Below are 56,789 nucleotides of genomic sequence, written 5' to 3' on the forward strand. Positions count from 1 at the left end.
AGGGGCGCGGCCCGCAGACCTAGATGGCCCCGCGCGGTCGGAGGCTGGGCAGGCCACGGGCCCCCGAACCCGCGGTCCGAAGGCCCAAACGCTTGAAGGTCCAAGGGCCAGGAGTGTCAGAGGGGCGGTTGCGGGCCCACGAGAGCCGGCCAGCCCCGGGCCACACGGACTACAGGGGCAGAGGCGCAGCGGAGAGAGCCAAACCCCAGAAGCCAAACCCTCAAACGGGTCTTACAGGCCCGAGAGGCGTTGGCCCGCGCGGACTACTGCCATGGCGTGGCGGTCGCCTGGGCGGCGGCCCAGGCGTTCGATCGGGCCTGAGACGCTGATCGAGGCGATCACGCGCCCCGTGCGGTCGCGGATCGGGGCCGAGACGCTGGCCACACCTGGCTCGCGCTCCGCGACGCTCTGCGCCCACCCGCGACGCCGGACCTCGGCCAGCGTGCGGCCGGTAAACTTGCACCTGGGCAGCAGGGGCATGACCGCCTCCGGTGGCTCCCAGGCGAGCAGGATCTGGGCGGCCGAGCCGGCCGTCATCGGGAGCACCGAGCCGACCGGCACCGTGTCGCGTAGGCCGCTGGCGCGTTCCGCGGCGGCTACGCAGATTCGTTCGTCGGCGCGGCGCAGATACAACTGCGCGCTTTCGCCGGTCGCGTCCCGCAATGCGGACAGCAGCGGGTCGGCGGCGGTGAGCAAGACATCGGGCGCCGCGTTGGCCAGCTCGCCCAGGCGCGGGCCGGGGCGCCAGCGTCCCTGCGAGTCCCGCACGAGCATGCGATGGATCTCCAACGCCTGCGCCAGACGGTGCGCGGTGGCCCGGGGCAACCGGGTCCGCTCCACGAGTTCGGCCAGGCTGGCGCCGTCGACACAGGCCGCGAGAATGACCACCGCCTTGTCGAGGACGCCGACACCGCTCATACTGTGTCCCACAAGCCGAAACATACCTCCCAGAATTTAGGATGTCCAGATGGTGGGAGTCACGCCTAAGCCAACGTCGCCGAGGACCCTGGCCGAGAAGGTCTGGGACGCGCATGTGGTGCGATCCGCCGAGGGCGAGCCCGATCTGCTCTTCATCGACCTGCACCTGCTGCACGAGGTGACCAGCCCGCAGGCGTTCGACGGTCTGCGCACCGCCGGCCGCACCGTGCGGCGCACCGATCTCACGCTCGCGACGGAAGACCACAACACGCCCACGGGTTACACGAACCCGGCGTTCAACCTCCGGCGCGGCGATCCGCTGACGATCGCCGACCCGACGTCGCGCACCCAGATCGAGACGCTGCGCCGCAACTGCGCCGAGTTCGGCATCCGGCTGCACCCGCTGGGCGACGACAACCAGGGCATCGTGCACGTGATCGGGCCGCAGTTGGGCGTGACCCAGCCCGGCATGACGATCGTGTGCGGCGACTCACACACCGCCACCCACGGCGCGTTCGGCGCCCTGGCCTTCGGCATCGGCACGAGCGAGGTCGAGCACGTGCTGGCCACGCAGACCCTGCCCCAGTCCCGCCCGAAGACCATGGCGGTCAACGTGGTCGGCGACCTGGCGCCCGGCGTCACCGCCAAAGACCTTGTGCTGGCGCTGATCGCGCAGGTGGGCACCGGCGGCGGTCGCGGCCACATCGTGGAATACCGGGGCGAGGCGATCCGGAACCTCTCGATGGAGGGCCGGATGACGATCGCCAACATGTCCATCGAGTGGGGCGCCAAGGCCGGCATGATCGCGCCGGACGAGACCACCTACGCCTACCTGAAGGGCCGGCCGTACGCGCCGCAGGGCGACGCTTGGGACGCCGCACTGGACTACTGGCGCGGCCTGCCCACCGACGACGGCGCGGTGTTCGACACCGAGGTGACCCTCGACGCCGCCGGCATCAGCCCGTTCGTCACCTGGGGCACCAACCCGGGCCAGGGTGTGGCGCTCGACGGCAGCGTGCCGGCGCCGGCCGACTTCGGCACCGAGGCCGAGCGGGTGGCCGCCACCCGGGCCCTGGAATACATGGCGCTGACGCCCGGCACCCCGATGCGCGACCTCGCCGTCGACGTCGTGTTCGTCGGCTCCTGCACCAACGGGCGACTGGAGGACCTGCGCGCCGCGGCCGACGTGATCCGCGGCCACCGCGTCGCGCAGGGCGTACGCATGCTCGTGGTGCCCGGTTCCGCGGCGGTGCGCGAGGCGGCCGAGATGGAGGGTCTCGACAAGGTCTTCGCCGACGCGGGCGCCGAGTGGCGGTTCGCCGGCTGCTCCATGTGTCTCGGCATGAACCCCGACACCCTGTCGCCCGGCCAGCGCTGCGCGTCCACCTCCAACCGCAACTTCGAGGGTCGCCAGGGTCGTGGCGGCCGCACCCACCTCGTCTCGCCACCCGTCGCCGCCGCCACCGCCGTGCGCGGCCGGCTGGCGTCGCCGGCGGACCTGTGACGTCGGCGACACCAGGGAGAGAAGAAACCATGGACAAGTTCACCGTGCACACCGGCACCGCGGTCCCGCTGCGGCGGTCCAACGTGGATACCGACCAGATCATCCCCGCGGTGTACCTCAAGCGGGTGACCCGGACGGGCTTCGCCGACGGTCTGTTCAGCGCCTGGCGCGAGGACCCGTCGTTCGTCCTCAACGACCCGGCCTACGCCGGGGGCACGGTGCTCGTCGCCGGTCCCGAGTTCGGCACGGGGTCATCGCGCGAGCACGCCGTGTGGGCCTTGCGGGACCACGGTTTCCGGGCCGTCGTCTCGCCGCGGTTCGGCGACATCTTCCGTGGCAACGCCCTCAAGGAGGGACTGCTGCCCGTCGAGCTCGAGCTGCCCGCTGTGGAAGAGCTGTGGGCGATGGTCGAAGCGGATCCCACTATCGAGGTGACGGTCGACCTGGAGCGCCGGGAAATCCGTGCGGGTGACCGGGTCTGGGCCTTCCCGCTCGACGATTTCAGCCGTTGGCGGTTGCTCGAAGGGCTGGACGACATCGGTCTCACCTTGCGCCATGAGGCGGAAATCACGGAGTATGAGCAGCACCGACCGGCCTTTCTGCCGGCTATCGGATAGCCCTTTCTCGGCCCTACGGCCGATCCCAGCGCCGAATTCGCCCCCTCCGGGTTCCTCCGGAGGGGGCGAATCCGTTACGACACAACGTCTTTTTTCGGCGAGATGTTTGTGTACCGATGACAATGGGCATACGGTGCGCGCAGAATGGCTCGCGTTGAGGCCATGCAAACATCGGAGGGAAGTTGTGAACAAAGCCGAGCTCATCGAGGCGCTCGCCGCTCGCCTGGGGGACCGGAAGACGGCGACGGCGGCGCTCGACGCGGTCCTCGCTGAGGTCCAGCAGGCGGTCACCAAGGGAGACCGGGTGGCCATCACCGGTTTCGGTGTCTTCGAAAAGCGCGTGCGCGGTGCCCGAACAGCCCGCAACCCGCGCACCGGCGAAGCGGTGAAGGTCAAGAAGACGTCCGTTCCGGCGTTCCGCGCCGGCGCCGGCTTCAAGGACATGGTCGCCAGCGGCCGCGTGCCGAAGGTCGCCGCCGCCAAGAAGACCACCGCCAAGGCCACCACCGCCAAGGCCACCACGGCGAAGGCCACCACGGCCAAGGCCACCACCGCCACGAAGGCGGCGGCCGCCAAGAAGACCGCCACCGCGACGAAGAAGGCCGCTCCCGCCAAGACGGCCGCCAAGTCCACCGCGGCGAAGAGCACCACCGCCCGCAAGGCGGCCACCGCCAAGAAGACCAGCAGCGCGGCCGCCAAGAAGACCACCACGGCACGCACCACCGCCGCGGCGAAGAAGGCCCCGGCCCGGAAGGCGCCGGCCAAGAAGGCCCGCTGACCGACGAGACAGGCAAGGCGCCCACCAGAGCCGGTGGGCGCCTTTGTCTGTCCGGGGTCCGCTGTGGACCCGGTCGGCCCTCGACGTGATCTCGCGCACTGGCGAGAATGTCTCGCGTGCGCCGCACCTTTCTGACCGCCGCCGGGATCGCGCTCGGTGTCCTGCTGCTCACCGACGTGCTCCGCGTCTGGCTTCCGTCCATCATCACCGTCTTCGGTCAGGCCGCCTCGACACCGGCCGAGCTGATGGGTGGCTTCGCGCTGCTGTGGTTCGTCGGCGCGTTCGCGGTCGTGCCGTTGCTGCGTCCGTTGGGTTCCCGGGGCGTCGCCGTGGTCGCCGGGATCGCGCTCGCCGGGTGCCGGCTCGGGCTGCTCGCCACCGACGGCGGGCAGGCACAGCTCTACGTCGCCAGCGCCGGCCTGCTCGCCGGTCTCGTCTGGCTCGCGGCGGCCGCGGTCGCCGGCCCGGATCCGTTGCCCGGCCTCGTGCTCGGGCTCGCGGCGGGCACGGGGGTGCACGCCGCCGTCGGCACGTTCGACCTGACGTGGCAGGGGAACGCATTCGCTTGGTCGGTGACTGCGCTGCTGTGCCTGGCATTCGGCGCCGTTCTGCCCGCGGTGACCGACCAGACAACCGGATCGACCCCGGCGGTCTGGTTCCTCGCGGGGCCGGTGCTGCTGCTGTGGACGATGATTGCCGGCTCGCCCGCGCTCGCGGCCACCGCGGTCTCCTACGCGCGCGGCGAGGAGGCCGGGATCGCCGGTCCCGGCCCGGGTTCGGCGCTGTGGACGGCCGCGCTGACGGCGGTGTCGGTCGGCCTGTTCGCGGCGGGCGCCCTGCTGGTGCGGCCCGGCGCCGTCGCGGCGATCGCGGGCCTCGTCACCCTCGTCGCGGGCACGGTCCTGTTCGCGCTGTCCTGGGGCGCCGGACTCGCGGCGGCGATCCCGGTCACGGCGCTGGGTCTCGGGCTCGTGCTCTGCGCCACGGGTCTGCGCGCGGGCACCGGCGAACCCAGTGCCCGGCGGGGCTTCGCGGCCGTCGGCGGCATGACCGTGTTCGCCGTCGCCGCCGTCCTCTACTACGCCGCATACGACATCGGGTATCCCAACGAGTGGGTGCCGCCCGCGGTCGCGGTCCTCGTGGCGGTCGTCGCGGGAAGGCCGCCGTACCCGCGGATCGAGGTCGACCGGTCCTGGATCGGGGTGCCCGTCGCGGCCGTGGCCGCCCTGCTGGCCGGCCTGCTGATGCCGGTCGGCCCGGCGACGACGGCCGCACCGGGCACTCCCGGCACCGTCCGGGTCGTGGCCTACAACATCCGCATGGGCTTCGGCCTCGACGGCCGGTTCGACCTCGCCGGGCTGACGGCGGCGATCAGCGCCCAGCGGCCCGACATCGTGTTGCTCAGCGAGGTCGACCGGGCCTGGTTGCTGAACGGCGGGCACGACACGCTCACGCTGCTCGCCGACCGGCTCGGCATGCCCTACCGGTTCGCGCCGGCGGCCGACGCGGTCTGGGGCGACGCCGTGCTCACCCGGCTGCCGGTCGTCTACACCGCGACGAGCCGGCTGGGCCCCGTGGGCGCACCGACGGGCGCGCAGGCCCTCGGCGTGACGGTCGACGTGGGCGGCGCGGAGCTCGCGGTGGTCTCCACCCACCTGCAGCCGCCGCCCGGCGGCGGGCCGGTGAGCCAGGCGCGGGAGGTGGCCGCGTTCGCGCGCGGCTTCGCGGCCGGCCGGGCCGTGGTGGTCGGCGGCGACCTGAACACGCAGCCCGGCGACGAGGCGTTCACGGTCTTCACCGAGGCCGGCCTGGTCGACGGCTTCGCCGCGGCCCGGCCGCTGCCGTCCTCGCCCGCCGACGCCCCGCGCGAGCAGATCGACCATCTGCTGGTGTCGCCGGAGATCGGCGTGACCGACGTGGCGGCGCCGCGCACCGAGGCGTCCGACCACCTTCCGGTCGCGGCGACCCTCACGCTGTTCTGAGACGCGGCCGCCAGCCCGCTCAGATCAACGAGGAGGCGCGAACGCGGGGTGGGGTCAGAGTCGATCGGCCGCGACCGCGCCCGCGGCGGAGAACGCCACCAGCCACCCGCCGCCCTTCGGGGTGCGGTAGTCGCCGGTCCCGTTGGCGTCCAGCAGCCGCCGCAGCGCGCCCGGCATCACCTTGCCCTGGCTGCAGGCGACGAAGTCGAGGCCGTCGGTGGCGAGCTCGGCCAGCCGGCCCGCGGTGGACAGCGATTTCTCGTCGGGGTCCTGCCCCGCGGTCGGCTCGTCGAGCGCCGAGTCCGCGACGATCGGCAGGTCCAGCCGGTCGGCCAGCGGCTGCAGGGTCTGTACGCAGCGCAGCGGCGTGGCCGAGACCAGGCGCGCCGGGCGCAGCGGCGCGAGCAGCGCCACCAGCTCGGCCGCGCGGTCCCGGCCGGAGTCGTCCAGCGGCCGGGCGGTGTCCGGGCCCGACCAGGTGCTCCGCTTGCCGGCGTGGGCGTGCCGCACCAGCCCGCAGACCGCGGTCACCGCCGGCAGGGCGGCGTAGTCGCGGACGACCCGGATGTCGTGCGAGTAGCTGAGCAGGGCGAGCGCCTCGTCGACGGGCAGCCAGCGGATCCCGTTGACCTCGTCGGCATCGACCACCACCGTCGGGTCGTCCGCCACGTATCGCATCGACCAGTAGTCGACGGTCTTCGGGATGCCCTCCCGCGCGGTGTAGCGGACGCTGGACAACCGCACCTGCGGCACGGCCCGCACACCGGTCTCCTCGGACACCTCCCGCACCGCGGCCGCCAGCGGGTGCTCGCCCGCCTCCAGCTTGCCCTTGGGCAGCGACCAGTCGTCGTACCTGGGCCGGTGCACCAGGCAGATCCGCACGCCGTCGGCCGCGGCGCGCCAGACCACGCCGCCCGCGGCCCGGATCAGGGGAGCCATCGCGTCCTTGTCGGTTCGGCGGCGACGGCCCAGGCCTCCGGGAACGCGGCCCGGACGGCCCGGATCGCCGCGCGTTCGCGCTCGAAGAGCCGGCCGGCGACGACCGCCAGGTCGGTGTCGTCGGGTGTCTGCGCGGCCAGCGACACCCAGGTGTCGGCCGCGACCGCGGCGTCCTGGTGCTCGCCGAGCAGGTTCTGCACGCGGCCCAGGGCCTTGGCCATCCTCGCGGCCGCACCGCCGATCACGGGCGCGACGGCGTCCACCGCGTACCGGGCCCGCTTGCCGTTGATCCGCACCGCGTGCCAGCGCTCGTCGGCCGCGAGCGGGTCGAGGTCGGCGGCGCCGTCGACACCCTTGGCGCCGTAGGCCAACCGCCGCCACGGCCGGGCCACCATGCGGGGCAGCAGCCGCTGCGCCGGTTGGTCGGCGGCGGCGACCACCCGCGGCTCGCGGGCCGCGTCGATCAGCAGGTCGAGCAGCGCGTGGTAGCGCGGACTGCGCAACGCCTCGTCGACCGAGGCCAGCGCCGCCCGCTGCCGGGCGTCGAGCGCGTCGTCGAGCCGGGCCACGGCCGCCGGGTCGACGGGGCAGAGCGGGTCGGCGTTGGCCGTGTGCTTCAGCCGCTCGCGGAGCACCTCGGCGTCCCGCGCCTCGCCCAGCACACCGGCGATCCAGCGCAGCTCGTCGCGCAGCCGGTCGGCCCAGTCGCGGTCGAGCAGGGCGGCGAACGTACGCAGGTCGCTGCGCAGCCGCCGGCAACCGACCCGCATCTGGTGCACCGCGGTGTCGCCGTCGTCGAGCGGCTGCCCGAGCCGGACCAGCGGGTCGTGGGCGAGGATGCGGCCGATCCCGGAACGGACCGCGGCGCTCACCACGTCGGCCGCGGACGGCTGCTCGGTCAGGTCGCCCGGTGCCGTCAGGTCGGGCGGCAGCGCGGCGGCCGCGCCCAGCGCCCGGACGTGCTTCGGGGTGAACTCGCCCTCCTGCGCGCCCGCCTCGGTCAGCGCGGCGGTGACGGCGTCGAGCAGCGCGCGGTCGCCCGCCTTGCGCTCGACCTCGATCTCGCGGAACGCCATCCGCACGCCCTTGCCGTCGAACACGGTGACGTCGTCGTCGGCCACCTCGGCCAGCACGGTGCCGTCGACGTCGCACAACTCGTACGCGTGCCGGATGGTCCGGATCTTCGCGGCCGGTGCCAGCGCCTGGCCGCGCGACCAGGCGGTGACGAGCGCGACCAGGTCGTCGGGTGCGCTGCCGGCCTTCCCGCGCCGGGAGATCTCGTGCCGCAGCCCCGGCACCGCGGCCGGCAGCTTGACCGTCCACGGCAGATCGTCGCCCTTGCGGTGCCGCAGCGAGACGCCGGCCCGGGCCAGCCGCAGATCGGGTGTGTCGTAGTAGGTCGCGGTCAGTGTCACGGGCGGGGCCGCCGCCACGGTGCCGCCCGCCGGAACCTGGTCGGTCAGGTCCGGCAGCCGGAACGCTTCGCCGGCCCCCAGCTTGCGTTCCTCCTCGATCATGCGGCCCAGCCTAGATCAGCCGGCCGTGCCGACGATACGGCGCAGCAACCGGTCCTGGACGTGTTCGAGCGGCTTGTCCAAAGTAGAGGTGCGCCGCGTCCAGCTGCCGTCGCCGTGCAGGACGAAGGCGTCGGTGTCGTCGCTCATCGAGGCCCGCAGCACGCTGTCGAGCTCGGCCCGGGCCACGTGGTCGGTGACGAGCACCAGCGCCTCCACCCGGCGGTCGAGGTTGCGGTGCATCATGTCGGCCGAGCCGATCCAGAACTCGGTGTCGGGGTCGTCGGGGTCGACGCCGAACCGGAACACCCGGGAGTGCTCGAGGAACCGGCCCAGGATCGAGTGCACCCGGATGTTGTCGGACAGGCCGCGTACGCCGGGCTTCAGCGTGCACATGCCCCGGATGATGAGGTCGACGTGCACGCCGGCCCGGGACGCCCGGTAGAGGGCGTCCACGATCTCCTCGTCGACCAGGCCGTTGGCCTTCATCTGGACCAGGCCGGCACCGCCGCGGCGGACCTTCTCGATCTCGCGGTCGATCCGCTCGATCAGGCCGCTGCGGATGCCGTGCGGCGCCACCAGCAACCGGCGGTACGCGGTCTGCCGGCTGTAGCCGGTCAACACGTTGAACAGGTCGGTCAGGTCGCGGCCCACCTCGGGATCGGCCGTCAGCATGCCGAAGTCCTCGTACAGCCGCGCGGTCTTGGGGTGGTAGTTGCCCGTGCCGATGTGGCAGTAGCGCCGGATCTGGTTGCCCTCCTGCCGCACCACGAGTGCCGTCTTGCAGTGGGTCTTGAGGCCGACCAGCCCGTAGACCACGTGGCAGCCGGCACGCTCCAGCATCCGCGCCCAGCCGATGTTGGCCACCTCGTCGAACCGCGCCTTGACCTCGACCAGCACCACCACCTGCTTGCCGGCGGTGGCGGCGTCGATCAGCGCGTCGACGATCGGCGAGTCGCCGCTGGTGCGGTAGAGCGTCTGCTTTATGGCGAGCACGTTGGGGTCGGCCGCCGCCTGCTCGATGAAGCGCTGCACGCTGGTCGAGAACGAGTGGTACGGGTGGTGCACCAGCACGTCGCCGTCGCGCAGCACCGAGAACACGCTGCGCGGCACCTCGCCCTCGACGAGCCGCGGGTGGGTGGCCGGCACGAACGGCTTGTCCTTGAGGTCGGGCCGGTCGACGTCGCCGTACACCTGCCAGAGGGACGACAGGTCGAGCAGGCCGCGGACCCGCAGGACGTCGCTGGCCTCCATGTCGAGCTCGCGGATCAGCAGCTCGAGGACGTGGTCGGAGATCGAGGCCGCGACCTCCAGCCGCACCGGCGGGCCGAACCGGCGCCGGGCCAGCTCGCGCTCGAGCGCCTGCAGCAAATCCTCGTCGCGGTCCTCGTCGACCTCGACGTCGGCGTTGCGGGTCACCCGGAACAGGTGGCACTCGACCACCTGCATGCCGGAGAAGAGCTGGCCGAGGTGGTTGGAGATGAGCTCCTCGACGGGCAGGAACCGGTTGGTACGGCCGATCCGGACGAACCGGGGCACGTTGTTGGGCACCTTGACCCGGGCGAACAGGACCTGGCCGCCGTCCGGGTCCCGCACGGAGACGGCGAGGCTCAGCGACCGGTTGGAGATGTAGGGGAACGGGTGCGCCGGGTCGACCGCCAGCGGCGTCAGCACCGGGAACACGTGGTCGCGGAAGTAGCTGCGCAGCTGCTCGCGCTCGTCGTCGGCCAGATCCGCCCAGCTCAGCAGCTCGATGCCCTCGGCGCTCAGCTTGGGCAGCACCTCGTCGACGAAGCAGGCGGCCTGCCGGGCCACCAGATCGGCGGTCTTCTCGGCGACCAGCTCGAGCTGGGTGCGCAGCGGCATCTGGTCGCCGCCGCGGACGGGCAGGCCGGCCTGGAGTCGGCGCTTGAGACCCGCGACCCGCACCATGTAGAACTCGTCGAGGTTGCTGGCGAAGATCGCGAGGAACTTGGCCCGCTCCAGCAGCGGCGTGCCGGGATCCTCCGCGAGCGAGAGCACCCGGGCGTTGAAGTCGAGCCACGACAGCTCGCGGTTGAGGAACCGGTCCTCCGGCAACGGGTCGGAGCCCAGCGGCGGCACGTCGTCCGGGGGCGGCGAGTCGGCGTTGTCGTTGGCGGTCGGCGGGGCCGGGTTCTCCGGCGCGGGGCCGTGCCCGGGGCGCGGCGCGCCGCGCCCGTGCGGCGCCTGCGAGGTGCGCGTCTCGGTCGGGCCCGCGACCGGCACCAGCTCGACCTGTTCAGCGGGCGCCATGATCGGGAGGTACCGTCCGTCGGTGCCTCGTGGGCGCGGCGTGCGTCGGCCGGGTGGTGTCTCGGTCACCCCATCATCATTACCTGATCGACCTGAACGTGAAATGCACTTGGGTCGACTCGTCAGGGCAGCGTGGGAATGGTGAGGCGGGTCACCGTTCCGGATTCGTCCTGCTCGATGCGGACCCGCTGGCCCAGGCGGAGGAGCCGCAGGCCGGAGGCGTCGAAGGCGGTCGCGGGATAGGCGAGCGAGCTGCCGTCGTCGAGCAGCACCGTGCCCGACCGGCTCGCCGGGTCGTAGGTCGCCACGGTCCCCTGCATGCCAGCACCGTAGCCCACCAGGCGGGCGGTGTGCGGGCCCAGACCGAGCCCGGCCGCCGCGGCGAGATCGGCCGCCGTGTCCACGTCCCGGCGCAGGGTGGGCCACCACCCGTCCAGGGGTACGGCGCCGGAGGCCGCGTGCGCCGCCGCCGAGCCGGGCCCGAAACACGGATCCAGGTGTACGCCCGGCGGGGTGGTCAACAGCACGGTGCCGGTGCCCGGGGCGTCAGCGGCGTACCGGCGGACCGCGCCCGCCCCGGCCTCCCGCAGCGCCGCCGTGAGCTCGCCGGGCGCGAGTGCCGGCAGGTCGGCCTGCAGGGCCGCCACCGGTCGGCCCGGCGCGGCCGCCGCACCGACCGCGAACGCCCGGTTGAGCCCGCCGCCGGCCGGTTCGGGCACGACGCGGACGCCCAGCCCGACCAGCGCCGCCGCCGCGCCCGGGTCGCCGGTGACCGCGATCACCTCGGCCACCTCGGTCGCGGCCAGGGCGGCGGTCGCGGTGTCGAGCGCGAGCGCCAGGGCGAGTCGCTCGTGCGGCACGCCGGGCAGCGCGCCCCGCAGCCGGGTCTTGCCCGTGGCGGGCGGCTTGACCGCCAGCACGACCGCCCATTCCCCACGCACGCGCCTATGGTGCCAGCCGCACTGGCTGGCCCTCCGCGCCCCCGAGCAGGCATGATTTCGCTGCGGGCCGCGCGGGCGGGCGCGCTGCGCGGCGACGAGGAGGCAGGGTGGCACGGCGGAGGCTGGGGTTCTGGCGACGGCTGGTGGTCATGCTGGTCAAGCCGGTGCTGACCGGGTGGACCAGGCGCACGTGGACCGGCATGGAGCACATCCCGGCGACCGGTGGCGCGATCATCGTGGCCAACCACCTGTCGCACGCCGACCCGGTGGTCATCGGGCACTACCTCTACGACGCCGGCCGCTGGCCGAGCTTCCTGGCCAAGGCCAGCGTCTTCCGGGTGCCGGTCGTCGGCTACATCATCAGCCGCTGCCAGCAGATCCCCGTCGAGCGCGGCTCGGTGGACGCGGCGCGCTCGTTGGACACGCTGGTCACGGCCGTCAAGGATGGCAGCAGCGTGATCATCTACCCCGAGGGCACCACGACCAAGGAGCCCGCGCTGTGGCCGATGCGGGGCAAGACCGGCGCCGCCCGGTTGGCCCTGATCACCGGCGCGCCGGTCATCCCGGTCGTGATGGACGGCCCGCAGGCGATGTTCGACCCCCGTACCGGAAAGGTCGGTGTCAAGGCGCGGATCCCGGTGCGGGTGCACGCGGGCCCGGCGATCGACCTCACGCGGTGGGCGGGCGCGGCGCCGACACGGCACACGCTGGACTCGATGACCGAGGCGATCATGCTGCACCTGCGCGACATGCTGGCCGAGATGCGCGGCGTGACCGACCCGCCGCCGCTCTGGGCACCGCCGCGGCAGCGCAAGGAGACCCCGGCCGCGGGTGAGCCGGTCGTGCCGAACGGGGACCAGGCATGAGTCATGTGGCGGTGCTCGGTGCCGGGTCGTGGGGCACGGCGTTCGCCAAGGTGCTCGGCGACGCCGGCCGCGAGGTGACCATCTGGTCGCGGCGCGAGTCGGTCGCGCGGGCCATCCGGGAGACGCGGTGCAACCCCGACTACTTCCCGGACGTACGCCTGCCGGAGCGGGTGACCGCGACCGCGGACGCCGACGCGGCGATCGCCGGAGCCGAGATCGTCGTGCTCGCGGTGCCGTCGCAGACGCTGCGCGGCAACCTCGCCGACTGGCGCGAGTCGCTCGACTCCGACGCCACGCTGGTGTCGCTGATGAAGGGCATCGAGCTCGGCACCACCAAGCGGATGAGCGAGGTGGTGATCGAGGCGGCCAACGTGCCGGCCGACCGCGTCGTGGTCGTCTCCGGCCCCAACCTGGCCCCGGAGATCGCCCTCGGGCAGCCGGCCGCGACCGTGGCCGCGGGCAGCGACCTGCGCCGGGCGACGCTGGTGCAGGACGCCATCACGACGCCGTACATGCGGCCGTACACCAACGACGACGTGGTCGGGGCCGAGCTGGGCGGGGCCGTCAAGAACGTGATCGCGCTCGCCTACGGCATCGCCGAGGCGATGGGGCTCGGTGACAACATCAAGGCCACGCTGATCACCCGCGGCCTGGCCGAGACGGCCCGGCTGGGCGTCGCGCTCGGCGCCGACCCGCTGACCTTCGCGGGCCTGTCCGGCCTCGGCGACCTGGTCGGCACCTGCCACTCGCGGTTCTCCCGCAACCGGACGTTCGGCGAGCGGCTCGGCCGCGGCGAGACGCTCGAGCAGGCGCAGGCCGCCGTCGGGCAGACCGCCGAGGGCGTCAAGAGCTGCCTTGCGATCCGCGACCTCGCCCGCAAGAACGACGTGGAGATGCCGATCACCGAGCAGGTGGAGCGGGTCTGCCACGAGGGCGCCGACCCGCGCGAGGCGCTGACGATCCTGATGACCCGCACCACGAAAGCCGAGTGAATTGACCGAGTACGGCGACGGCACGCGGTCCGCGCACGCGGGACTGCCGCCGGCGGTCCCGGGGGAGCCCTTCCTGCCGGGGCCGGTGTTCGCGGCCCCCTACCACCTCGACCCGGCGGTCGGCCCGGCCGCGTCGCCCAACGGCTACGGGCGGCCGGACAACCAGACCCGGCGGCTGCTGGAGGCCGCGATCGGATCGCTGGAGGGTGGTTCCACGCTCGCCTTCGCCAGCGGGCAGGCGGCGGTGACCGCGGTGCTGCTGTCGACCCTGCGCCCCGGCGACACCGTGGTGCTGCCGGCCGACGGCTACTACCCGGTGCGCGGCTTCGCGACCTCGACCCTGGCGGAGCTGGGCGTCACGGCGGTCTTCGCGCCGACGGCCGGGCCGGCGCCCGACTACACCGGTGTGCGGCTGGTGCTGCTGGAGACGCCGGCCAACCCAGGTCTCGACGTCTGCGACGTGGCCGCGCTCGCCGCCCGGGCGCGGGCGGCCGGGGCGTTGCTCGCCGTCGACAACACCGCCGCCACGCCGTTGGGGCAGCGGCCGCTCGACCTCGGCGCCGACATCGCGCTGGCGTCCGGCACGAAAGCCCTCACGGGCCACTCCGACCTGCTTCTCGGGTACGTGGCGACGCGTTCGCCGGAGCTGCTGGCGTCGCTGACCTCGTGGCGGGCCACGACGGGCTCGATTCCGGGCGCGTTCGACGCCTGGCTCGCCCACCGCTCGCTGTTCACCCTCGACCTGCGGCTGGCCAGGCAGTCGGCCAACGCGGCCGCGGTGGTCGCGGCGCTCGCGGAGCGGCCCGACGTGACCGGGCTGCGCTGGCCCGGCCGGCCCGGCGACCCGGCCTTCGAGGTGGCGTCCAGGCAGATGCGCCGGATCCCGGGCGTCGTCGGTTTCGACCTCGGATCGGCTTCGCGAGTGGCCCGGTTCCTGGCCGCCTCCCGGCTGGTCGCGGCGGCGACGTCGTTCGGCGGCGTGCACACCAGTGCCGACCGGCGGGAGCAGTGGGGCGACGACACCGCGCCGGGCTTCGTGCGGCTGTCCTGCGGCATCGAGGACGCGGCCGACCTGGTCGCCGACATCACCGCGGCGTTGGACGCCGCCGCCTGATCGTCGCCGGGGCCGGCGTCGTCCGTTTGAGGTGGTAGCGGTGCAGCTCGCTGGTGCCCTCCAGGCTCGGGTTCTCGCTCACCGAGACGAGCTCCCAACCCTGGCCGCCGGCCCGGTTGAGGTGGGCCAGCGCGGTCTCGCCGAACGGCGTGACGTCGAGCATCGAGCCGTCCGGCCCGTACCAGTGGAACGTGACCTCCCAGCCGGCCGCGTCGACCCGCGCCATGCGCCGGCGGACGAGCAAGGCGTACTCCCATTTCGCCATGCGCGGGGAGATTCCCCGCCGGGGCACGCGGAAAACGGCGCGTACGCTGCGTGATCGGTGGACCAGCCTGCCTCACGCGCCACGGCAGAGTAGGGTCCTGACCTGTGACGAAGCCTAGGAAGATCCGCGTCGCGGTCGTGTTCGGCGGCCGCAGCACCGAGCACGCCATTTCGGCGGTCAGTGCCGGGAGCATCCTGCGGGTGCTGGACCCCGACCAGTACGAGGTGATCCCGGTGGGCATCACCCGCGAAGGTCAGTGGGTGCTCACCGACGGTGACCCTGGCGCGCTGGCGATCGAGGGTGCGCGGCTTCCGGAGATCACCGCGAGCGCCGGCACCGCGGTGGTGCTGCCCGGCGACCCGACGTCACGCGGGCTGATGGTGGTCGAGCCGTCGGCGGGCCTCGGCGCGCTGGGCGGCGTCGACGTGGTCTTCCCGGCGCTGCACGGCGCCTACGGCGAGGACGGCACCATTCAGGGGCTGCTGGAGATGGCCGACATTCCTTATGTGGGCGCCAACGTGTTCGCCAGCGCCGCCGCGATGGACAAGGAGTTCACCAAGAAGCTCGCGGCGGCGGAGGGCATCCCGGTCGGGCCCTACGCGGTCCTGCGCAACGGCCAGTCGTTGAGCGAGGCCGAGAAGGAGCGCCTGGGGCTGCCGGTGTTCGTGAAGCCGTCGCGGGCCGGTTCGTCGTACGGGATCACCCGGATCACCGACTGGGCCGACCTCGACGCCGCCGTCGCGACCGCCCGGCAGATCGACCCGAAGGTGCTCGTCGAGGCGGCGATCGTGGGCCGCGAGGTCGAGTGCGGGGTGCTCGAGGCCGAGGCCGGGGGCAGCGCGGAGGCTTCGCTGCTGGCCGAGATCCGGGTGACGGGCGAGGGCCACGAGTTCTACGACTTCGAGGCCAAGTATCTGGGCGAGGACTGCGAGTACGACATTCCCGCGCGGCTGCCGGAGGGTGTGGCGCGGACGGTGCAGGACTATGCGGTGCGCACGTTCAACGCGATCGACTGCGCGGGCCTGGCCCGCGTCGACTTCTTCGTCACCGACGACAACCAGGTGCTGCTCAACGAGATCAACACAATGCCGGGCTTCACGGCGACGTCGATGTTCCCGCGGATGTGGGCGGCCAGCGGGCTCGAATACCCGAAGCTGGTCGACCGCCTGATCCGCACGGCCCTGCGCCGCGGCACGGGCCTGCACTAGGTCCCTGTTGGTCAGACCGCCGTGAAGTAGCGGCGGAGACGGGCGGCGAGCGCGGCCACTTCGGCCTCGCCGCCGCGCGGCGCACCGGGCCAGTAGGCACTGTCGTGCCACGGAGTCTCGTCCGGCATGCCCCGGTGGCGGGGGAAGACGTGCTGGTGGAAATGCGGGATGCCGCGCCCGATGACGGCGGAGAACACGTGCTCGGGGTCAAGCTCGGCCCGAACGGCGATGGCGGCACGCCGCACAGCCGACCCGACGGCGGCGGCCTCGACATCGGTAAGATCATCGAGGTACGGCACGTGCCGCAAGGTCTCGACGAACAAGTATCCGAGGACGACGCCGCCCTCCCCCTGCGACCCATGCGAAACGGCGACGAGATCGTCACGCCAGATCTCCGGACCGACCAGGGGCCCTTCACCACGATGCTTGGCACAGATGAGACAGTCATCCATGCTGCGGCAGTCTAGGGTCTCTCGACCGGCCCCGCCCGCCCCGCAAATGCGCCGAAGGCCGCAGCCCCGCAGTGGCTTCATCGCGGGGTCGCGCGGCGGGGATGCCGCTCCGCGGCGGCTTGGTTCGTTGGCTGCGGGGAAGACTTGGGCGCGCTTGGCCCTTGGTCGGCGCTTCGGTCCACTCGCGGCTCGCGGCTCGCGGTGAATCTGGTGTCGCCTTACGGCGGACCGATTCCTAGGTTGCCGGGGTGGTGCGGCTGGTCCGGCTCTCAGCCGGCGCCTGCTTCCTCCGCGGCCCCACTGCCGATCGCGATATCCGGGTGTCGGGGGCGGGCTGGTTTCCTCGGTTGCCGCGGAGCCGGGATTGACTCCTAGTCGGCGCCTGCATTCGCGGCGCCCTGCTGCTGGCCTGCTGCGGACTCGAATGTTGCGTGCGGCGACAGAGAGTCCGCTTCAGCGACGCGACCCTGAGTTCCGGCGTACTTGGGCGCCGCGGTGGCGTGGCCCCGTGGCGTTCGCCTTGGCGGCGGTGTTGGACGCCTTTGGGCATGCTCTTTGGGTCGGCGCCTCCTCGTCGCGGGGGCCCATCGCGGGTTGCGCTGGGCCCGGCGGCCCCTGCGGTCACGCGACCCTGTCGTGGCGCATCCGAGTGGCGTTGGGCGAGGCTCTAATCCGCCGGTTGCTCTCCATGCGACGGCGTGTGGCCAGGTTGCGGTGGACTTGGACGCCGCCTTGCGACCGCGTGCGCCTGGGTTGCCGTGGACCTGGACGCTGTTGCGGTGCGGTCACCCGGCCGCGCGGCCGGCGCTAACCAACCCCGTGGGTCAGCCCTTCTCCAGGTATTCCGCGCGTTCCTCGTCGACCAGCAGGGCGATCGACCGCGCCAGCGCCGAGTGCGCGGTCAGGTTCGGGTCCGCGGTCACCAGGTCGATGGCCTCCTGGCGGGCCTCGCCGATCAGTTTCTCGTCCTTCAGCAACGAGAGCAGCCGTAGGTGGGAGCGGCGGCCTGACTGCGTCGCGCCCAGGACGTCGCCCTCGCGGCGCTGTTCCAGGTCCAGTTCCGCGAGCTTGAACCCGTCCGTTGTGGAGGCGACCGCGTCCAGGCGTTCGCGGGCCGGGGAGCCTTCGGGTGCCTCCGTGACCAGCAGGCAGAGGCCCGCGGCGGAGCCCCGGCCCACGCGGCCGCGGAGTTGGTGCAGTTGGGAGACGCCGAAGCGGTCGGCGTCCAGCACGATCATCACGGTCGCGTTGGGGACGTCGACGCCTACCTCGACCACCGTGGTGGCGACCAGGACATCCAAATCTCCGGCCGCGAAGGAGCGCATCACCGCGTCCTTCTCGTCGGCCGGCAAGCGGCCGTGCAGCACGCCGATGCGGAGGCCGTGCAGTGGGCCCTCGGCGAGCAGCGGTGCCACCTCGGTCACCGCGAGCGGGGGGCGGCGGGCCGTGCCGTCGTCGTCGGGTGGTGGCTGGTCGTCGGTGTCGGAGGCGGTGCCGTCGCCGATGCGTGGACAGACCACGTAGGCCTGATGACCCGCCTCGACCTCCTCGCGTAGCCGGCGCCACGCGCGGTCGAGGAAGGCCGGCTTGTCGGCCGCCGGCACCACGTGCGAGGCGATCGGCGACCGGCCGCTCGGCAACTGGGAGAGCGTCGACACCTCGAGGTCGCCGTAGACGGTCATGGCCACCGTGCGCGGGATCGGGGTCGCGGTCATCACCAGCGTGTGCGGTGGCTGGTCGGCCTTGGCCCGCAGCGCGTCGCGCTGCTCGACGCCGAAGCGGTGCTGCTCGTCGACGACGACCAGGCCGAGGTCGTTGAACTCGACGCCCTCGTAGAGGAGGGCGTGGGTGCCGATCACGATGCCCGCGGTGCCGGAGGACACCTCGGCGGCCGCCGCCCGGCGCGCGGCGGCGCCCAGCGACCCGGTGACCAGGGCGACGCGGGTGCCCGCCGGATCGCCGTCGAGCTCGCCGGCCCGGCCGAGCGGGCCCAGCAGCGCCGAGATGCCCCGGTGGTGCTGGGCCGCCAGCACCTCGGTCGGTGCCAGCAGGGTGGCCTGCCCGCCCGCGTCGACGACCTGCAGCATGGCCCGCAGCGCGCAGACCGTCTTGCCGGAACCCACCTCGCCCTGCAGCAGCCGGTGCATCGGGTGCGTGGTGGCCAGGTCGGCGGCGATCTCGGTGCCGACCCGGCGCTGGCCCTCGGTCAGCTCGTAGGGCAGCCGGCTGTCGAACGTGGACAGCAGCCCGTCGGGGTCGGCCGGACGGGGCCGGGCCGGCAGCGCCGTCGCCCGCATCTTGCGCTGGACCAGGGTGAGCTGCACCGCGAACGCCTCGTCCCACTTGAGCCGGCGGCGCGCCCGCTCGAGGTCTTCGCGGGAGCCGGGCCGGTGGATCTCGCGCAGCGCGGTGTCGAGCGGCACCAGATTGCGACCGGCCCGGACGGTGGCCGGCAGCGGATCGTCGACCGGGGCCAGGGTGTCGAGCACGACCCGGACGCAGCGGGCGATCGTCCAGGTCGGCACCGCGCCGGCCGCCGGGTAGACCGGGATCAGCGCGCCGGCGAACTCCTCGATCTCCTCGGAGGCCTCGCCCTCGTCGCCCAGCAGCACGTAGTCGGGGCCGTTGAGCTGCCGCTTGCCGCGGAACTCGGTGACCTTGCCGGCGAACAGGCCCCACCGCCCCGGCCGCAGGTCGCGCTCGCGCCAGGCCTGGTTGAAGAACGTCAGCGTGAGCAGGCCGCCGGTGCCGTCCTCGACCAGCACCTCGAGCAGCTTGCCGCTGCGCTGCCGCATCGGTCGTGTGGTGGCCCGGCGCACCTGGCCGAGCACCGTCACGTCCTCGCCGACCGAGAGCGAGCGGATGTCGGTGTGCTCGCCGCGCTCGTCGTAGCGGCGCGGGAAGTGATAGACGAGCTCGCCGACGGTACGGAGGTCGAGGTGCTTGTCGAGGGCCTTGGCGGTCTTGTCGCCGAGCACCTTCTTGAGCGGCTCGTCCAGTGTGGTCATTCGACACCGACCAGGAGCGGGTAGTGCGGGTGGCCGCCGGCGTAGGCGTGCACCTCGACGAACGGCCAGTGCGCGGCGGCGTGGGCGGTCAACGCCTCGGCCAGCCCGGGCGGGGCGTCGGCGCCGGTGACCAGGGTGACCAACTCGCCACCGCCGCCGAGGAGCCGGTCGAGCAGGTCCCGGCCGGTGCCGACCAGGTCGGTGCCGATCAGGTGCACCTCGCCGTCGACCAGCCCGAGCACGTCGCCGCGGCGGCACGGGCCGGCCATGGTCAGCGCGTCGCGGCTGGCGAAGCAGACCTCCGCGTAGCGACAGGCGCCCGCCGCCTCGGCCATCGCGATGACGTCGTCGTCGAACGCGCGGGCCGGGTCGCGCACGGCCAGCGCGGCCAGCGCCTGCACGGGGGAGCGGGTCGGCACCACGCGGACGGCCGCCGTCGCCTCGCGGGCCGCCGCGGCGGCCACCGGCTGCGTGTTGGGGTCGTTGGGGAGCACCACGACGTGCGCGGCGCGGGTGGCGGTGATCGCCGCGAGCAGCTCGCCGGTGGACGGGTTGGCGGCGACCACCACGGCGCCCTCGGCCTCGAACAGCGCGGCCATCCCGGTGCCGGCGGCCACCACGACCACCGCCCGGTCGGGACCGTCGCCGGCGAGCTGGTCGTCGAACCGGGTCACGGCGATGCGGTGCGGGCGGCCGGCCTCGACACCGGCCTCGATCGCCGCGCCGGCGTCGTTGACGTGGACGTGGACGTTCCAGGTGGAGTCGTCGCCCTCGCCGGTGCCGACGACGACCAGCGAGTCGCCCAGCTCGGCGAGCCGGGCGCGGAGCTTCTCGACCGCCGGCTCGGGGGCGTCGAGCAGGAACTGCACCTCGTAGGCGAACTCGGCGGAGCCGCTCTCGCGCGCGGCGACCAGCGGCCGGCGGGTGCGGGGCGCCGCCACGATCCGGGGCTCGGGCAACCGCTCGCCGGTCACCACCTCGACCAGGGCGTCGAGCAGCACGCACAGCCCACGGCCACCGGCGTCGACCACACCGGCCCGGGCCAGCGCGGGCAGCTGCTCCGGCGTGCGGGCCAGCGCCTCGGCGGCGGCACCGGCGGCGGCCCGCACGACCTCGGCCAACGGGCCCGGAGCGTGCTCGGCCGCGGTGGCGGCGGCCGCGGCGACCGACAGCACCGTGCCCTCGACGGGCTCGGCGACCGCGCCGTAGGCCGCGTCGGCGCCCGCGCGCAGCCCGCGGGCCAGCGCCGGACCGTCGAGCACGGGCACCGCCGAGGTCGCGTCGGCCAGCCCGCGCAGCACCTGGGAGACGATCACGCCGGAGTTGCCCCGGGCACCGAGCAGCGCACCGCGGGCCATCAGCCGCAGCACCTGGCCGTGCGGCGTCGGGTCGCCCTCGGCGGACGGGTCGAACACGAGCGCCTCGTGGGCCGAGGTCATCGTGAGCACGAGGTTGGTGCCGGTGTCGCCGTCGGGCACCGGGTAGACGTTGAGCTCGTCGATCTCGCTCTGGTGGCGGCGCAGGCCCGCGAGCGCAGCCGCGCACCAGCGGCGCAGGGCCGTGGCGTCGAGGCTCTCCAACACGCATCCGAGCCTATCGGTTGCCCCCGACAACTCCGGCTCTCCCGGCACGGCGCTCATCGCCGCCCGTTCGGGCGATCAACGCCGGGTTCGGATCGACTGACTAGGCGGTCGCGGTCGCCACCACCCGCAGGCCCTGCTTGTAGTCGACCACCGCCGGCGTCCAGTCGAGCTCGGTGCGCGCCTTCTCGTTGGACACCCGCATCGAGGTGGTCATCGCCGTGTACGCGTAGGGCGCGGCCAACCGCAGCAGCGGCGCCGGCAAGCGGCGCGGTGGCTTCGCGTCGACCAGCGTGGCCATCTCGTCGAGCAGGTCGCCCCAGGTGACCGGGACACCGTCGACGATGTTGTACGCGCTGCCCGGCCGCCCCTTCTCCAGCGCGGCGATAGTGGCCGAGGCGGCGTCGTCCAGGTGGATCATGTTCTGCTCGCCGCCACCGCCCGCGATCACCGGGAACCGCCGCTTGCGTACTGCGTGGATCATCCGTTTTGTCCCCGGATCGTCCCCGTAGAACAGTCCGTACCGCAGTGCGATGCCGTCCAGCCCCTCGGCGTTCGTCGCCTGCGCCTCGGCCTCGTGGAAGGCGTCCATGATCGGGCCGAGCGGGCCGTCGGCCGGCACACCGAACGGGTCGGCCTCGGTCAGCGGCCGGGTGCCGTGCGGGCCGTACCCGTACCCGTACACGATCGACTGGGTCACGAACCGGGTCGCACCCACCTCCCGGGCCGCCTCCAGCAGGTTGGCCGTGCCCTTCGTCCGCAGGTCGTTGGTCTTCTCCATGTCGCCGAACCGCAGCGGCGGCCTGGTCAGCGCGGTGCACTCGTGGATCACGGCGTCGGCCTTCGTCCCGGCCACCGCGCGCAGCAGGCCCTCGCGGTCCAGCACGTCCGCGACCAGGGGTTCCGCGCCGAAGGCCTCGAGCCGCCGGGCGTTGGCCAGCAGCCGGGTCACGCCGATGACCTCGTGGTGGTAGGCCACCAGCCGCTGGATGAGCGGCGTCCCGATGGCGCCGGTGGCGCCGGCCAGCAGTACCCTCATGACGTCCTCCCGTGGTCGACGCCCCGCACCCCCAGTCAACCGTGCCGGCAGCGGCGGCGGGAGGCGATTCGGCGGCTGCGTCGGCCGTCGGGTATTCTCGTCAGGTTGACTGGTCGGCGTCGTCCCTCCGGCAACCCCCAAGGCAATCAATCCCAGGAGTATCCCGTGGCTAGCGTGTGCGACGTCTGTGGCAAGGGGCCGGGCTTCGGCCACAACGTGTCCCACTCGCACCGGCGGACCAACCGCCGCTGGAACCCCAACATCCAGACGGTGCGCACCCCGGCCGGTGGCGGCAACACCCGCAAGATGCAGGTGTGCACCTCGTGCATCAAGGCGGGCAAGGTCACCCGCGCCTGAGGCGCGTCCCCGACCAGATCGTCGAGCCGCCGGGTCCAGGGACCCGGCGGCTTCGCGTGTGCTCCTAGAGCGTGCGGCCGAACGACCGTACGCCCGGCTCGCCCTTGTAGTAGCCGAAGTCCGGGATCCGCTCGTACCCGTTGGCTTCGTAGAACGCGATCGCCTCGGGCTGCTTGTCGCCGGTCTCCAGGATGACCCGCTTGCGCCCCGCCGCCCGGGCCGAGTCCTCGACGGCCTTCAGCACGGCCTTCGCCACGCCTTTGCGGCGCCCGGCCGGGGCCGTCCACATCCGCTTGAGCTCCGCCGCGTCGGCGTCGCCCTCGTTGGTGCGCCAGCCCGCGCAGCCCACCGGCTCGCCGTCGAGGAACGCGACCAGGAACGCCCCGTTCGGCGGGTCGAAGTCGCTCGCGGACAGCGGGGTGTCGTCGCCCGAACTGCCGTAGCGGGCGCCGAGATCGGCCAACAGGTCGGCGACCAGCGCCATGGACTCGGGCGCGGTGAACGGCAACTGCCGGATGTCGAGAGGTTCCACGGACACGACGGTACGGCGGCGACCGGTGGGTAACCGGCCGCCGCCGCTGTGGAGACGATCACGTCCTACCGCTCGCCCACCTGCCGCACCAGCTTGTGGGTCCAGAGGACCTGGTAGCTGACCTTCCCGCCCTCGCCCGACGCCCGCCCGACGGCCAGCCCCGTGGCCGGATCGAAGAGGATCTCGTCGAAACGGCCCTGTTCGGTGCGCCGGAGCCCCCAGACCTTCCGGTCGTCGACCACGGTCTCGCGGGCGGACAGCCCGGACCACCGCTTGATCATCTTGAGCAGGGCAACCCGGACGTCGCCGGTCAGCAGCGGCTCGGAGCTGACCAGCAGCTCGCCGATCTCCTTGGCGAGCAGGCTGTCGGCCGACCGCTTCTGGTTCTCGCCCATCCCGGCGAGCAGCTCGGCCCGCAGCGCGGTCGGGTCGGTCGGCAGGCCGGCCAGCCAGGCCGGGGTCGGCTGCCAGATCGACGGCTTCTCCGGGGGCGACTCCGGGGCCCCGTCGGGTGGCAGGTCGACACCGTTGCGGGTGATCGCCTTGGCGGTCATGCCCTCGGGCGCGAACCAGAGCTCGGTGTCGTCCCGGACCATCTGGCCGGGCTCCTGGTCGACGAGGCCGTGGACGGAGGTCACGCCGGTCATCCGGGTGTAGAGGAACTGGCCGGGCTGGACGGTCTGCGCCGGCGAGTCGGCCACCGCCGTCATCAGCGTGTCGATCGCGGCGGCGACGTCGATCGGCGTGCTCGGCCCGAGGCTGGCCGGCGCGCCCGTCGGGATCGCGCCGCCTCCTGCCTTCGACGGGAGGCTCGGCGACGGGCGGCTCGGGGTGACGCCGCTCGCGGACGGGGACGGGGCCACGCCGACCTCGATCGCCGGGCCAAGGTCGCGCTCGGGCAGCAGCGTGATGCCGCCCGCGGCGACGCCGGCCACCAGCAGGGCGGCCGCGGCCGGCACCCAGCGCCGTCGGCGTGGGGCCGGTGCCGCCTGCTTGCGGGTCATCGCGTGCCAGGTGCGGGCGACCGACTCGTCGGTCGGTTCCGGCAGGCCGGGCGGCAGCTCGCGCACGGCGGCGATATCGGGGTCGGTCACGGCGTCTCTCCTTCGGGGGCGAGGGCGGCGCGGACCTTCGCGCGCGCCCGGTGCAGGGCCGACCGGACCGTCCCGACGGGGATGTCGAGCGCTGTGGCGATCTCCGCGTAGTCGAGCTCCGCCACCGCGAACAGCAGCAGCACCTCGCGCTGCCGCCGGGGGAGCGCGGCCAGCACGCCGGCCAGCTTCCGCACGGTGCGCTGCGCGTCGACGCGGTCGTCCGCCGCGTCGGGCCCGGCCCCGGTGTCGGCCAGCGCCCGCAGTGCCCGGACCTCCGCGCGCCGGTGCCGGCGCAGGAGGTTGGTGGCGATGCCGTAGAGCCAGGGCAGGACCGCACCCCGCCTCGGGTCGTAGCGGGTGCGCTGCTCGTACGCGACGAGGAAGGTCTCGGCCACCACGTCCTCGGCGACCTGCTCGCCCACCCGGCGGGTGCAGTAGCGGAGCAGGTCCCGGCCGTACGACGTGAACATGCCGGCCAGGTCCGCCGGATCGGCCACTGCGTCGGTGGTCGTCGTGGTCATACCCCTACTTGCCACGACGCCCCATCGAGGTTCCCCGCTAACTCGAGAAGTGGTCCCAGCCGATCGGGCCCTTCGGCGGCCTGCCGTCGACCGTGACACCCGTACCCTCGCCGACCCGGCCGATCTCGCGCCACCCCTCGGGGAGCGTGCGGTCGGGCGGGAACGTCGCCGCCAGGGCGTGGTCGTCGCCACCGCCGAGCACCCAGTGGTACGGGTCGACGCCGAGCGCCTGCGCCGCGTCCCGCATCTGCGGCGGCACCTCGAACGCCGCCCGGTCGACGTCGATCGCCACCTTGCTCGCCTGGGCGATGTGCCCGAGGTCCTGCAGCAGCCCGTCGGAGACGTCGAGCATCGCGGTGGCCCCGGCCCGGGCCGCCGCCGGTCCGGCCGCGTAGGGCACCCGCGGCCGCCGGTACGCGTCGACGAGCAGCACCGGGGTACGGAAGCCGCGGCTCAGCACCGTGTAGCCGGCCGCCGCGTAGCCCACCCGGCCGCAGAGCGCCACGACGTCGCCGGCCCGCGCCCCACCCCGGGTGACGGGGTTGCGCCCGCCCAGGTCGCCCAGGGCGGTCACGGCGATCGTCAGCGTCGGGCTGCCGGCCATGTCACCGCCGACCACGGCCGCGCCGACCGTTGCCGCCTCGGCGGCCAGCCCGTCGGCCAGGTCCTCCGCCCAGCGGGCGTCCAGCCCCGGCGGCGCGCAGAGGGCCACCAGCAGGGCCGTCGGGGTGGCGCCCATCGCGGCGATGTCGGCCAGGTTGGCGGCCGCCGCCCGGTGCCCGATCTCGACGCCGCTGGCCCAGTCGCGCCGGAAGTGGCGCCCCTCGACCAGTGCGTCGGTCGACGCCACCACCCGGCTGTCGGGCGCGGCGACGATCGCGGCGTCGTCGCCGGGGCCCAGCAGCGTGCCGGGCCCGGGCTGCAGCCGGGCGGTCACCCGGGCGATCAGCCCGAACTCTCCCGTGCGGGCCACACTCACCAGAACCTCCGGGGTCGGTACCTGCTCCGTTGCGGTAGTTTCACTTCTCGTGCCGTTGGCGGCGATTGGAGACGGGTCGTGGTCCAGGCGTACATCCTCATCCAGACCGAGGTCGGAAAGGCGCGTGACGTGGCCGCGTCAATCTCGGATATTCCGGGCGTCGTCCGCGTCGACGCCGTTACCGGACCATACGAGGTGATCGCCTTGACCGAGGCGCACACCCTCGACGAGCTCGGGAAAATGATCGTTTCCCGGGTCCAGCTCGTACCGGGAATCACCCGCACGATCACCTGTTCGGTGGTGCATCTCTGAGTGGAACGCTCGACCCGCCAGGCCGCGATCATCGCGACCGCGGTGGCCATTCCGCTGGCCGTACTCGTGGCACTGGTGTCTTTCCTGAAATTCTCGCCCGACGAGCCGAAGGCGGCGCCGCCCAGCCCGCCCGCGGCCCCGCAGGCGACCACGCCCGTGCCGATGACCGCGGCGAAGCTGTCGCCCCGGGCGGAGACGCTCTGCCGTGCCCTGCTCTCCCAGCTGCCGACGACGGTGCGTGACCGGCCCCAGCGGCCGGTGACCGAGGGCACGGAGCAGAACGCGGCGTACGGCGACCCGGCGATCACGGTGGCCTGTGGCATCCCGGCCCCGAACTTCCCGCCGACCGACCTGGTCAGCCTCTTCGACCGGGTCTGCTGGCACGCCGCCGAGGGCGCCGCGTCGACGGTCCTGACCACGGTCGACCGCGAGGTGCCGATCCAGGTGACGGTGCCGAAGGCATACGAGGCCGCGGCCCAGTGGACGATCGTCTTCTCCAAGCCGATCATCGAGACGGTCCCGAAGATGGCGACGCCACCCTCGGGCTGCGCGGGCTCGGTCTGAGCCGTCAGTCGGCGCGCAGGGCCTCGCCGGCGATCTCGATGTGCACGGTCTTGCCGACCAGGACGCCGCCGCTCTCCAGCGCGACGTTCCAGAGCAGGCCGTAGTCCTCGCGCTCGATCGCGGCGCTCGCGCTGAAGCCGAAGATGTCCTTGCCGTACGGGTCGCGGCGGACGCCGCCCCACTCGACCTGCAGGTCGACGACGCGCGTCACGTCGCGGACCGTGAGCTGCCCGTGCAGCGTGAACCGGACCGGCCCGGGCGGCGCCTCGGGCGCGCTGGGCCGGCGGTTGAGCCCGTGGTTGCGCAGCTTGGCCCAGAGGAAGATCGGGTCGTCGGAGCCCTTCCAGGTCACGCCGGTGCTGCGGTAGCGCATCAGCGGGAAGCGCTCGACGTCGAGGAAGTCGGGACTGCGCAGGTGGGTGTCGCGGTCCGGGTTGTGCGTCGTCAGGCTGCCCGTCTGGATGATGGCGGTGACCGACGACGCCAACGGGTCCTCGGCGACGACGATCTGCGCGCTGGCTTCCTGGAACTCGCCCCGGACCGGGCTGACCATCATGTGCCGCGCCAGGAAGCCCACCCGCTTGTGGGCCTGGTCCAGGTTGTAGACACCGGCCGCGGGGATGGTCATGCCCTCCCACGTCCGAGTGGCGAATGTGGACACGGTTGACTCGCTCCCCCCGATCGACCCGATCAGCATAAGGACGCCCTGCTGCCCGCCGGGGTTCGCTGACGGCAAGGTGTCACTCGACACAAAGAAAGCGCGCCACCCCCTCGCGAAAGGGGATGGCGCGCTTTCTTTTGTCAGTCGGTCAGCCTCAGGCGGTGAAGCGAAGGCGACGACGACGGGCGAAGAAGAACACCGCGGCACCGACGACCAGCAGGCCACCCGCACCACCGGCGATCGCACCGGCGTTGGAGCCGGTCACCGGAAGGGTCGGGGTGTCCTCGTCGCATTCCTTCGGCTTCTCGGCGTCGTAGTCGATGACCTGGTCCTCAGCGCCCTCGGAGCTGACGGTCACCTTGAGGCCGTCCTTGCCCTCGAACACGACCGGCTCCATCTCGGTGCCGGGCTTGAGGGTGCGGGTGACCGCCTCGCCCTCGTTCGGGGTGAAGGTGACCTTGACCTCGACACCGTCGGCCGGGTTCTCGCCACGGAAGGTCAGCGAGTCACAGGTGGCCTCGTAGGTGCCCTCCGGCACGCCACAGTTGCCCGGGTCCTTCCAGGAGAACTTCTCCGACCAGTCCTTCGTGCCCTTCTCGGTCACGGTGACGTTGCCGGCCTCGGCCTTCGGGATGGTGACGGTCACCGGCTCGCCGTCCTTGGCGATCGTGACCTCCTTCTCGAAGCCCTTGTCGCCCTTGACCACGAAGGTGGCCGCCTTGGTGGCGTCCGCCTTGTTGCTCAGCGTGATGACCAGGTTCTCGCAGTCCGAGTTGGCCTCGGCGTGCGGCTTCGGCATGTCCGGCTTGCAGTCACCGGAGAGCTTCAGCGTCTGGCCGCGCCAGTCCGTCTCCTTGTAGCCGTTGTTCCACTTGGCCTTCACCTGGAGGCGAAGCTGCGTGGTGTTGCCGGCGTACCGGATCTCGCCCGACTTCAGCGCCTCGTTCGTGGCGTGCGGGAAGTCCTCGGTCACCGCGATGTTCGGGACCTGGACCTCGGTGACCTGCTCGCCGACCCACTGGCGGGCGATGACCTCGTAGAACTTGTAGTGGTCAGCCTGCGGCGGCGCGTCGGAGGTGACGGTCCAGTTGACGACGTATTCACCGGTGTTGGTGTCGCACTCGGCCGCCCCGACGACGGTGCTGTGGTGGGCACTCGCCGGCGAGCCGCCGATGACGACCGCCGCGGCGAGGCCGAGGAATGCGGCCCCGGCGACGGCGAGCGGTCGCCGTAGCGCGGATGGGATTCGGAACACGCGTACTCCTGACAGAAAGGGGCGTTCAGGGCACGGCCAAGGCGCCCATCACCACTGTCGACATAGGCCGGTCGTGGGATGGTCAGGCCTCGCCACGTTTTGCGTGTCAGCTGGACGGCAGCTGGCACAGGCGGAGACCTTAGCGGCTCCTGAACCGGACACGCCGCTATCAGCAAAACCTAAGAATGGTGATATCGATTTGAGACCGTTGATATACGGCTGGTCACGCACCAATGCCCGTTAGTCGCGGCGCGCGGAACCCGGAAATGGCCAACAGGTAGCGTGCAGCCTTATGGGAAGGCAGCAGTCATGACCCGCATCGTCGCGGGGACTCTCGGCGGTCGCCGGCTGGCGGCGCCGCCGGGCGCGGGCACCCGACCGACCTCCGATCGGGTACGCGAGGCGCTGTTCAGCAGCGTCGAGTCGATGGTGGACCTGGACGGCGCCCGTTTCGCCGACCTATACGCGGGTTCGGGCGCGGTCGGCCTCGAGGCGCTGTCCCGCGGCGCCGCGCACGTGCTGCTCGTCGAGTCCGACGCCCGCGCGGCCCGCACCATCCGGGCGAACCTGGCGACACTGGACGCCGCGCCGGCCGCCCGCCTGGTCACCGACCGGGTCGCCGCGGTGCTCGATCGGGGTCCCGACGACGGCCCCTACGACGTCGTGTTCGCCGACCCGCCGTACGCGGTGACCGACGAGGAGATCGCCGCGATGGTGACCGCGCTGGTCGGCGGCGGGTGGCTCGCCGCCGGCGCCGTGCTGGTCGTCGAGCGCTCGTCCCGCGGCGGCCCGCTGCCGCAGGTGGAAGGGGTCACGTCGGTGCGCAGCCGCCGCTACGGCGAGACCACACTTTGGTACGGTCGCCGATCATGAGGCGCGCGGTGTGTCCCGGCTCGTTCGACCCGGTCACGAATGGTCACCTGGACGTCATCGGCCGGGCGAGCCGGCTGTTCGACGAGGTGGTCGTCGGTGTGCTGGTCAACCAGTCGAAGGCGGGGCTGTTCACCGTCGACGAGCGGATCGCCATGCTGCGCGAGTCGACGGGCGGCTACGGCAACGTCCGGATCGAGTCGTTCCAGGGGCTGCTGGTCGACTTCTGCCGCGGCATCGACGCGGCCGTCGTCGTCAAGGGCCTGCGGGCGGTCAGCGACTTCGACTACGAGCTCAAGATGGCACAGATGAACATCGGGCTCGCCGGCGTGGAAACACTCTTCATGCCGACCAACCCGCTCTACTCGTACCTGTCGTCGAGCCTCGTCAAAGAGGTCGCGAAATGGGGCGGCGACGTTTCCCCGCACGTACCCGACCATGTGCTGGCCGCCCTGCGCGACCGGCTCGCGGTCGACCGGGCGGTCTGACCTTCCCGACGATCGGATCGTCGTGGTTCTATACCGGGTGCGTGGAGCGGGTCAGCCGGGGCACTTACGCCGTTAGGCTGGGCGACGCGCCGAACCGGATTGGCCGGGGTGCTCGCCTCCGAGCCGCATCATGGACGGAGCAGCCGACCGGCGGCCGGCAGACGATGACAGGAGAGTGCGGTGGATCCGTTCGAGCAGATCGACGAGATCATCGCGATGGTGGAACACGCGCGCGCGGTCCCCATGTCGCGCAACAGCGCCATGGTCGAACGCGGTCCCATGATCGCGAAGCTCGACGAGCTCCGCGCCGACCTGCCCAGCGAGCTGCGGCGGGCCGCGGCGCTGCTGGACGAGCGCGACAAGATCATGGAGGCCGGCAAGCGCGAGGCCGACCGGATCATCAGCGAGGGTGAGGCCGAGCACGCCCGGCTGGTCTCGGTCAACGAGATCACCGTCAGCGCCGAGCACGAGGGCGCGCGGATCATCTCCGAGGCCCGCGCCGAGGCGCAGCGGCTGCGGGAAGAGGTCGACGACTACGTCGACACGGCGCTCGCCAACTTCGAGCAGTTCCTCACCCGCGCGCTAGCCTCGATCGAGCGGGGGCGCGACAAGATGCACGCCCTGCGCGAGATCGGGTCGTTCGTCGGAGAAGAAGCCGAGCGTCCCCTTCCGTTCTGAGCGTCCCGTCGTTCTGACCGGCTGCCAGGCCTGGGGCCAGGGCCGATTAGGGGTCCCGACCGTCCCTCGGGTAACCTGGCATGTCGGCCTCGACAGGCCGGAGTCTGACTATGCCAAAAAACACGCAGACCAACCTCGACCCGCGGTCGCCGCTGGTTCTCGACACCCGAGAGCTGCCGCGCCGCCCTGGTGCCATGCGCACGGTCGACCGCGTCGTCAAGGCACCGGCGGACCTCGGCCTGGAGTTGATCGGCGTGCCGGAAGGTGCCGACCTGCGTCTCGATCTGCGGCTCGAGTCGGTGTCCGAGGGCGTGCTCGTCTCCGGGACGGTCGACGTCCCGGTCTCCGGCGAGTGCGGCCGCTGCCTGCGCCCGATCGACGACTCGGTGGTCGTCAACATCCAGGAGCTGTACGCCTACGAGCACAGCACCACGGACGAGACGACCGACGAGGACGAGATCGGCCGGCTGCAGGGCGATCTGATCGACCTGGAGCCGGCGGTGCGGGACGCGGTGGTGCTGGAGCTGCCGACCAACCCGGTGTGCCGTGCCGACTGCCCTGGGCTGTGCCCCGACTGCGGGGGACTGCTCGACGACCTGCCCGCCGACCACAATCACGAGCAGGTCGACCCGCGCTGGGCGGCGCTGTCGCAACTCAACCCTGAAGGAGACTGACCCGTGGCCGTTCCCAAGCGTCGGATGTCGCGGAGCAACACCCGGTCCCGCCGGGCGCAGTGGAAGACCTCGGCGGTCGCGACCGTGGCCTGCCCGCAGTGCAAGTCGCCGAAGCTGCCGCACGCCGCGTGCAGCGTCTGCGGCACCTACAACGGCCGTCAGGTCATCGAGGTCTGACCTCGGCGTGACGCACCCGACCCTCGGTCGGGCAGCGTCGACGCCCGGCGTGCCGGTTCCACGATCCGGGGAACCGGCAGCCGTGCGGATCGCCGTCGACCTCCTCGGCGGGGACGGAGCTCCCGCCGTCGTGGTTGACGGCGCTCTGCGGGCGTTGCGCGCTGACCCCGACCTGCGCCTCCTACTCGTCGGCCCCTCCGAGGTGGCCGGCGACGTCATCGGTGCCCTCCCGCCCGCCGACCGCCACCGCGCGTCGGTGCGGCCGCTGCGTGGTGCCGTCGGCATGGCCGACCCGCCGCAGCGCGGGGTGCGCTCCGACACCACCGTCCGTGGGGCCGCCCTGGCCGTCGCCGAGGGCGCGGCCGACGCGCTGGTCTCCGCCGGCGCCACGGGCGCCATCGTCACCGCCGCCGTGCTCAGCCTGGGCCGCTGGCCCGGCATCCGGCGGCCGGCCCTGGTCGCCACCATCCCCGCCATCGGCGGGCCGGTGGCGCTGCTCGACGTCGGCGGCTCGCTCGAGGCCCGCCCGATCACGCTGGCCGGCCACGCCCTGCTCGGCGCCGCCTACGCCGACGTCGTGCACGAGATCCCGCGGCCCCGCGTGGGGCTGCTCTCCGTGGGCCACGAGACCGGCAAGGGCGACCGCGCCCGCCGGACGACCGACCCCATGCTCGCCGGCCTGAAGCTCGGCGGCGACGCGCACTACGTCGGCCTCGTCGAGGGCTACGACGTCTCGTCCGGCGAGCGGGCCGACGTCGTCGTCACCGACGGCTTCACCGGCAACATCCTTCTCAAGGGCATCGAAGGCGCGTACGCGCTGGCCGGGGGACCGCCGCCGGGCGGCGCCGCGCCGCGGGCCGCCGCCCTGCTCGGCGTCGCCGGCACCGTCGTGGTCTGCCACGGCGGCGCGACCGCCGACGACCTGGCGTCGGGCCTCGCGCTCGCCGCCGACCTGTACCGAACCCGCGCGATCGCCCGTATCGCGACGGCGCTGGCCGACCTGATCGAGGTGACCACATGACCAACGACAAGCGCAGGCGACCACCGGTGGCCCATCTGGAGTCCGCCTTCGGCGTGGCCTTCGACGTCGACCTGCTGGAGCGGGCGCTGACCCACCGGTCGTACGCGTACGAGAACGGCGGCCTGCCGACCAACGAGCGACTCGAGTTCCTCGGCGACTCCGTACTCGGCGTGGTGATCACGACCGCGCTCTTCAACAACCACCCGGACCTGCCCGAGGGCCAACTCGCCAAGCTGCGGGCCAGCGTGGTCAACATGCGCGCGCTGGCGGAGGTGGCCCGCGGCCTCGGCCCCGACGGGCTCGGGCCTTACCTCCTGCTCGGCAAGGGCGAGGAGACCACCGGCGGGCGCGACAAGAACAGCATCCTGGCCGACACGCTGGAGGCGCTGCTCGGCGCGATCTACCTCCAGTACGGCCTGGACACGGCGGCCGTGGTGATCCACCGGCTGTTCGACCCGCTGATGGCGGAGTCCGCCGGCCGCGGCGCGGCGCTGGACTGGAAGACCAGCCTCCAGGAGCTGACCGCGACCCTGAGCCTCGGCGTCCCCGAGTACCGCATCGACGAGGCCGGCCCCGACCACGCCAAGACCTTCACCGCCTGGGTCGTGGTGGCCGGCAACCGCTACGGCGGCGCCGACGGCCGCAGCAAGAAGGAGGCGGAGCAGCGGGCCGCCGAGACCGCCTGGCGGGAGCTGTCGGACCGGGCCGCCGAGAAGGTGGCCGCGCCGAGCGCCGCCGAATAGGTTTACGCGGTGCCCGAGCTACCCGAGGTCGAAACCGTCCGCACCGGCCTGGTGAAGCACGTCGCCGGCCGGCGGATCGCGGCGGTCGAGGTGCGGCATCCGCGTGCCGTCCGCCGCCACCTGCCCGGCCCGCTCGACTTCGCCGGGCGGCTCACCGACCGGCGGGTCGTCGACGTCCGCCGCCGCGGCAAATACCTGTGGCTGCCGCTGGACAGCGGCGACGCGATCGTCGGCCACCTCGGCATGTCGGGCCAGATGCTGCTGCAGCCGGCGGACGCCCCCGACGAGATCCACCTGCGCATCCGGTTCCGGTTCGCGGACGGCGACCCCGAGTTGCGCTTCGTCGACCAGCGCACGTTCGGCGGCCTGGCGGTCTCCCCGGGCGGCGCCGACCTGCCGGCCGAGATCGCGCACATCGCCCGCGACCCGATCGACCCCGAGTTCTCCGACGCGGGTTTCGTCACGGCCCTGCGCCGCCGGCACACCGAGGTGAAGCGGGCGCTGCTCGACCAGACGCTGATCTCCGGCGTCGGCAACATCTACGCCGACGAGGCGCTCTGGCGCGCGTCGCTGCACGGCGCCCGGGCGACGGACCGGTTGACGGGGCCGGCGGCGCTGCGCCTGCTGGGCCACGTCCGCGACGTGCTGGGCGAGGCGATCTCGGCGGGCGGCACGAGCTTCGACGCGCTTTACGTGGACGTCAACGGCCAGAGCGGATACTTCGAGAGGGGCCTGAACGCGTACGGGCGGGAAGGCCAGCCCTGCAACCGCTGCGGCGCCCCGATCCGGCGCGAGGCGTTCATGAACCGCTCGTCGTTCTCGTGCCCGAAGTGCCAGCCCCGGCCGCGGGTGGCGGTTCGCTGACGCGGCCCACCCGGCTTTTCCGACATGTCGGCTTGCGGTAATCGGGGCGACGCGAAGATCAAAAAGGCTGTACGTTCCTGCGGGGCCATCGGGCCCAGAAGGAGCGTGCACGGGGGACATGTCGGCTGACAACCATTCGCCTCCGGCGCCGGCCTGGACGCCGCCGCCGTACGGCCCACCGCACCCACACCCACCCGCCACTCCACCACTCGCGGCCGGGCTGGGGACTGCCCAGCCACCGACCGCGCCGCCGGTTTCCGGTGCTCCCGCGGTCGCTGCCGCTGGTGTTCCCGCACCTGCGCCGGCTTCGGCGGTGCCGGTTTCGGCGTTGCCGGGGTCCGGGGTTCCGTATGGATCGTCGGCCGATCGGTCCTCGGCGCCGCGGGGGCGTCGTGGGCGATGGGTGGCCGGTGCCGTGATCGCGGTGCTGGCCGTGACCGCCGCGGCGCAGGCGGTCTGGGTCGGGCATCTGTCGGGCCGACTCGACGCCGCGGAGCGCACCGTGCGGGCCGACCGTGACCGGCTCGACGCTCTCGACGGCCGCACGCAGGCGCTCGAACAGCGGGCCGGTTCCGCCTTCGACGCGCGGGCGATCGCGGACGCCGCCGTGCCCAGTGTCTTCCGCGTGGCGGCCGGTCCGGCGACGGGCACCGCGTTCGCGGTCGGGAAGCCGGCGGCCGGCGGTGGCACCAACCTCGTCACCAACTTCCACGTCGTCGAGGACGTCCACGACGACGGTGGTCGGCAGGTCTTCCTCGAACGGGAGGGCGCGCGCTGGCCCGCCACGATCGTCAAGGTCGACAAGGCCAACGACCTGGCGCAGCTCACCACAAAGGCGTCGTTCACGGGGCTGGCGACCGCGAGCGGCGGCGTACGCACCGGTGAGCAGATCGCCGTCGTCGGCGCCCCGCTCGGGTTGGCCGACTCGGTGACGACAGGTGTCGTGAGCGCCATGCGGCCGATGGACGACTCACCCGGGCCGCTGATCCAGTTCAGCGCGCCGATCAACCCCGGCAACTCCGGCGGACCAGTGATCAACTCGGCGAAGCAGGTCGTCGGCGTCGCGACCGCCAAGGCGGTCGACGCCGAGGGCATCGGGCTCGCCGTGCCGATCGACGTGGCCTGCCGGCTCTTCCCCGTCTGCTGACGACCCCCCATCAGCGCTCGACCCGGCGGTCGCCGGGCGGAGCGGCACGGGCATTTCCCCAACCCCCCACGGGAACGACCGTTCCCGCGACATCTGGAGCAGAACGATGACCAACCCCGACCCCAACCAGGAGACCACCGCGTTCCCGCCGGCGACGCCCGAGCCGCCGACCGTCCCGTCGGTGACCCCGCCGGCCGCCGCGCCGCAGCCGGCATCCCCGTACACGGCACCGGCCCCGCAGCCGGCGTCGCCGTACGCGGCACCGAGCACGCCGGCGTCGCCGTACGCGGCACCGAGCACGCCGGCGTCGCCCTACCCGGCACCGACCACGCCTGCCGCGCCTTACGCCGCACCGACGACCCCGCAGCCCTACGGCGCCCCGGCCCCGCAGCCCGCGTCCCCGTACACCGCGCCGGCGACGCCGACCGCCCAGCCCTACCCCGCCACCCCCGCGGACCAGCCGACCGCCGCGAACCCGTACGCCGTCCCGCCGGTGTCGGGCCAGCCCGTCTACGGCGCCCCGTACCCGGACCAGCCGCTGTCCGCCACCCCGTACAGCGTCCCCCCGATGGCGCCGCCGAAGCAGCGCCGTACCGCGGTGCTGGTCCTCTCGATCGTGACCGCGTTCCTGTTCATCGCGAGCGGCCTGCTCGGCGGCCTGCTCGTCGCCCAGCGCGGCGAGACGAGCCGGGCCAACACCGAGATCGCGGCGCAGCGGGACGAGATCACCGCCAAGACGAAGAAGCTCGACGAGATGGAGGCGAACCTCAACGCCGTCAACTCGGAGAACCTGCTCAAGGGCCAGGAGCTCGAGGGTTCCAAGAACGACCGCAACGAGCAGGAGCGCCAGAAGAAGGTCGTGGCCAAGTGCCTCGACCTGCTGATGGACGCGTTCTCCGCCGACACCGAGTCGCAGTTCGACAAGCGCATCGCGGCGGCCGAGAAGACCTGCGACGAGGCCGACCGCTACATGTGAGCGCACCCTGCCGGTCCCGCGCGAGCGGGGCCGGCGGGTCGGACAGCGCGATCGGCGCCTAGTTGCGCTCGGGCAGCAACCGCTGCACCAGCGTTGCCGGCATCAGGGCGTGCGCGATGCGGAGCATGATGTCTCCGGCCGAGGGCGGATTTTCGGCGGTCGCCGCGGCGGCCTGGGTCTCGGCCTCCGTCGCCCGTCGTTCCTCCGCGCGCTCCGCCTTGCGCGCCTCGACGAGGTTCGTGAACTCACGCAGGCGCCGGGCGGTCTCCGCGTCGGGGTCGGGGTGCCGGGCGTCGGCATGCAAGGTCTTCACCGCCGAGTCCCAGACGAGCTCGAGCCGGCGGCGCGGTTCGTCGACGATGCTGCGCTCGGGCGCGTCGCCCTGAGGGACGTAATCGCTCACAGGCACCTGCCAGTAAGTGTCCGAGATATCGGCCGGCCGCACCTGCCGTTGCTCATCCGCCGCCACAGGACCTCCCCTCAGCCTCACCATAGCGGGTCCTCGAGATCCACCTGCTCCCTCTTTCGGAGGAGGCTGTGATAACGCTGGAGTTTCAACGCGAAGCGATAAGAGACATACAGGAAGTTGATTGCGGACACGGCGAATAGGCCGACCCACACTGGTTCGCTGATGCCAACGATGGCGATACCGCCCGGGAGGTGCCCGTGGTGTGACGTGAAGTAGACACCGATTGCCACGAAGCAGACCGCGGCGGTGACCAACTGCGACAAACGGGCGAGCAGCGACGAGCCGACCAGCGTCTGTGCGTCGCCGGCGAAGCCGAACCAGGATGCCGCCGCGGCGGGGATCGCCAGCAGAAGCGCCGGCACGCTGGCCGGTTGGGTATTGGCGGAGACCAGGTGGCCCATCAGGCCGACCAGCGCCGTGCACGCCGCGGCGGTCACCGCGGCCGCCGCCCGCGAGCCGGGCGGCACCTCCTTGAACTGGGCGAGCAGGTAGAGATCACGGAAGTAGGGCTTGGTGGAACTGCCGAAACCGCGGAGATACAGGTGTACGAAGCTCTGGCCGGACCGCGGACGCAAGCGGAAATGCCGGTCGGGGTCGCGGACCCGCGGACTCTCGGAGTCGGTCGTCGTCGTGTGGAAGCATCCGAACTCACCTTGCGGGTCGGCGGTCGGGACCCAGTCGCGCGCCACGTCGAGGCCGCATCCGTGGCAAAGGAAATGCTGGCCGAGCACGTATTTGTTGTCCGGACCGTTAAGTCGCATGTGGTAGCTGGCGGCGGTCGACGCTAGTTGCAGCGGCAACGCGATCTGATAGGGCTTGATGCCCAGCATCACCCGCAGCATCCCCCGGTTGAGGCCGAGCAGCACCCGCATCAGCCCGCGCCGCCGCTTGCTGAGGGCCGCGGGCACCAGGGCCCGTTCGTACCGGAGCAGCACGCGGTTGCCGGCCACGATTTCTTTCGGGGCGACCGCGACGATGGGGTACGCGACGCTCAGCGCGAGCACGTAGAGCTGCAGCTGCCGGCGCCCGTCCGCGCTGATGAGCGTGCCGACCAGGTCGAGCGACGAGGCGATGTTCTCGGCCGCGGTGGCGGGATCCACCCGCCCGCGCCAGGTGATCTCCTGCAGGAGGAAGAGATAGGCGTCGCCGAGCCGCGGATCCAGCTTCTCCAGCAGCTCCGTGATGGTCTTCTCCGGGACGGGCTCGGCGGTGATCTGGTCAGGCGGCAGCAGTTGGTCGCCACCGTCGTCGGGCTCCGGCGCCGCGATGACGCCGACCGCGGCGTTCTGTAGCAGCAGGATCAGCCCCGCTGCGGCGAGCCGGGTCGTCTCCACGAAAGAGAGGTCGGACAACGACCGGCCGGAGGCGTCGGCGAGCCGGAAGTTGTCGACGAGTTGCCCCTTCATCGGCGACAGCACCGGCACGTAACGCGGCACGTCCGGGGTGGCGACCGGCGGCAGCGCGAACTCGACCGACACGTGCTGGGTGATGACGCGTTCCTCTAGGCCCACCGTCTCGGCCACCCGCTGCCGGTGCCGTGGCGGGTCGATGACCAGCGCGACGAACGTGAGAACGTCGTCGAGCCGCAGGTGGTGTTCGTCGAGCGCCTTAGCGGCATCGTCGCGGAGCTTCCGAAGGAGCCGCGGATCCGGCTGCGGCGGCGGCACCTTCCGGCGGGCGGGCTCGGCCAGCCGGTATTTCAGCCATTGGAAGAGCAACAACCCGACGGCGGCGGCCGCGACCACGAGACCGACGCGAATCCATCTCTCGAATTCGTCGCCGTTATTCGCGAATCGCCCGCGGAACAACCCACTCGTAGCGCCGGTCGCCAGAAGACCGCCGGCCGTGAGGCTGAGACCGACGGTGACCACCGAAAGCGAACGCCGCGCCACTGATGCCTCCGATGTCGAGACAATCGGACGGGATTCAGAGTGGCATTCGGATTTATCGGTTGTCCATGGCCAGGTTGACGGCTGTGGAAAACCGGCGCCGGATATCGCCGGATCGGTTGATGCGAATGGGTCGACCGGTCGACATCGTTCCCCTGTCGGCGCTCAGCCGGGGACGACCGCCAGCGGGCGCGGGGAGTCCGAGGGCAGGCCGTGCCACGGGTTCGGCATCCAGCGGTCCGTGACCAGGCCGAAGCCGGCCCCGCGCCAGGCCATTACCCGGCGGGCGTGCTCGAGCTGCCACGGCGGGACACTGTGGATCAGGTGGCCGTCGCCGGGGAGCGCGCCCTCGCCCGCCCACGACTGGTAGTCGTCCCAGGCGCCCTCGAAGACGCAGATCGGGACGCCCAGGTCGCGGTAGACCGGCTCCGGCGGCGCGCCCGGGTTGAGGACCGCCGCGAACAGGCCGGCGCGGCGGGCGACGCGGACGGCGAGCGCCACCGGACCCATGCCGAAGGCGCCCGTGGGTGACTGGTCGAGGAAGACGCCGGACATCGGGTACGCGGTCCACCCCTCGACGTCGGCGAGGATGTCCGCGATCGGGCGGGCCGAGTAGCCCAGGTCCACATAGCCCAGCATCGGCACCCCGGCGGCCGCCAACTCGGCGGTGGCGACGGCGTAGGCGGAGTCGGGCGCGCGGCCCGGCCCGTCGTGCACGTTGACGATCACCGTGGCACCGTCCAGGCGGTCCGGGTCCCAGGCGTGCGGGTCCTCGTGCGGGTGCACGTAGAGCGGCACGAGCCGGGTCGGCGCCGGGGCGGCGGTGGAGGCGCCGGGCACCCGGCGGGGCAGCTCGATCATCGGTAGCTCCCGGGATGGAAGACGGTGTGCGCGGTGGCGGCGAGGCCGAGCACCGCGGTCGCGGCCAGGCCGGCCACCGTCGCGGGCAACATCACCTGGATCAACGAGTCGACGGCGCCGCCCGGCACGGCCACCAGCCAACCGACCGCCGGGACCGCCGCGAAGGCGACCGGTGCCAGCGCCAGCAGCGCGGCCAGCAGCAACCGGCCGCGGGTGGCCAGCAGCAGCGTCGCCGCCCAGGAGCCTGCCAAGAGCAGACCGGCGGCGAGGGCCAGCACCAGCGTGCGCGCGTCCGGGTGGCGGGACAGCTCGTACGGCAGCCGGAACGCCGCGAACAGCAGTGCCGCCCCGACGGCGAGCGGCGGGAGCAGCGCGGTGAGCGTGACCGCGCCGACCGCGCGCAGGTGCCGGCGGTAGGCCGCGACGTCGTCGTACAGGTCGAGGCCGGCACCCGCGTGCGCCGCGTGCCACCCGACGAACAGCTCGATAAGCGGCACGGCAAGCAGCAGCGGCAGCGTGGCCGGCGGCAGCCCGCCGCCCGGCGCGAGCCGCCAGACGAGCAGGAACGCGCCCGCCTGCCCGAGACCGATCAGCAGGTACGCGAGGACCGCGCCGACCGGGGTACGCGCCGGGATCCGGGCGGTGGTCGGGTCGCGGCGCACAGCGGGTGCGAACGCGCGCGCGGCGGCGAGCCCGATCGCGGCGCCGAGCGCCCAGACCGCGTGCTCCGGCACGAGGCCTGTCAGCAGCCCGACGCTGACCAGCCAGGCCGGCACCGACCAGCGCAGCACCGCGCCGACCCGGTCGCCGACGAGCGCGGCGGCGACACCGGCGAAGGAGAGCAGTTCGACACCGCAGACGGCGTACGCGACGGCGCGCTCGCCGACCAGGCCGGGCGGGCCGACGGCCACCAGCGCCGCGCCGCCGGCCGCGCCGAGCAGCAGGCCGGCCGCGACCCGGCGCAGCGCCGCACCGGTCGCGCCGTGCGCCGCGCGGGCGTACCCGGCGCAGGCCAGCGCCTGGCCCCCGGACCAGCCGAGCACCAGCGTCGCGGCGAGCAGCGGCCAGCCGACCCGGGCGAGCGTCGCGCCGGCCGCCGTGGCGGCCAGGGCCGGTGTGAGGAACAGCGCCGCCCGGGCCAGCGCGGCACGGGCGAACGGCGCGACCGCGGGCCGGGCCGGGTGCTGGCGCGGGCGGGCGCGCTGGGCCCAGAGCTGGGCCAGGACCGCCTCGCCGAGCGCGAACACGGTCGGCACGCCGTACCTCACCTGCGCCTGCCGGTCGCTGATGCCCGCCGCCTCGATGGCCGCGACCAACTCGTCCACGTCGACGACGACCACGCTGCCGGACGCGAACCGCGCGGCCAGATCGGCGACGGACCGCGGTGGCGGCCCGCCTGTGTTGATCAAACCCGGCCCGGGACCGACCGTCGGAGCACTCATACGGTCGCCCCCCGCACGTCCGTGTAGAGCGCCCGGTAGGCCGCCAGCATCCGGTCGACCGTGAAGTGGGCCAGGGCCCGGCTCCGCCCGAGCGCGCCGAGCGCCCGCCGCCGGTCCGCGTCGCCGAGCAGCTCGAGGCAGGCCTGGCCGAGCGCGACCGGGTCGCCCGGCGGCACGATCAGGCCCGCGCCGCCCACCACCTCCGGCACCCCGCCGACGTCGGTGCTGACCGTCGGGCGGCCGCACATCATCGCCTCGATGATCGTGTACGGCATGCCCTCGGAGATGCTCGACAGCGCGACGACGTGCCCGTCCGCGTACGCCTGCCGGCTGCTGGTCACCGGGCCGGACAGGTCGACGGCCGCCCGCAGGCCCAGCCGCTCGATCAGGTCGAGGCAGCTCGCCGCGTACTCCCGGCCGGTCTCCGGCACCGGGCCCGCGAGCCGCAGCCGGGCCAGCGGCTCGGCGTCGCGGACAGTCCGCATCGCCCGGATCAGCGTGTGCAGGTCCTTGAGCGGGTCGATCCGGCCGACCCAGGTGACCGTCGGCACGGTCGGCTCGGTGGCCAGCGGCGGGTAGCGCAGCGGCTCGACGCCGTTGGGCACGACCACGACCTTGGCCGGGTGGGCGCCGTGCCGCAGCTCCCAGCGCTGGTTGAACCGGCTGACGGCGGCGACGAGCGCGGCCTCGGCGTAGCCCAGCCGGGCCAGCGCGCGGTAGAACCGCAGCAGCACGGTCTTGACCGCGACGGGCCGGGCCGAGCCGTACTCCAGATAGCGTTCCCGCAGGTAGACGCCGTGCTCCGTGAGCAGGAACGGCACGCCGGCGCGCCACTTCGCCGCCAGCGCGACCAGCACCGGCAGGCCCGCGGCGGCGGGATGGCAGACGTCGACCGGCGGGGTCCGGTAGGCCAGCGGGCGCACCGCGTGCTCGAGCAGCACGGCCGCGGCGCGGGCGTCGCGCAGCGAGAGCCGCGGGAGCGGCGGGCGACCGGCCGCCGGGCCGGCCGACGCCTGCCACGCGTCGAGCAGCACCTCGGCGAGCTCGACGCCGAACAGCGGATGGGTGCCGTCGCCGGACAGCTCGGTGAGCCGGCGCAGCCCGTCGGCGAACATCCCGGCGCTGTGCGGGTCGTCGCCGAGCAGGCCGCGACAGAGCAGCACGGCGGCGGCGGACGCGGCGCGGCGGCGCCGGTGGCGGGTGATCCGGCCACGGGCGGTGACCGGGCGGTCCCATACGGGGTACGTGTCGACCGCGGTGACGGAGGCCGGCACCGGGTAGGCGGCCTCGCGCGGGCCACCGTGCCCGGTCAGCGCGACGACGTGGAACGCGTGCCCGTCGAGCCCGTTGAGGATCTGGTGGCACCAGGTGCCGACGCCTCCGGGCGCGTACGGGTAGGTGCCTTCGTTGATCAGTGCTACGCGCACGACGGGACTCCGTGCGCCGCGGCGGCGGCGGTCTGGGTCATGCAGAAGGCAACGACCCACCGGCGCGCCGACGCGCCCGCTGTCTGTTAAGCGACAGAGCGACTAAGCCACGGACCCGAACATCTGCGTCCAGTACGGGCTGCCGTCGGACGCCTTGGCCAGCCCGACCCCGATCGCCTTCGCGTCGCAGTTCAGGATGTTGGCCCGGTGCCCGGGGCTGTTCATCCAGCCGTCCATCACCGACGCCGCGTCCCGGTAGCCCATCGCGACGTTCTCGCCGATCGCGTTGTCGTAGCCCGCGTCCTGCGACCGGTCCCACGGCGTGCTGCCGTCGCTGCCGTCGTGCGACATCTTGTTGTGCTCGGCCTGGTCCACGCTGTGGAGCTGGGCGGCCTGGGTGAGCTTGGCGTTGACCGTCACCGGACCGCAGCCGTTCGCGGCGCGCTCCTTGTTGGTCTCGGTCACGACCTTGGCCTGCTCGGTGCCGCCGGCGCCGTTGGTGGAGACCGAGGTGGTCGCCCGCTTCTTGGCCGGCGACGCCGTCGTCTTCTTCGGCGCCGGAGTGGTCTTGCGCACCGTCGGCTTCGGCGACGGCGGCGTGGTGGGCGTGAGCTCCGGGGTGGGTGACGGCGCGGACAGCGGGTCCGAGTAACCGCTGTCCGGACCGTCCTCGATCGCGTCGGAGTCGAACGCGCCCTCGCCCGGGCCGGCGATGGCGCCCTGGGTGGAGCTGTTGGAGGTGCCGACGAGACTCGACGGGAGCAGTGCCGCCCCGGCGCCGAGGCCACCTAGAATGATCATGACCACGAACGCCAGACCGAGGGGGCCGAACGTACGCCGCGGGTCGCGGTGCTTCCCCGCGCCGGCATGCTCCATGTCCCGCACCCGGTCCCTCCTAACGCGACCCCCTTTTGGGGCGAATCTGTTGCGCCGAACCGTCCGGGACGCTATACGTGACCTGCTGAATCGGGCAATCTGCCTAAGGAATTCCTAAGGCTTTCTTGTTGCGCTTGACGAACGCGGGCCGCAGGCGGAACATGGAGGTGTCGCCAGTCGCGCCCGATCGTGCCCACTTGTGCCCGTGGGCAGACGTCGCGAGGCATTGGGCGCGCGTTGGCCGGCCATTTCCGGCTGCGCTTTACAAGGAGACGATATGGCGAAGGCCCTCTACGGCCACGTGGGTTCCGCGCCGGACCGGCGCCTGCTCGACGAGGTCACCCGATTGCGTGCCCGGGTTCAGGCACTCGAGTTCGAGATCACGCGGTTGCGCGCCGAGAACGACCGGCTCGCCGCAGCGGCTGCCGAAGCAGATGGCCTGCTCCGGCTCCCTGAGCCCGCGCTGACCTGAGCCCGACGGCCGGCTGACACCCGGCTCGCATGACCCGCACGCACCACCAGAAGCGCGCCGTCACATATGTGCCGGCGCGCAGCTTTTTGCCCCCGGTTCCGTGCTGCCGCCGCTCGGCGTGTCGCCGGCATCACCCCAGGTGGGGCCCCATACTGCCGGGAAGCCGCCGAGCCCCGAGGGGGGCTCGGGGATACGCTTGGCGCGGACACCCCACGTTGCCCCGACGGCGGGCCGTCGGACGAGGACTCGATTAGGTGCATCTCAAGAGCTTGACCGTGAAGGGCTTCAAGTCCTTCGCCTCCGCGACCACGTTGCGGCTGGAGCCGGGCATCACCTGCGTCGTGGGCCCCAACGGCTCCGGCAAGTCCAACGTGGTCGACGCGATCTCCTGGGTGCTGGGCGAACAGGGCGCCAAGGCGCTGCGCGGCGGCAAGATGGAAGACGTGATCTTCGCCGGCACCGCCGGCCGGGCACCGCTGGGCCGCGCCGAGGTCACGCTGACGATCGACAACGCCGACGGTGCGCTGCCGATCGACTACACCGAGGTGTCGATCACCCGCCGGATGTTCCGTTCCGGTGAGAGCGAGTACGAGATCAACGGCAACTCCTGCCGCCTGCTCGACATCCAGGAGCTGCTCAGCGACTCCGGCATCGGCCGCGAGATGCACGTCATCGTCGGGCAGGGCCAGCTCGACGCCGTGCTGCACGCCAAACCGGAGGACCGCCGCTCGTTCATCGAGGAGGCGGCCGGCGTCCTCAAGCACCGCAAGCGCAAGGAAAAGGCGCTGCGGAAGCTCGACGCGATGCAGACCAACCTCAACCGGCTCACCGACCTGACCGCCGAGCTGCGCCGCCAGCTCAAGCCGCTGGGCCGGCAGGCCGAGGTAGCCCGGCGCGCGGCCGGCATCCAGGCCGACCTGCGCGACGCGCGGCTCCGGCTGCTCGCCGACGACCTGCACACCCTGCGCACCACGCTCGACAAGGAGATCGCCGACGAGGCGGCCCTGCGGGAGCGCCGCGAATATGTGGAGGACGAGCACGAGCAGGTGCAGCGCCGGCTGACGCAGCTCGAGGCCGCGCTGGCCGAGGACGCGCCGCTGCTCGCCGCCGCGCAGGACGCCTGGTACAAGCTGTCCGCGCTGCAGGAGCGGTTCCGGTCCACCGAGCAGCTCGCCAGCGAGCGGCTGCGGCACCTGTCGGCCACGCCCGACGACGAGCGTCCCGGGCGCGACCCCGACGAGCTGGCCGCCGAGTCGGAGCGGGTGCGGGCGCAGGAGGACGAGCTGCGCGGCGCGCTCGAGGACGACCAGGACCGGCTCGCCGAGGCCGTCGAGTCCCGGCAGGGGCTGGAGCGCCAGCTCGCCGCGGCCAGCAGGCGCTGCGCGCCGCCGCCAAGGCGATCGCCGACCGCCGGGAAGGGCTCGCCAAGCTGACCGGTCAGGTCAACGCCGCCCGCGCCCGCACCAGCAGCGGCGCCGAGGAGATCGAGCGGCTGGCCGCGGCGCACGCCGACGCGCAGGCCCGCGCCCAGCGCGCCCAGGCCGAGGTCGACGCGGTCGCCGCCGAGTCCTCGGAGGCCGACCTGGCCGACGCCGACCTGGACGCCCGTCACGACGAGGCGGTCGCCGCGCACGAGGCGGCGGCGGCCGAGGTCCGCGAGCTGGCCAACGCCGAGCGGATCGCCGAGAAGGACGCGGCGACGTGGAAGGCCCGCGAGGAGGCGCTCTCGCTCGGCCTGCGGCGCAAGGACGGCGCCGGCGCGCTGCTGGCCCGGGCCGACCAGGTGCCCGGCCTGCTCGGCAACCTGGCCGGCATGCTCACCGTCGAGCCGGGCCACGAGGCGGCGCTGGCCGCGGCGCTCGGCGCGCTGGCCGACGCGGTCGCGATCGCGGGCGTCGACGAGGCGGCCGAGGCGATGCGGTTCCTCAAGATCCAGGACGCCGGCCGGGCCGCGCTGCTGGTCGGCACGCCCGCCGGCCCCGGCATGATCGGCTCGCCGGACGCGCTGCGCCCCGCCCTGCCGGACGGCGCGCGCTGGGCACCCGACGTGGTCCGCTGCGACGACCGGATCCGGCCCGCCGTGCACTGGGCGCTGCGCGACGTGATCCTGACCGAGAGCCTGGAGGCGGCGACCCGCGCGGTGGCCGGCAACCCGCAGCTGCGCGCGGTCACCCCGGACGGGGACGTGGTCGGCGCGTACGCGGCCGCCGGTGGCTCGGCCAAGGCGCAGAGCTTCATCGAGCTGCAGGCGGCCGTCGACGAGGCGGCGGCCAACCGGGCCGCGGCCGAGGAGCGGATCGACCTGCTCCGCACCCAGCTCGCGACCGCGCGGGCCGCCGTCGCCGGCCGCAAGGAGGCCGTGCAGGTCACCGAGCGCGAGAAGCGGGCCGCCGAGGGTCAGCGCAACGCCGCGGCCCGCCGGCTGGCCGAGCTCGGCGCCGCCGCCCGGTCCGCCGCCGCCGAGACCGAGCGGCTGGGCGCCTCCCGGGCGCGCGCCGAGGAGGCCCGCGACCGCGACCTGACCGCGGTGGCCGAGCTGGAGACGCGGCTCGAGCTGGCCGAGAGCACGCCGCTGGACGAGGAGCCGTCGACCGAGGAGCGCGACCAGCTCGCCGCGATGGTGCCGCAGGCCCGGCAGAACGAGATGGAGGTCCGGCTCGCGGTGCGTACCGCCGAGGAGCGGGTCGCCTCGATCGCCGGCCGGGCCGACTCGCTCGCCCGCCAGGCCGCCGCCGAGCGGGCCGCCCGGGAACGGGCCGCGTCCCGCCGTGCCGCCCGGGTCCGCGGTGCCGGGATCGCCCGGGCCGTGGAGATCGGCGCCCGCGAGGCGCTGGCCCGGGTCGCGGTCTCGCTGGCCGCGGCCGAGGAGACGCGCGACGCGGTCGCCAGCGCGCGGTCCGCCCGCGAGGCCGAGTTCCAGGAGGTACGCGCGGCGGCCAAGCGGCTCAGCGCCGACCTGGAGCGGCTGACCAGCGAGGTGCACCGGGACGAGGTCGCCCGGGCCGAGCAGCGCATGCGGATCGAGCAGCTCGAGATCAAGGCCGCCGAGGACTTCTCGCTCGACGTCGAGACGCTGGTGGCCGAGTACGGCCCGGCGCAGCCCGTACCCCCGACGCAGGTCGCTGTCGCCGCGGCTGCCGCGGCCGGTGAACCCGAGCCCGAGGCCATGCCCTACCACCGGGCGACCCAGGAGAAGCGGGCCGCGAAGGCCGAGCGCGAGCTGGCCCTGCTGGGCAAGGTCAACCCGCTGGCGCTGGAGGAGTTCGCGGCCCTGGAGGAGCGCTTCAAGTTCCTCTCGGACCAGCTCGAGGACCTCAAGAACACGCGGCGTGACCTGCTCACCGTCGTCAAGGACGTGGACGACCGGATCCTCGAGGTGTTCACCAGCGCCTACCACGACACGGCGCGCGAGTTCGAGCAGGTCTTCGGCGTGCTGTTCCCGGGCGGCGAGGGTCGCCTGGTGCTCACCGACCCGGAGGACATGCTGACCACCGGTGTCGAGGTCGAGGCCCGCCCGCCGGGCAAGAAGATCAAGCGGCTGTCGCTGCTCTCCGGTGGCGAGCGCTCGCTGACCGCGGTGGCGATGCTGGTCGCGATCTTCCGTGCCCGGCCCAGCCCGTTCTACATCATGGACGAGGTCGAGGCGGCACTGGACGACGTCAACCTCGGCCGGCTGATCACCCTCTTCGCCCAGCTCCGGGAGAAGAGCCAGCTGATCATCATCACCCACCAGAAGCGCACCATGGAGGTCGCCGACGCGCTGTACGGCGTGACCATGCGCAACGGCGTCACCGAAGTGATCAGCCAGCGGCTCGGCAGCGAGGAGGACTGATGCGGCCCAAGGCCCTGGCGCTGCTGGTCGATCTGGACGGCACGTTGCGCCGCTGGGACCCGGAGGTGATCCACGGCATCGAGGCGGCGCACGACCTCAAGCCCGGCTCGCTGTACGGGACGGCGATGGACTGGTCCCGGCTCATGCCTGCGATCATCGGCGAGATCACCCACGACGAGTGGGCCGACCTGATCGCGGCCGACCTGGCCGACCAGACCGGCGACCCGGACAGGGCGCGCGCGGCGGTCAAGGAGTGGGAGAACTACCGCGGGTCGGTCGAGCCGGGTCTGCTGGCGCTGATCCGCGACGCCCGCGGCGCGGGGATCAAGGTCGGGTTGGCCACCAACGCGACGGACCTGCTCGACACGGACCTGCGGACGCTGGGGCTGTCGGACGAGTTCGACGCGGTGATCAACTCGTCGGTGCTGCACATCCCGAAGCCGGCCCCTGAGTATTTCGGCGCGGCCTGCATCGCGCTGAAGACGCCGCCGAACCGGGTCCTGCTCATCGACGACAGCGCCCGCTTCGTCTACGGCGCCCGCGCGGCCGGGTTGTCCGCCCACCGCTGGACCGGTCCTTCCGACCTCCCGTATATCCGCGCGGCGCTCGGCCTCTGACCGCTATGCGGCTGGCCATAGTTGGCACACTGCTCGATAGTGACTTCCGCTATGCTCCTTGGTATGGGCAAGACCACGATCAGTGTCGAGTCAAGCACCCGTGACCGACTAGCGGCATGGGCCGCCCGACATGGTCGTCCGATGGGGGAGGAGATAGAGGTGTTGCTGGACATCGCCGAGCGCAACGAGTTCTGGGAGCAGGTGTCCGCCGGCTATGCCGATGGCTATGCCCCGGCGCCCGCCGATGAGTATCCGGAATATGCCGACCTACCGCAGCTGGGTCCGTTCCCGACGCCGCCGGAGATGGTCGACGACATACCGCCGACCGTGTACGACCGGTGAGGGCCGGCGCGGTCTTCATCGCCGAGCTTGGCGAGCCGCGCGGTGCGGAGCAGGCTGGCCGACGACCGGTGTTGGTCGTGCACAGCCACGAGTTCGCCCGCATTCCGAACCTCGCCTTGATCTGTCCGATAACGATGACCAGCCGGACCGTTCCCAACCACGTCGCCGTCGCGCCGGACGCGGACAACGGTTTGGCGGCGCCGTCCTATGTGATGACCGAACAGATCCGTGCCATCGACATCCGGTTCCTCCACCGACACCTCGGCCACGTGAGCCGCGAGGTGTTGGCGGAGGTGCTGCGGATCCTTACCGAGCGGCTGATCGCCCGGCGCTGAAAGAGCCTCAACCCGGTCGGCACGGTTTTCACCGTGCCGACTGGCGGCTCCGGCATCGGCGCGGCTACGCGCCGGTCGCGCCGTCGAGGCGTTCGCGGAGGAGGTCGGCGTGGCCGTTGTGGCGGGCGTACTCCTCGACCATGTGGGTGTAGACCCAGCGCAGGTTGATCGTGCGGTCGTGGGTCGTGTCGAAGGTGTGGTCCAGCGGCAGGTCCGCGACCAGCGCGTCGGCCTTCGCGCACTCCGCGCGGAACGTCGCGAAGTCGGCCTCCGCCGACTCGGGCGTGCCGTCGTCGAAGTCGCCGTCGAGGTTGTCGGGGCTGTAGTAGAGGCTCTCGTGCGGCGTGCCCGACGCCCGGTGGAACCAGCTCCGCTCCACCGCCGCCATGTGCCGCACCAGGCCCAGCAGGGTCAGCGTCGAGGGCTCGGCCGTGCGCTTGACGAGCTGGTCGCCGGTCAGGCCGCGGCACTTCCACAGCAGCGTGTCGCGGTGCAGGTCGAGCCAGCCCTGCAGCATCGTGCGCTCGTCGGCGACGTAGGGCTCGTTGCGCCGTTCGATCTCGGGGGCAGTCCAGGTCATCGGGGCATCATGCCGCGTCGCCGGCCGGCACCGCGCCCAGTTTCCGCTCCGGCAGGTTCGCCGGCGCCGGTGCGGTCAGCGGCAGCGACGCCACCCGGGTCAGCGTGCCGTCGGGTTCGGTGCCCTCGATCGTCACCGCGGCCGTCGCCCCGGCCAGCGAGAGCGTGCTCACCGCGTTGCCGAAGTAGGGGCCGGCCAGCTTGCGCCAGCGGACGCCGGGCTTGCGTACCCGGGCGGTCTTGGCCAAGGCCCGAACCAGCGACGACGGGCCGCGCCACCAGCCCAGCGTCATGATCGGCTTCATCACGACCGGCACCGCGTTGTGGATCGGCGAGCAGGTCAACTGGTGCACCGGCGTGGTCACCTCCGGGTCGCGGAAGCGCACCCGGGCCACGTACGAATGGTGGACGTCGCCGGAGAGCACGCTGATCGACGCCGGCGCCGGATAGGCCGGGCCGGCACCCACCCGCTCGCCGCCCGTCGTCCGCGCGCCCGAGCCCAGGCGGGCGAAAAGCTCGCCCAGGTCCTCGAACGAGCGCTGGAACGCCGCCCAGTGCTCGAGGTCGACGGCCCGGCGCATTCTCTCCGCGGCGTGCGACACCCAGCCGCGCGGCGACGCCGCCAGCCGCTCGTTCCACGCCTCGAGGTGGTGGATGCCGTGCGGCAGCAGCCACGGCAGCGACGAGCCGACCACCAGGTGGTCGTAGTCGCCGTGCGCCTGGTCGAGGAACCACGACCACTCGCCGGGCGGCAGCATCGCCCGGGCGCCCGGGTCGAGCACCCGGCTGCACCGGTTGTCGAGCACGACCAGCCGGGTGCGGCCGATGTCGACGCGGTAGGACCACTGGTATTGCGTCTCGCGCCAGCGCGCGGTGTCGTGCGCCGCGTCGGCCTCGCGGTCGACCCGTTGGCCGAACTCGCGCAGCACCTCGGTCGCGTCGCCGGCCTCGACGACCTTCGGGTAGAGCGCGTCGCCGGCCAACTCGTCAGGGTGCATGTTGCCGAGGTGCTGGTAGACCCAGTAGGAGGCGAGCCCGCTGGTGATCCGCTCGCTCCACCACGGCTGTTCCCGGGCCGCGACCCGCCAGGACGCCGACGAGTTCCAGTCGTCGATGATCTCGTGGTCGTCGAAGATCATCACGCTCGGCACGGTCGACAGCAGCCAGCGGATCTCCGGGTCGCGCCACGACTCAAGGTAGAGCTGGGTGTACTCGTGGAACGTGACCACCTGGTGCGGCGGGGCGTCGGTCAGCTTGGCCTTGCGCCGCTTGCGCTGGCGGCGCAGGAAGCGCCGTACCTCCCGGGAGGTCATGTCGGCGTAGACCTGGTCGCCGAGCAGCACCATCAGGTCGGGCCGGACACCCTCGTCGGCCATCAGCCGCCGGGCGAACGCGTCGAGCGCGTCGGGGGGCAGTTTGTGCCCGGTCGAGCGCGGTGTCGCCTCCCGGCACGATCCGAAGATCAGCTTGACCGGCTGGCCGCCGTCGTCACCCATCCGGGTGCGGATCACGCTGCGGGGGTACGCGGAGTCCTGCTCGGGCCAGACCTTCTCGTCGTCGACGAACACCTCGTACGGCGTGACCGCGTCGGCCGGCAGCCCCTCGACCACGACCAGCGCGTAGTGGTGGTCGAACGCGCTGAACGTACGCGCGCTACCTTCCGCTCCTCCTTCGGCACGCACCGTGACAACGGCCGGCGCTCCCGTCTCGACCCAGATCGTGGCCCGGGTGTCGACGACCCGGCGGAGCACCGGACCGATCAGCAGACGTGCGCCCGACATACGTTTCCTACCTCCAGGACAGCGGAATCGGATCCATCTTTTCTACCCAGGGGCCGTTCGCGCCATAGCCGTACGCGCGACACCTCACACCGGCCGGCGCGTGACCCCGCGCGGGGCATGTCAGGATTTCGGTATGGAATACGTGATCCTCGGAATCGTCTTGGCCGGCGTGCTCCTGCTGGCCGGGCTCGGCCTGCTCGTGCCCCGGATCCGCCGCCGGGCCGTGCCGCCGGCCCCGCCGCGCCCGACCGAAACGACCGAGGAGGCCGGTGGCGTCGGAATCCTGGCGCCGGAACGACCGGCCGAGGCCGACGTCGTCGAGGCGCCGCCGGCGCCCACGATCGAGACGCCCGCACCCACCGCCGGTCGGCTCATCCGGCTGCGTGGGCGGCTCTCCCGCTCCCAGAACGTGTTCGGCAAGAGCCTGCTCGCGGTGCTCGGCAGGGACCGGCTCGACGAGGACGCCTGGGAGGAGATCGAGGACAGCCTGATCGGCGCCGACGTCGGCGTCGAGGCTACCCGGCAGATCGTCGACCGGCTCCGCGAGCGCACCAGGGTGCTCGGCACCCGCAACCCCACCGAGCTGCGCGCCCTGCTCGCCGCCGAGCTCGTCGAGGCGCTCGACCCCACGCTGGACCGCTCGCTCAAGGTCGGCGGCAAGCCGTCCGTGCTGCTGGTGGTCGGCGTCAACGGCTCCGGCAAGACCACCACCTGCGGCAAGATCGCCCGGGTGCTGATCGCCGACGGGCACAGCGTCCTGCTCGGCGCCGCCGACACCTTCCGCGCCGCCGCCTCCGAGCAGCTGGCCACCTGGGCGGGGCGCGTGGGCGCCGAGGTCGTCCGCGGCCCCGAGGGCGCCGACCCGGCCAGCGTCGCGTTCGACGCGGTCAAGAAGGGCGTCGACACCGGCGTCGACACGGTGCTGGTCGACACCGCGGGCCGCCTCCAGAACAAGGTCGGCCTGATGGACGAGCTCGGCAAGGTCAAGCGGGTCGTCGAGAAGCAGGGCCCGGTCGACGAGACGTTGCTCGTGCTCGATGCCACCACCGGCCAGAACGGCCTCGAGCAGGCCAGGGTCTTCATGGAGGTGGTCGATGTGACCGGCGTGGTGCTGACCAAGCTCGACGGCACCGCGAAGGGCGGTATCGTCATCGCCGTGCAGCGCAAGTTGGGCATTCCGGTCAAGCTCGTGGGCCTCGGTGAGGGCCCGGACGACCTGGCGCCGTTCGAACCGGCGGCCTTCGTCGACGCGCTTGTTGGCACGGACGCGTAACCTCGGGTGACCTACCAGCCGCAGGCCTCCGGACTCGGGAGACCGTACGTGACGCAGCAGGAAGTCCCGCTTCGCGGCGGGAACGTCAGCACCGTGGTGCGGGTCGGCGACACGGTCCGGCGCAACGCCGGCCCGTGGACCCCCTCGGTGCACGCCCTGCTCCGCCATCTGGAGCACGTCGGCTTCACCGGGTCACCGCAGGTGCTCGGCATGGACGAGCGCAACCGCGAGGTCCTCTCCTACCTGGAGGGGGAGTGCGGCGAATATCCGCTGGCGCCGCACTGGGTCACCGACGAGGCGCTGGTCACGGTCGCGACGATGCTGCGGATGTTCCACGACGCGCAGTACGGGTTCCAGCCGGCTCCCGGGGCGGTCTGGCGGTCGTTCGGGCCGCCGCCGCCGGACACCGAGGTGATCTGCCACCACGACGCGGCGCCGCACAACGTGATCTGGCGGCCCGACGGCACGCTTGCCCTGATCGACTTCGACCTGGCCTCGCCCGGTGCGCGGATCTACGACGTCGCCTACGCCGCCTGGACCTGGGTGCCGCTCTTCTCCGACCGGGACTCCTACACGCTCGGCTGGAAACGGCCCAACCGGCCGCAGCGGCTGCGGATGTTCGCCGACGCGTACGGGCTGATCCCGCGTGACCGGCAACGGCTGGTGCGGACGATCCGCAAGCGGATCGTCGACCACGTCGAGGGCATCCGCCGGATGGCGGCGGCCGGAGATCCGGCTTTCGTCCGGATCGTGCACAAGGGTCACCTTCGGCGCCCGATGCGCGATCTTCGCCTGCTCGACTACGAACGTCACACGCTCGAGTACGCACTGCGCTGACGTCACACGTACGAAACAACCCGTCACGCTTCGGTAACCGCTCCGCGACCTTGCGCGAAACAGGCGCCCGGGAAGCTTCCCCGCGAAACCGGCTGTCGGGCGACGCTGCCCTGCTCGCCGGAAGGGGGAACTACCGAGAGGAGGCAGCGTGGAGATCGACACCGGGAACACCGCCTGGCTACTTCTGTCGTCCGCGCTCGTGCTGCTCATGACGCCGGGTCTGGCCTTGTTCTACGGAGGCCTCAACCGGTCCAAGGGCGTACTCAACATGATGATGATGAGCTTCAGCTCCATCGGGCTCGTCTCAGTGCTTTGGGTCATCTACGGCTTCACGCTGGCATTCGGTTCCAACGGCAACTCCGGGGTCAACAACGTCCTCGGCAGCTTCACGCAATATCTGGGCACCGAGACGGACTTCATCGGTGACATCTGGGGCACGACCGGCATTCCGGTGTACGTGTTCCTGGTGTTCCAGATGATGTTCGCCGTCATCACCGTCGCCCTGATCAGCGGTGCGGTCTCCGACCGGATGAAGTTCGCCGGCTGGCTGCTGTTCGCGGGCGCCTGGTTCACGCTGGTCTACATCCCGGTCGCGCACTGGGTCTGGGGCGGCGGCTTCATCGGGGCCAAGATCAAGGCCTTGGACTTCGCCGGCGGTACGGCGGTGCACATCAACGCCGGTGCCGCGGCGCTGGGCCTGGCGCTGATCCTCGGCAAGCGGATCGGCTGGCCCCGGGAGAGCACCAAGCCGCACAACGTGCCGCTGGTCGCGCTCGGCGCCGGCCTGCTCTGGTTCGGCTGGTTCGGCTTCAACGCCGGTTCCGAGCTGACGGTGGACGGCACCACGGCCGTCGCGTTCCTCAACACCCAGGTCGCCACCGCGGCCGGCGTGCTCGGCTGGATCATCGTCGAGTGGATCAGGGGCGGCAAGCCCACCCTGGTCGGCGCCTCGTCCGGTGCGATCGCCGGCCTGGTCGCGATCACCCCGGCCTGTGGCTTCATCGCGCCGATCCCGGCCGTGATCGTCGGTGCCATCGCCGGTGCGGTCTGCGCCCTGGCGGTGAGCCTGAAGTACCGGTTCGGCTTCGACGACTCGCTCGACGTGGTCGGCGTGCACTTCGTCGGTGGCTGGATCGGCTCGCTGGCGATCGGCTTCTTCGCCACGACGCAGGTCAACTCGGCGATCACCGATGTGCTCGGTGCGAGCAACGGCCTGTTCTACGGTGGTGGTGCGACGCAGCTCGGCCGGCAGTTCCTCGGCAGCGCGGTCGTCACGGTCTACTCGCTGGTGCTCGCGATGGGCATCGCGTGGGTGGTCAAGAAGGTCGTCGGCCTGCGGACGGCGCCCGAGGCCGAGGTCGAGGGCATCGACGTGGCGGAGCACGCGGAGTCCGCGTACGACCTGTCGCCTGCCGGCGGCGGCGCCGGCGCCTCGGCGTTCCAGCTCGCGGGGATCGGCACCTCGGCGCCCGCGCGGCCCAACAGTGACGTACCCGATGAGAAACCGGTCAGCGAGAAGGTCTCCGGCTAAGTTTCTGCGATGGAGGGGTTGGACATGAAGCTGGTGACCGCGGTCATCAAGCCCTACCAGCTGGACGCGGTCAAGGAGGCCCTGCACGCCCTCGGCGTGGCCGGCTTGACCGTCAGCGAGGTGCAGGGTTACGGCCGCCAGAAGGGGCACACCGAGGTCTACCGGGGTGCCGAGTACACGGTCGAGTTCCTGCCGAAGATCCGGGTCGAGGTGCTGACCGACGAGATCGACGTCGACAAGGTGGTCGACGCGGTGGTCGCGGCGGCGCGGACAGGCAAGATCGGCGACGGGAAGGTCTGGGTGACGTCGGTCGACGACGTGGTCCGGGTCCGCACCGGCGAGCGCGGCCTCGACGCGCTCTGAGCATGAAGACGACAGGGGGATCGGCGCCGGCCGCGGTCGGGGTCGATCCCCTCGTCGTGGTCGAGGGGATCGGCCCGGCGGCGCGGGCCGCCCGCTCCGACGCGCTGGACGCCTGGCTGCGGGCGCTGTTCGCGTCCGTCGCTCCGCCCGCGGCCGGCGTCGCGCTGGTCGCGGTCGGTGGGCTCGGGCGGCGCCAGTGCGCGCCGTACGCCGATCTCGATCTGGTCCTGCTGCACGCCGGCGTGCCGGGAATCGGCGACCTGGCGGCCGCGCTCTGGTACCCGATCTGGGACGCGAAGCTCGGCCTCGACCATTCCGTGCGGACGGTGCCCGAGGCGCTGTCGGTGGCGCACGACGACGTGAAGGTGGCGCTGGGCCTGCTCGACGCCCGGCACGTCGCCGGTGACGCGGAGTTGACCGCGCAACTGGCCTCCGCGGCCGCCGACCAGTGGCGGCGGACCGCGATCCGGCAGCTACCGGCGCTGCGGTCGGTGACCACGGCGCGCTGGGAGGCGCACGGGGAGCTGGCCTTCCTGCTGGAGGGGGATCTCAAGGAGGCCGCCGGCGGTTTGCGGGACGTCGGCGTGTTGCGGGGGATCGCGCTGTCCGGTGTCACCGACGCCCTGCGACCCGCGGTCCGGGCCGCGCACCTGCGGTTGCTGGACGCGCGCGACGCGCTGCACGTCGCCGTCGGCCGGCGGGTCGACCGGCTGGTCGCGCAGGAGCGGGCGGCCGTCGCGTCGTTGCTGGGCCTCGACGACGGTGACGCGCTGCTGCGGCGGGTGGCGGGCGACGCCCGAACCGTCGCCAACGCCCTCGACGACGCCTGGCGGGCCGCGGACCGGGTCCGGGTGATCCGGCGGCGGGCCGCCGACGGTAAGCCGGCGCGCCGGCCGGTGGCGCGGGACGTGGTGGAGCAGGACGGCGAGTTGGTCCTGGCCCGCACCGCGATCGGCGCGCGGCCCGATCCGTCGCTGTCGCTGCGGGTCGCGGCGGCGGCCGCCACCACGCGGCTGCCGATCTCGCGGGCGACGTGCGAGTGGCTCGCGGCGTACTGCCCGCCACTGCCGTCGCCGTGGCCGGTGGCGGCGCGGTCCGCGCTGGTCACCCTGCTCGGCGCCGGTGCCGGGCTCGTGCCGGCCTGGGAGACCTGCGACCGGTACGGGCTGGTCGACGGCTGGCTGCCCGAGTGGCCGCGGATGCGCAGCCTGCCGCAGCACAACCCGGTGCACCGGTTCACCCTGGACCGGCACCTCGTGCAGGCGGCCGCGGAGGCGGCCGGGTTCACCCGGTCGGTGGACCGGCCGGACCTGTTGCTGCTCGCCGCGTTCCTGCACGACGTGGGCAAGGGCCTGCCCGGTGACCACAGCACCGTGGGCGCGCCGGTCGCGGCGGCGGTGGCGACCCGGATCGGGCTGCCGGCCGACGACGTCGACCTGATCGCCAAGCTGGTGCGGCTGCACCTGCTGCTGCCGGAGGTGGCGACGCGGCGGGACCTCTCGGACCCGAAGACGATCGCCTCCGTGGCCGCGGCCGTGGGCGACGCCACCACCCTCGACCTGCTGCACGGGCTGGCCCGGGCGGACGCCCTGGCGACGGGGCCGGCGGCGTGGTCCGACTGGAAGGGCCGCCTCGTCGCGGAGTTGGTCCGGCGGACGCACACGGCGCTGGACACCGGTGTGCTGCCGGCGCTGCCGACCCCCGACCCGGCTCTGGTGGAAGGACCGCTGCCGGCCGTGCACCTGGACGGCGACCGGGTGGCGGTGGCCGCCGCGGACCGTCGCGGCCTGCTCGCGGCGGTCGCGGGTTGTCTGGCGCTGCACCGGTTGGACGTGCTCGGCGCGGACGTGTCCACAGTGTCCGGGCGGGCGCTGGTCGAGTTCCTGGTGCAGCCGCGGTACGGGACGCCGCCCGACCCGATCGCGTTGACCAGCGACCTGCGGCGGGCGGTGGCCGGGG

General features: G+C 72.8%; 53 protein-coding genes and 2 pseudogenes (1 of these 55 running past the window's edge). 32 read left to right on the plus strand and 23 right to left on the minus strand.

Annotated features, from left to right (window positions below):
• Positions 1-231 precede the first annotated feature (231 nt).
• On the minus strand, positions 232-918 hold the full coding sequence (locus tag Asi02nite_RS12975; RefSeq protein ID WP_203712846.1) for an IclR family transcriptional regulator: 687 nt from the start codon (positions 916-918) through the stop codon (positions 232-234).
• A gap of 49 nt (positions 919-967) precedes the next feature.
• On the opposite strand from Asi02nite_RS12975, the gene leuC reads away from it, so the two are divergent.
• The 4 genes from leuC to Asi02nite_RS12995 all read left to right on the plus strand — a co-directional run bounded on the left by leuC (position 968) and on the right by Asi02nite_RS12995 (position 5,799).
• Positions 968-2,422, plus strand: a complete 1,455-nt coding sequence (gene leuC, locus Asi02nite_RS12980; protein ID WP_203712848.1) for a 3-isopropylmalate dehydratase large subunit — start codon at positions 968-970, stop codon at positions 2,420-2,422.
• A 29-nt stretch (positions 2,423-2,451) separates the two neighbouring features.
• A complete protein-coding gene (gene leuD / locus Asi02nite_RS12985) occupies positions 2,452-3,039 on the plus strand; it encodes a 3-isopropylmalate dehydratase small subunit (RefSeq protein ID WP_203712849.1) in 588 nt (195 codons plus the stop codon).
• A gap of 184 nt (positions 3,040-3,223) precedes the next feature.
• Positions 3,224-3,817, plus strand: coding sequence for an HU family DNA-binding protein (locus tag Asi02nite_RS12990; RefSeq protein ID WP_203712850.1), 594 nt, complete (start codon positions 3,224-3,226; stop codon positions 3,815-3,817).
• Positions 3,818-3,924: 107 nt separating this feature from the next.
• Entirely contained in the window at positions 3,925-5,799 is a 1,875-nt protein-coding gene (locus Asi02nite_RS12995) for an endonuclease/exonuclease/phosphatase family protein (RefSeq protein WP_203712851.1), read from the plus strand.
• Positions 5,800-5,853: 54 nt separating this feature from the next.
• On the opposite strand, the gene Asi02nite_RS13000 is transcribed toward Asi02nite_RS12995, so the two are convergent.
• From Asi02nite_RS13000 to cofC, 4 genes and pseudogenes are all read right to left on the minus strand, one after another.
• Positions 5,854-6,738 (minus strand): NUDIX hydrolase, encoded by an 885-nt coding sequence (locus tag Asi02nite_RS13000; protein ID WP_203712852.1) that lies wholly within the window; start codon positions 6,736-6,738, stop codon positions 5,854-5,856.
• Positions 6,726-8,255 carry a CYTH and CHAD domain-containing protein gene (locus Asi02nite_RS13005; protein ID WP_203712853.1) on the minus strand — a complete coding sequence of 510 codons (1,530 nt, stop codon included), beginning with the start codon at positions 8,253-8,255 and terminating at the stop codon, positions 6,726-6,728. Before Asi02nite_RS13005 ends, Asi02nite_RS13000 begins: the two co-directional genes overlap by 13 nt.
• Before the next feature lie 15 nt (positions 8,256-8,270).
• On the minus strand, positions 8,271-10,499 hold the full coding sequence (locus Asi02nite_RS13010; RefSeq protein WP_373312250.1) for an RNA degradosome polyphosphate kinase: 2,229 nt from the start codon (positions 10,497-10,499) through the stop codon (positions 8,271-8,273).
• Between the two features lie 338 nt (positions 10,500-10,837).
• Positions 10,838-11,467, minus strand: a pseudogene (gene cofC / locus Asi02nite_RS41560) (2-phospho-L-lactate guanylyltransferase); the annotation flags it as partial.
• Between the two features lie 107 nt (positions 11,468-11,574).
• On the opposite strand from cofC, the gene Asi02nite_RS13020 reads away from it, so the two are divergent.
• From Asi02nite_RS13020 to Asi02nite_RS13030, 3 genes are read left to right on the plus strand one after another with little or no spacing between them, the layout of a single operon-like run.
• On the plus strand, positions 11,575-12,333 hold the full coding sequence (locus Asi02nite_RS13020; protein ID WP_203712856.1) for a lysophospholipid acyltransferase family protein: 759 nt from the start codon (positions 11,575-11,577) through the stop codon (positions 12,331-12,333).
• Positions 12,330-13,325, plus strand: a complete 996-nt coding sequence (locus tag Asi02nite_RS13025) for an NAD(P)H-dependent glycerol-3-phosphate dehydrogenase (RefSeq protein ID WP_203712858.1) — start codon at positions 12,330-12,332, stop codon at positions 13,323-13,325. The genes Asi02nite_RS13020 and Asi02nite_RS13025 overlap by 4 nt, the downstream gene beginning before the upstream one ends.
• Before the next feature lies 1 nt (position 13,326).
• Positions 13,327-14,439 carry a cystathionine gamma-lyase gene (locus Asi02nite_RS13030; protein WP_203712860.1) on the plus strand — a complete coding sequence of 371 codons (1,113 nt, stop codon included), beginning with the start codon at positions 13,327-13,329 and terminating at the stop codon, positions 14,437-14,439.
• Here Asi02nite_RS13030 and Asi02nite_RS13035 read toward each other — a convergent pair.
• A complete protein-coding gene (locus tag Asi02nite_RS13035; protein ID WP_203712861.1) occupies positions 14,411-14,704 on the minus strand; it encodes a hypothetical protein in 294 nt (97 codons plus the stop codon). The genes Asi02nite_RS13030 and Asi02nite_RS13035 overlap by 29 nt on opposite strands.
• 104 nt (positions 14,705-14,808) lie before the next feature.
• On the opposite strand from Asi02nite_RS13035, the gene Asi02nite_RS13040 reads away from it, so the two are divergent.
• Together Asi02nite_RS13040 and Asi02nite_RS41565 are read left to right on the plus strand one after the other, a co-directional pair.
• Positions 14,809-15,912: a D-alanine--D-alanine ligase family protein gene (locus Asi02nite_RS13040; protein ID WP_203712862.1), complete on the plus strand. Its 1,104-nt coding sequence runs from the start codon at positions 14,809-14,811 to the stop codon at positions 15,910-15,912.
• Between the two features lie 134 nt (positions 15,913-16,046).
• Entirely contained in the window at positions 16,047-16,379 is a 333-nt protein-coding gene (locus tag Asi02nite_RS41565; RefSeq protein WP_239126683.1) for a hypothetical protein, read from the plus strand.
• 809 nt (positions 16,380-17,188) lie between these two features.
• Here the strand turns inward: Asi02nite_RS41565 and recG are convergent.
• The 3 genes from recG to Asi02nite_RS13060 all read right to left on the minus strand — a co-directional run bounded on the left by recG (position 17,189) and on the right by Asi02nite_RS13060 (position 21,991).
• Positions 17,189-19,372 (minus strand): ATP-dependent DNA helicase RecG, encoded by a 2,184-nt coding sequence (recG, locus tag Asi02nite_RS13050; protein WP_203712864.1) that lies wholly within the window; start codon positions 19,370-19,372, stop codon positions 17,189-17,191.
• Positions 19,369-20,955 carry a DAK2 domain-containing protein gene (gene fakA / locus Asi02nite_RS13055; RefSeq protein WP_203712865.1) on the minus strand — a complete coding sequence of 529 codons (1,587 nt, stop codon included), beginning with the start codon at positions 20,953-20,955 and terminating at the stop codon, positions 19,369-19,371. The genes recG and fakA overlap by 4 nt, the downstream gene beginning before the upstream one ends.
• A 100-nt stretch (positions 20,956-21,055) precedes the next feature.
• The gene (locus Asi02nite_RS13060; protein ID WP_203712866.1) at positions 21,056-21,991 is read right to left on the minus strand and encodes an NAD-dependent epimerase/dehydratase family protein; all 936 of its coding nucleotides are present in this window, start codon (positions 21,989-21,991) and stop codon (positions 21,056-21,058) included.
• A 165-nt stretch (positions 21,992-22,156) separates the two neighbouring features.
• Here Asi02nite_RS13060 and rpmB point away from each other — a divergent pair, with 165 nt between their 5' ends.
• Entirely contained in the window at positions 22,157-22,348 is a 192-nt protein-coding gene (gene rpmB, locus Asi02nite_RS13065; protein WP_089254979.1) for a 50S ribosomal protein L28, read from the plus strand.
• Positions 22,349-22,412: 64 nt separating this feature from the next.
• Here the strand turns inward: rpmB and Asi02nite_RS13070 are convergent, their stop codons facing one another.
• The 4 genes from Asi02nite_RS13070 to Asi02nite_RS13085 all read right to left on the minus strand — a co-directional run bounded on the left by Asi02nite_RS13070 (position 22,413) and on the right by Asi02nite_RS13085 (position 25,474).
• Positions 22,413-22,832, minus strand: a complete 420-nt coding sequence (locus tag Asi02nite_RS13070; RefSeq protein ID WP_203712994.1) for a GNAT family N-acetyltransferase — start codon at positions 22,830-22,832, stop codon at positions 22,413-22,415.
• A 113-nt stretch (positions 22,833-22,945) separates the two neighbouring features.
• Positions 22,946-23,974, minus strand: coding sequence for a hypothetical protein (locus tag Asi02nite_RS13075; protein WP_203712867.1), 1,029 nt, complete (start codon positions 23,972-23,974; stop codon positions 22,946-22,948).
• Positions 23,971-24,495 carry an RNA polymerase sigma factor gene (locus Asi02nite_RS13080; RefSeq protein WP_203712868.1) on the minus strand — a complete coding sequence of 175 codons (525 nt, stop codon included), beginning with the start codon at positions 24,493-24,495 and terminating at the stop codon, positions 23,971-23,973. The genes Asi02nite_RS13075 and Asi02nite_RS13080 overlap by 4 nt, the downstream gene beginning before the upstream one ends.
• Positions 24,496-24,532: 37 nt before the next feature.
• Positions 24,533-25,474: a thiamine-phosphate kinase gene (locus tag Asi02nite_RS13085; protein WP_203712870.1), complete on the minus strand. Its 942-nt coding sequence runs from the start codon at positions 25,472-25,474 to the stop codon at positions 24,533-24,535.
• 78 nt (positions 25,475-25,552) lie between these two features.
• Here Asi02nite_RS13085 and Asi02nite_RS13090 point away from each other — a divergent pair, with 78 nt between their 5' ends.
• Together Asi02nite_RS13090 and Asi02nite_RS13095 are read left to right on the plus strand one after the other, a co-directional pair.
• A complete protein-coding gene (locus tag Asi02nite_RS13090; protein WP_089254975.1) occupies positions 25,553-25,786 on the plus strand; it encodes an Lrp/AsnC ligand binding domain-containing protein in 234 nt (77 codons plus the stop codon).
• Positions 25,787-26,350 (plus strand): DUF3515 family protein, encoded by a 564-nt coding sequence (locus Asi02nite_RS13095; protein WP_203712871.1) that lies wholly within the window; start codon positions 25,787-25,789, stop codon positions 26,348-26,350.
• Between the two features lie 4 nt (positions 26,351-26,354).
• On the opposite strand, the gene Asi02nite_RS13100 is transcribed toward Asi02nite_RS13095, so the two are convergent.
• Complete coding sequence (locus Asi02nite_RS13100; protein WP_203712872.1) at positions 26,355-26,978, minus strand: YceI family protein; 624 nt, start codon at positions 26,976-26,978, stop codon at positions 26,355-26,357.
• Positions 26,979-27,165: 187 nt separating this feature from the next.
• On the minus strand, positions 27,166-28,266 hold the full coding sequence (locus tag Asi02nite_RS13105; RefSeq protein WP_203712873.1) for an LPXTG cell wall anchor domain-containing protein: 1,101 nt from the start codon (positions 28,264-28,266) through the stop codon (positions 27,166-27,168).
• Positions 28,267-28,575: 309 nt separating this feature from the next.
• Between Asi02nite_RS13105 and rsmD the strand changes: the two genes are divergently transcribed.
• The 10 genes from rsmD (at position 28,576) to Asi02nite_RS13155 (ending at position 35,904) form a co-directional block, all read left to right on the plus strand.
• On the plus strand, positions 28,576-29,139 hold the full coding sequence (gene rsmD, locus Asi02nite_RS13110) for a 16S rRNA (guanine(966)-N(2))-methyltransferase RsmD (protein WP_203712874.1): 564 nt from the start codon (positions 28,576-28,578) through the stop codon (positions 29,137-29,139).
• Complete coding sequence (gene coaD, locus Asi02nite_RS13115) at positions 29,136-29,624, plus strand: pantetheine-phosphate adenylyltransferase (protein WP_203712875.1); 489 nt, start codon at positions 29,136-29,138, stop codon at positions 29,622-29,624. Before rsmD ends, coaD begins: the two co-directional genes overlap by 4 nt.
• 180 nt (positions 29,625-29,804) lie before the next feature.
• A complete protein-coding gene (locus Asi02nite_RS13120; protein WP_203712876.1) occupies positions 29,805-30,302 on the plus strand; it encodes an SPFH domain-containing protein in 498 nt (165 codons plus the stop codon).
• A 110-nt stretch (positions 30,303-30,412) separates the two neighbouring features.
• Positions 30,413-30,976 (plus strand): YceD family protein, encoded by a 564-nt coding sequence (locus tag Asi02nite_RS13125; RefSeq protein WP_203712877.1) that lies wholly within the window; start codon positions 30,413-30,415, stop codon positions 30,974-30,976.
• Positions 30,977-30,979: 3 nt separating this feature from the next.
• Positions 30,980-31,153 carry a 50S ribosomal protein L32 gene (gene rpmF / locus Asi02nite_RS13130; RefSeq protein WP_203706145.1) on the plus strand — a complete coding sequence of 58 codons (174 nt, stop codon included), beginning with the start codon at positions 30,980-30,982 and terminating at the stop codon, positions 31,151-31,153.
• Positions 31,154-31,202: 49 nt separating this feature from the next.
• On the plus strand, positions 31,203-32,174 hold the full coding sequence (locus tag Asi02nite_RS13135) for a phosphate acyltransferase PlsX (protein WP_308440153.1): 972 nt from the start codon (positions 31,203-31,205) through the stop codon (positions 32,172-32,174).
• Complete coding sequence (gene rnc, locus Asi02nite_RS13140; protein WP_203712881.1) at positions 32,171-32,917, plus strand: ribonuclease III; 747 nt, start codon at positions 32,171-32,173, stop codon at positions 32,915-32,917. Before Asi02nite_RS13135 ends, rnc begins: the two co-directional genes overlap by 4 nt.
• Before the next feature lie 9 nt (positions 32,918-32,926).
• The gene (gene mutM / locus Asi02nite_RS13145) at positions 32,927-33,781 is read left to right on the plus strand and encodes a bifunctional DNA-formamidopyrimidine glycosylase/DNA-(apurinic or apyrimidinic site) lyase (RefSeq protein WP_203712883.1); all 855 of its coding nucleotides are present in this window, start codon (positions 32,927-32,929) and stop codon (positions 33,779-33,781) included.
• Between the two features lie 403 nt (positions 33,782-34,184).
• Complete coding sequence (locus tag Asi02nite_RS13150) at positions 34,185-34,928, plus strand: S1C family serine protease (RefSeq protein WP_239126684.1); 744 nt, start codon at positions 34,185-34,187, stop codon at positions 34,926-34,928.
• Positions 34,929-35,034: 106 nt separating this feature from the next.
• On the plus strand, positions 35,035-35,904 hold the full coding sequence (locus Asi02nite_RS13155; RefSeq protein ID WP_203712885.1) for a hypothetical protein: 870 nt from the start codon (positions 35,035-35,037) through the stop codon (positions 35,902-35,904).
• Positions 35,905-35,962: 58 nt separating this feature from the next.
• Here Asi02nite_RS13155 and Asi02nite_RS13160 read toward each other — a convergent pair whose 3' ends face one another.
• The 6 genes from Asi02nite_RS13160 to Asi02nite_RS13185 all read right to left on the minus strand — a co-directional run bounded on the left by Asi02nite_RS13160 (position 35,963) and on the right by Asi02nite_RS13185 (position 42,868).
• Positions 35,963-36,373: a hypothetical protein gene (locus Asi02nite_RS13160; RefSeq protein ID WP_203712886.1), complete on the minus strand. Its 411-nt coding sequence runs from the start codon at positions 36,371-36,373 to the stop codon at positions 35,963-35,965.
• Positions 36,374-36,390: 17 nt separating this feature from the next.
• The gene (locus Asi02nite_RS13165; protein ID WP_203712887.1) at positions 36,391-38,265 is read right to left on the minus strand and encodes a hypothetical protein; all 1,875 of its coding nucleotides are present in this window, start codon (positions 38,263-38,265) and stop codon (positions 36,391-36,393) included.
• 162 nt (positions 38,266-38,427) lie between these two features.
• Positions 38,428-39,123: a spherulation-specific family 4 protein gene (locus Asi02nite_RS13170; protein ID WP_203712888.1), complete on the minus strand. Its 696-nt coding sequence runs from the start codon at positions 39,121-39,123 to the stop codon at positions 38,428-38,430.
• Entirely contained in the window at positions 39,120-40,565 is a 1,446-nt protein-coding gene (locus tag Asi02nite_RS13175) for a hypothetical protein (RefSeq protein ID WP_203712889.1), read from the minus strand. The genes Asi02nite_RS13170 and Asi02nite_RS13175 overlap by 4 nt, the downstream gene beginning before the upstream one ends.
• Positions 40,562-41,992, minus strand: a complete 1,431-nt coding sequence (gene pelF, locus Asi02nite_RS13180) for a GT4 family glycosyltransferase PelF (protein ID WP_203712890.1) — start codon at positions 41,990-41,992, stop codon at positions 40,562-40,564. Before pelF ends, Asi02nite_RS13175 begins: the two co-directional genes overlap by 4 nt.
• Before the next feature lie 102 nt (positions 41,993-42,094).
• Positions 42,095-42,868 carry a CAP domain-containing protein gene (locus tag Asi02nite_RS13185; RefSeq protein WP_239126694.1) on the minus strand — a complete coding sequence of 258 codons (774 nt, stop codon included), beginning with the start codon at positions 42,866-42,868 and terminating at the stop codon, positions 42,095-42,097.
• Between the two features lie 277 nt (positions 42,869-43,145).
• Between Asi02nite_RS13185 and Asi02nite_RS13190 the strand changes: the two genes are divergently transcribed.
• The 5 genes and pseudogenes from Asi02nite_RS13190 (at position 43,146) to Asi02nite_RS13210 (ending at position 48,466) form a co-directional block, all read left to right on the plus strand.
• Entirely contained in the window at positions 43,146-43,340 is a 195-nt protein-coding gene (locus Asi02nite_RS13190; RefSeq protein ID WP_089254960.1) for a hypothetical protein, read from the plus strand.
• A gap of 254 nt (positions 43,341-43,594) precedes the next feature.
• A pseudogene (gene smc / locus Asi02nite_RS13195) lies at positions 43,595-47,172 on the plus strand (chromosome segregation protein SMC).
• Entirely contained in the window at positions 47,169-47,789 is a 621-nt protein-coding gene (locus tag Asi02nite_RS13200; RefSeq protein ID WP_203712996.1) for an HAD family hydrolase, read from the plus strand. Before smc ends, Asi02nite_RS13200 begins: the two are co-directional and overlap by 4 nt.
• Positions 47,790-47,948: 159 nt before the next feature.
• A complete protein-coding gene (locus Asi02nite_RS13205; protein WP_203712894.1) occupies positions 47,949-48,131 on the plus strand; it encodes a hypothetical protein in 183 nt (60 codons plus the stop codon).
• Entirely contained in the window at positions 48,128-48,466 is a 339-nt protein-coding gene (locus tag Asi02nite_RS13210; RefSeq protein WP_203712896.1) for a type II toxin-antitoxin system PemK/MazF family toxin, read from the plus strand. Before Asi02nite_RS13205 ends, Asi02nite_RS13210 begins: the two co-directional genes overlap by 4 nt.
• Positions 48,467-48,530: 64 nt before the next feature.
• Here the strand turns inward: Asi02nite_RS13210 and Asi02nite_RS13215 are convergent, their stop codons facing one another.
• Positions 48,531-49,046, minus strand: a complete 516-nt coding sequence (locus tag Asi02nite_RS13215; RefSeq protein ID WP_203712897.1) for a DinB family protein — start codon at positions 49,044-49,046, stop codon at positions 48,531-48,533.
• A 7-nt stretch (positions 49,047-49,053) separates the two neighbouring features.
• Positions 49,054-50,826: an alkaline phosphatase D family protein gene (locus Asi02nite_RS13220; protein ID WP_203712899.1), complete on the minus strand. Its 1,773-nt coding sequence runs from the start codon at positions 50,824-50,826 to the stop codon at positions 49,054-49,056.
• 133 nt (positions 50,827-50,959) lie between these two features.
• On the opposite strand from Asi02nite_RS13220, the gene ftsY reads away from it, so the two are divergent.
• From ftsY to Asi02nite_RS13245, 5 genes are all read left to right on the plus strand, one after another.
• Positions 50,960-52,099: a signal recognition particle-docking protein FtsY gene (ftsY, locus tag Asi02nite_RS13225; protein ID WP_203712901.1), complete on the plus strand. Its 1,140-nt coding sequence runs from the start codon at positions 50,960-50,962 to the stop codon at positions 52,097-52,099.
• A 6-nt stretch (positions 52,100-52,105) separates the two neighbouring features.
• Entirely contained in the window at positions 52,106-52,936 is an 831-nt protein-coding gene (locus Asi02nite_RS13230; protein ID WP_203712903.1) for a phosphotransferase, read from the plus strand.
• Positions 52,937-53,084: 148 nt separating this feature from the next.
• Positions 53,085-54,467, plus strand: a complete 1,383-nt coding sequence (locus tag Asi02nite_RS13235; protein WP_203712905.1) for an ammonium transporter — start codon at positions 53,085-53,087, stop codon at positions 54,465-54,467.
• 24 nt (positions 54,468-54,491) lie between these two features.
• Positions 54,492-54,830 carry a P-II family nitrogen regulator gene (locus tag Asi02nite_RS13240; RefSeq protein ID WP_203712998.1) on the plus strand — a complete coding sequence of 113 codons (339 nt, stop codon included), beginning with the start codon at positions 54,492-54,494 and terminating at the stop codon, positions 54,828-54,830.
• A gap of 2 nt (positions 54,831-54,832) precedes the next feature.
• On the plus strand, positions 54,833-56,789 hold the 5' portion of the coding sequence (locus tag Asi02nite_RS13245) for a [protein-PII] uridylyltransferase (protein WP_203712907.1). Its footprint extends 305 nt past the window's final position; the window shows 1,957 of its 2,262 coding nt (coding positions 1-1,957); its start codon is at positions 54,833-54,835; its stop codon lies off the right edge, out of view.

Source organism: Asanoa siamensis, assembly GCF_016862555.1.
In the GTDB taxonomy this organism is placed as follows: Bacteria; Actinomycetota; Actinomycetes; order Mycobacteriales; family Micromonosporaceae; genus Asanoa; species Asanoa siamensis.

What these genes read in the sequence shown, in the direction of transcription:
- Asi02nite_RS12975 (WP_203712846.1), bottom strand. Translation starts at nt 918, where the DNA reads ATGAGCGGTGTCGGCGTCCTCGACAAGGCGGTGGTCATTCTCGCGGCC.
- leuC (WP_203712848.1), top strand. Translation starts at nt 968, where the DNA reads ATGGTGGGAGTCACGCCTAAGCCAACGTCGCCGAGGACCCTGGCCGAG.
- leuD (WP_203712849.1), top strand. Translation starts at nt 2,452, where the DNA reads ATGGACAAGTTCACCGTGCACACCGGCACCGCGGTCCCGCTGCGGCGG.
- Asi02nite_RS12995 (WP_203712851.1), top strand. Translation starts at nt 3,925, where the DNA reads ATGTCTCGCGTGCGCCGCACCTTTCTGACCGCCGCCGGGATCGCGCTC.
- Asi02nite_RS13000 (WP_203712852.1), bottom strand. Translation starts at nt 6,738, where the DNA reads ATGGCTCCCCTGATCCGGGCCGCGGGCGGCGTGGTCTGGCGCGCCGCG.
- Asi02nite_RS13005 (WP_203712853.1), bottom strand. Translation starts at nt 8,255, where the DNA reads ATGATCGAGGAGGAACGCAAGCTGGGGGCCGGCGAAGCGTTCCGGCTG.
- Asi02nite_RS13025 (WP_203712858.1), top strand. Translation starts at nt 12,330, where the DNA reads ATGAGTCATGTGGCGGTGCTCGGTGCCGGGTCGTGGGGCACGGCGTTC.
- Asi02nite_RS13035 (WP_203712861.1), bottom strand. Translation starts at nt 14,704, where the DNA reads ATGGCGAAATGGGAGTACGCCTTGCTCGTCCGCCGGCGCATGGCGCGG.
- recG (WP_203712864.1), bottom strand. Translation starts at nt 19,372, where the DNA reads ATGACCACACTGGACGAGCCGCTCAAGAAGGTGCTCGGCGACAAGACC.
- Asi02nite_RS13060 (WP_203712866.1), bottom strand. Translation starts at nt 21,991, where the DNA reads ATGAGGGTACTGCTGGCCGGCGCCACCGGCGCCATCGGGACGCCGCTC.
- Asi02nite_RS13070 (WP_203712994.1), bottom strand. Translation starts at nt 22,832, where the DNA reads ATGGCGCTGGTCGCCGACCTGTTGGCCGATCTCGGCGCCCGCTACGGC.
- Asi02nite_RS13080 (WP_203712868.1), bottom strand. Translation starts at nt 24,495, where the DNA reads ATGACCACGACGACCACCGACGCAGTGGCCGATCCGGCGGACCTGGCC.
- Asi02nite_RS13100 (WP_203712872.1), bottom strand. Translation starts at nt 26,978, where the DNA reads ATGACCATCCCCGCGGCCGGTGTCTACAACCTGGACCAGGCCCACAAG.
- rsmD (WP_203712874.1), top strand. Translation starts at nt 28,576, where the DNA reads ATGACCCGCATCGTCGCGGGGACTCTCGGCGGTCGCCGGCTGGCGGCG.
- coaD (WP_203712875.1), top strand. Translation starts at nt 29,136, where the DNA reads ATGAGGCGCGCGGTGTGTCCCGGCTCGTTCGACCCGGTCACGAATGGT.
- Asi02nite_RS13125 (WP_203712877.1), top strand. Translation starts at nt 30,413, where the DNA reads ATGCCAAAAAACACGCAGACCAACCTCGACCCGCGGTCGCCGCTGGTT.
- rnc (WP_203712881.1), top strand. Translation starts at nt 32,171, where the DNA reads ATGACCAACGACAAGCGCAGGCGACCACCGGTGGCCCATCTGGAGTCC.
- Asi02nite_RS13155 (WP_203712885.1), top strand. Translation starts at nt 35,035, where the DNA reads ATGACCAACCCCGACCCCAACCAGGAGACCACCGCGTTCCCGCCGGCG.
- Asi02nite_RS13170 (WP_203712888.1), bottom strand. Translation starts at nt 39,123, where the DNA reads ATGATCGAGCTGCCCCGCCGGGTGCCCGGCGCCTCCACCGCCGCCCCG.
- Asi02nite_RS13175 (WP_203712889.1), bottom strand. Translation starts at nt 40,565, where the DNA reads ATGAGTGCTCCGACGGTCGGTCCCGGGCCGGGTTTGATCAACACAGGC.
- Asi02nite_RS13185 (WP_239126694.1), bottom strand. Translation starts at nt 42,868, where the DNA reads ATGGAGCATGCCGGCGCGGGGAAGCACCGCGACCCGCGGCGTACGTTC.
- Asi02nite_RS13190 (WP_089254960.1), top strand. Translation starts at nt 43,146, where the DNA reads ATGGCGAAGGCCCTCTACGGCCACGTGGGTTCCGCGCCGGACCGGCGC.
- Asi02nite_RS13215 (WP_203712897.1), bottom strand. Translation starts at nt 49,046, where the DNA reads ATGACCTGGACTGCCCCCGAGATCGAACGGCGCAACGAGCCCTACGTC.
- Asi02nite_RS13220 (WP_203712899.1), bottom strand. Translation starts at nt 50,826, where the DNA reads ATGTCGGGCGCACGTCTGCTGATCGGTCCGGTGCTCCGCCGGGTCGTC.
- ftsY (WP_203712901.1), top strand. Translation starts at nt 50,960, where the DNA reads ATGGAATACGTGATCCTCGGAATCGTCTTGGCCGGCGTGCTCCTGCTG.
- Asi02nite_RS13240 (WP_203712998.1), top strand. Translation starts at nt 54,492, where the DNA reads ATGAAGCTGGTGACCGCGGTCATCAAGCCCTACCAGCTGGACGCGGTC.